Origin of the sequence: Streptantibioticus cattleyicolor NRRL 8057 = DSM 46488 (assembly GCF_000240165.1) — a bacterium.
Lineage (GTDB): Bacteria > Actinomycetota > Actinomycetes > Streptomycetales > Streptomycetaceae > Streptantibioticus > Streptantibioticus cattleyicolor.
In genome coordinates, this window is the sequence record NC_017586.1 from 1 (window position 1) to 55,043 (window position 55,043).

Sequence of the window (55,043 nt, forward strand, 5' to 3'; positions counted from 1 at the left end):
CCAGGCCCGCACCACCCACACCGGCCCACCAGGCCCGCACCCACACGACCCACCCACCACCAGCCCAACCCCAACCACCACCACCGGCCTACCCCGCCCGCACCACCGGCCCGACCCGGGCCCGCACCACACAGACCCCACACCGGCCAACCCGGCCGCACCACCACCGGCCCACCCACCACCCGGCACCACCCCACCGGACAACCCACCCCACCCCAGGACAGGAGACACCACCCACCCACAACCACCACCCACCCGCCAGGCCGGCAGCCCACCCACCCCAGGCCCCGCCACACCCGAAGAAACCCGCACAACCACCACACCCCCACCCCGGCCGGCCACCACACCCCCACCCCGGCCGGCCACCACCCCGCAACCCCCACCCCACACCCGGGAAACCGCCACACCCGACGAACCGTCACAACCACACCCGACGAACCGTCACACCCCAGGCACCGCCCCTCACACCAGCCGGCACCCACCCACCCGACAACCCGTCACCCACCCCAACAGCCCGCACACCCGGCCACCCGGCCACCCACCCCGACAACCCGCACACCCGTCACACCCGGCCACCACCCCGGACCCCGCCACCACCCCGGCCCCGGCCCCGGCCCACCAACCACACCAACCACCCACCCACCACCCACCCATCCGGCACCAACCCAGCACCAGCCCACCCACCACCCACCGCACCAACCACCAAGGGGGACACCACACATGACCACCGCCATCACCCCACCCCGCACCACCCACACCCCACCCACCACACCACCCCACCACCCACCCCCCTCACCACCACCGTCCCCCGCCAACTCGTCCACCGCGCCGCCCACGCCGAAGTCCTCCTCACCAGCTACCGCCAGACCACCCCCGACCACCACACCATCACCGCCCAATGGCCCCGCAACCACCCCTTCTACCACCCCGTCAACCACCACCACGACCCCCTCCTCCTCATCGAAACCATCCGCCAGACCATCCCCCTGCTCACCCACACCACCTACAACGCCCCCCTCGACCACAAACAAATCTGGAAAACCCTCACCCTCACCATCCACCACCCCCACCACCTCAAAACCACCCCCACCCCACCCCACATCGAAATCCACACCACCACCACCCACATCACCCACCACCGCAACACCCCCCACACCATCCACCTCACCTACACCATCACCAAAGACCACCAACCCCTCGCCACCGCCACCACCCAATACACCAACCACTCCCCCACCATCTACCACCGCATCCGCCAACCCCACCACCCCACCACCCACACCCCCACCCCACCCCCCACCACCCTCAACCCCACCCACCTCAACCGCACCAACCCCCACGACATCGTCCTCACCACCACCCCCACCCCCACACCTACCTCCTACGCACCGACACCACCCACCCCACCCTCTACGACCACCCCACCGACCACACCCCCGGCATGCTCCTCCTCGAAGCCGCCCGCCAAGCCACCCACCACCAACACCACCCCACCCCCCACACCATCACCCACCTCACCACAACCTTCCACCACTACACCGAACACCACACCCCCACCCACATCCACACCACCACCCAACCCCACCCCACCCAACCCCACACCCACACCACCACCACCCACACCACCCAAAACCACACCACCACCACAACCACCACCATCACCACCACCACCCACCCCTAACCCCACACACGGCACAACAAACACGTGTGGCTCATCGCAAGCCTGCGATGAGCCACACACCTACATCCGCCCCGGGTGAGTCACCCGAAGTCACCGTTCACCCGCTTCTTCAGCCGTGCCAGCAACGAAAAGCCCGGAGCGCGTCGTCGACGTCGATGCGCGTCGGGCAATGAGGGCACACCACGCCCCCAGTGGCAGTCACGCCACAAAGACATCTCAAGTGACCAGCACTCGAAGCGCTTGAAGACCACATCTGCCAGAAGCTGATGCCTTTACGGCGCGCCGCAACCTCCACGCAGCATCGCCGACCGCGTCACCATCGGTCTCCCTACCAGTACCAGCATTCGGCACCAGCAACGGAACCTACGCATTCCTGCTGCCTTCTACATTGGCAATCATCCTGCGCAGTACCTTGAGCGCGGCCACGTACTCTTCGTCGCTGATGCCCTCGTGGACCAGCGCCCGCAGTTCGGTCACCAGCTCACGCACGTGCACCCTGGCGGTTTCTCCGGCGTCGGTGAGGTGGAGACGCTGGTCGGCGTCGGTCCGCAGCCAGCCGCGGTGAAGCAGTTGGCCGAGGACGCGGGGGATTTCGTGTTGTCCATCGGCAAGAGGCGTCAGTTGGTCGACCACTTCGGTGCGGCTCGGGGCCGCGGGAGCGTACTTGACGCGGTTGAGTACCCAGTATTGCGGCTGCGTGATGTCGATCTTGGCCATGGCGTCGCGCAATTGCCGGGTGACGGCTGTGTGCGCCAGGCCGCTCCAGTAGCCGATGGGCTGAGTAGTCAGCATGTCGTCGGTGGCGGTCGGATCAGCCGGTGCCTGGTCGATGGTGGTCCGAATCAACGAATCCAGGCTCACGAGGCTATAGCTCTGCGCCTCAGCCCAACACCGTCGCCGAACGTCACAACAAGCACTCCAACTGTTGCGCGGCCGGCTACGCCTCCGACGAACACACCACCGCACAAAGGACGACATCTGGCGGTTCAGCGAACCACCAGAAATCAGTCGCAGCCCTTCCGATCCTCCGTCCCCCGTCCTCCCGGGCCCGCGATGCCGTTGAGTACCGTGTGGACGATTTCCCGGGCGAAGTCGTCCTCGCTCTCCGGCTTGAGGACGCCTTCGGGCGCGTCGGAGGCATAGAAGAGAGCGAGGAAGGCGCGGTGGAAGCACGCGCCGATGAGGAGTGATGCGGCGGCGTCCGGGTCGATGTGCGGGGAGACACGGCCGAGACGCTGTTCGACCACAAGGTAGGCGGCCAGGTGTTGCGTCGCTTCATGAGGGCCGGCGCCATCGAGGTCGAGTTTGCGGCGATGGGCGGCGAGCAGTTCGGGGCTGGCGAACAGGGACGCGGCCATGGGGAACGACTGCCGGTAGAACGGTACGGCGACGCGGGCGACGCCTTCCAGATGCTCGGCGACCTCTCCCTCACCCGCACGCGTGGGCAACTGGGCCAGCGCGTCGGACAGTCGCGGCGCCCGCTCGTGCAGCACGCGGACGAAGATCTCCTCCTTGTCACGGAAGTGCTTGTACAGCGCGGCTTCCGAGCACCCGGCCGCCCGGGCGATCTCCTTCGTCGTGGTCCGGGTGATCCCGACGGACGTCATGAGGCGGGCAGCGGCGTCCAGGATGCGCGAGCGCGTCAGGGCACCGCCGGTCAGGGATGGCCGGACGGCTTCTCGGGTCATGCGTGAAGTCTACTTTGACAGGTGGGTGAGTATTCACTCACCCTCTTCAACGGGTAGGTAAGTGGTCACTCACCTCTCGGAGGAATGATGAAGCTCACCGTGCTCGGCGGCACTGGCGGCGTTGGTCGGCACATCGTCACCCATGCCCTGACGGACGGGCACTCGGTCACCGCGGTTGTACGCGACCCCGGCCGACTCGCGGTCCGTCACCCAGAACTCTCAGTCGTGACGGCCAACGCTCTCGACGCCACCTCGGTGCAGGACGCCATCGAAGGCGCAGACGCCGTGCTGTCCGGGATCGGCGCAGCCGGCCGCCGCGATCCCCTCAAGCCCGCCTCGACATCCGCTCGCGCCGCCGTGACCGCGATGAAGGCCACCGGGGTACGCCGGATCATCGTCGTCAGCGCAGGACCGCTCAACCGCTCCGGGACCGGCCAGTCCTGGCTCTCACATCACCTGTTCTCCCCCTTGCTCTGGGCCTTGCTGAAGGACGTCTACACCGACCTCGAACTGATGGAACACACCCTGCGGGACAGCGGACTGGACTGGACCTCCGTGCGCCCTCCGAAACTGACGGACAAGCCCGGTACGGGACGTTACCGACGGGCTGTCGACGCGGGACCGTACGGCAGCGCCATCTCCCGCGCCGATGTGGCGCGGGCCATGCTCGACTGCCTCAACACTCCCGACACCGTCGGCCACGCCCTCGGCGTCAGCCACTGAGTGCACAACCTCGGCACCATGACCCCCGACCTCGAATCGCGGCCATCGGGTCGGCGCAACACCGATCGGGCGACCAGCCGGACACCACCCCACCTCAACCGCCGACGACCACGCTAACCAACGGTTCCCATCCGCTCCGTTACGGCCACCGCAGTCGCCCCGGCACCACATCCGCCTCGTATCGCCCTCGGCCCACTGTCCACCCGCCGCGTCGATCACCCCGCCCGGTCGGAACGGCGCAAACGGCCTGGCGTCGCACCGGCCAGCGCCCACACGGCCATGACGACGATGATCGCCTCAACGACGAGTGATACAACACCCAGCAGTTCGAGCCAGTTGCCGTAGTCGTCCTCGTCGGTGGGTATGGGCGTTGCCCGGGTGACCACGTACCCGACGAACGTCAGCAGGGCGGTGAGCCCTCCGAGAGCCCAGCCGAGCCGTGGGGCGCGAGCCACCAGCAGAAGGGCTGCTGTCCCGGTACCGACAGCGCTGGCGATGAAACCGACGAGGAGGAACGGCACGTCGGCATCGGTGGCCTCGTAGGCGTGGATGGCGGTCGCCGCCAGCAACAGCCCTACCGCCGGCAGCCGCCACTCCCACCGCTCAGCCAGGGCGTCCGAAGCTGTGACAGAGCTGCCCGGCATGACACCTCCCAGGCGATGCGGCCCCCCTCGAACAATGGAGGGCTACCCCTCTGGGCGCTAACCACTCGGCTCCCCCCGTCGCATGGCAAGCCATGGGGGCCGGCGCGGGGTGCGCAGTACCCCCAGGTCCGTGGAACACGCCGTACACGTCGATGGGCGGCTCAACCAGCGAATCGATGGCAGATGTGCTGTCGGCTACCGGACCATCACCGCCCCGACGGACTCCGCTATCCGAGACATCTCCTCCGCCGGAACAAGCTCCGGTAGCTCCTGCGCTCCCTCCGGTTCACGGGCCTCTGCGACCGATCCCCAGAAGGCACGGAGCCGTGCGTCGTCGGCGCCGTGCCGGCGGACCAGGGCGAGGACCGACCCGGGCAGGCCGGAGACGGGGACGAAGCTGATGTCACGGCGGGTGTGGTGGCTGGCGGTGGGGGCGCACAGCAGCATCGCGCCACGGTTGGCGGCGGCCATGGCGATCCCTTCCTGGAGGGTGGTGACCGTAGGACCACGGGGGATCGGCCGACCACCCGGGGTAACGGTGGGGGCCTGCGCGTGGCGCCAGTAGTCCGGGGCCGGCTCACCGGGGGTGATGAGCGCGCACTCGGCGAGTTCCTCAGCCGACAGTGACGTGCGTGAGGCGAACGGGTTGCGCACCGAGACCGCGAGTGTTTGCGGCTGGGTTCCGAAGACGGGACCGACGACCAGATCGGGTTCGGCGGACGGGAGCAGCACTGCCGCTGTGTCCACCTGGCCGCGGCGCAGTGCGCCGAACGGATCCGACAGCGGCAGCTCGGTGATCTCCACGGTGCATCTGGGATACCGGCTGCAGAAGGTGTCGATTGCGTTGAGTACGCGTTCATCGGCGGTGCCCTGGAAGCCGAGTCGGAGCACGCCGTCGACTCCGTGAGCTTCGGCGCGTGCGTCGGCCACCGCCGCGCGGAGGGCGGCGTACGCGGGCCGCAACCCGTTCAGCAGTCGCTGACCGAGCGGAGTGAGCACGACCCGGCGGCTGGTACGTTCCACCAACGGGGCGCCTATGCGCCGTTCCAGGGACCGCAGCAGTTGGCTGACGCGGCTCTGCGAGACGTACAGGCGCTGCCCGGTGCGGCCGAAGTGCAGTTCCTCGGCGAGCACCAGGAAACATTCCAGTTCCCGGATGTCCAGTTCGCTCATCGGTCCGATTCGCCCCCTCCTCGTTGCTCTCACCTTGCTCAACGTCACCGTCCGTACACGACGTTCCCGTTGGCCGAAGATTCGCGATAAGTAACACTCATCGCAAGGATGAGCTCTTCGGCGTTGATCTCTCAGACCCGCAGTCGTCACGCTGAGTACATGTTGAACACGGATTCATGTACCGGGGGATCCACCGCGAAGAACTGGTCGGCGGTGGCAGCGGTCGCGGCCGGGACGTTCTCGGTGGTGACCAGCGAGATGCTGCCGGTCGGCCTGCTCACCTCGATCGGTGGCGAGTTGCACGCTTCGGACGGGACGGCGGGGCTGGCCGTGACGGTCCCCGGCGTGGTCGCCGCCGTATCGGCCCCTTTGACGACCGTGCTGTCCGGTCGGCTGGACCGACGATGGCTGTTGGTTTCGTTGCCCGCCTTGCTCGCGGTAGCCAATCTGCTGTCCGCCGTCGCCCCGAGCATCGCTGTCCTGGTGGCACTTCGCGTCCTGGTCGGGGTGGCCATCGGCGGAGTCTGGGCGATTGCTGCGGGGCTCGCCGTCCGGCTCGTTCCCAAGGTATCGGTGGGCCGGGCAACATCCTTGATCTTCAGTGGCATAGCGCTTGCCTCCGTTCTCGGTGTGCCGGCCGGGACCCTGATAGGCCAGTTGTTCGGCTGGCGTGCGGCGTTCGCCGCCGCGGGGACGGCGACGCTGCTGGTCACCGGTGCCCTGGCCCTACTGCTTCCGCCGCTTCCGGTCGACCGGGCCGTGCGCTTCACGGACGTGCCCGCCTTGCTACGCGGCCGTCGGCTGCGGCTGGGGCTGGTCGTCGTGCTCCTGCTGGTGACGGGGCACTTCGCGGCGTACACGTATGTACAACCGGCGTTGGAAAGGCTTTGGGGGGTCGGACATGGCTTGGTGAGTCCGTTGCTGCTCGGGTACGGGGTGGCGGGCGTGGTCGGCAACTTCGTCGGCGGCGCCGGCTCGGCGCGGAACCCCCGCGGGGTGCTGGTGGTGATCTGCACCGTCTTGGGAGCTGTGGTGCTGACGATGTCGTTCGGCGGTGTACGCACCGGAGTGGCTGTCGTACTGCTCGCCGTGTGGGGGCTGGCGTACGGCGGTGTGTCGGTGAGCACGCAGAGTTGGTTGATGGTGACCGCGCCTCATGCCAAGGAGGCGGTGTCCGCGTTGTTCGTCACGGTGTTCAACACGGCGATGTCGCTGGGGGCGTTGGCTGGTGGACGAGCGGTGGACGTCTTCTCACTCGCCGGCGCGATGCGGCTGGGTGGTCTGCTGGTGCTGGCGGCGTTGGTCGCGGTGGTGCTCACGGGATCGCTGCGGCCGGACAGCACGTCGGTTGCGGGCGAGTCGGCAATGGTCGAGGATCGCGTACCGGACGATCGAATAGGCGGCCTCGCCCGGTGTGCAGAACGTGAGTAGTCCGGCGTGGGAATAGGCCAGGCCGACTGTCCCGGCCGGCGGCACACGCACAATCGGGCGGGCGTGGTCACCCGGGGGCACGCACGCTGAGCAGAAGACAGTGTGTCGGGTCGACGGCAGCGAATGCGGGCCGCAGGTCCCGACCGGCGAGGTTCGTCACACGGTATCTGGTACCGGCGAACCGCTACGTGGTCAGTTCCGACTGCCTGGCTCGGGTGGTGGGCAGGAGTTCCCGGATGTCGTGAGGGAGGGCGTGGTCCAGTTTGGCCATGAGCTCGGGCGAGAGTGCCGCGTCGAGCACCTCCAGGACCGCACCTGCGTGCCGGATGGCGACCTCCTCGGAGGTACCACCACGCCAGGCGATCCGGGCCGCGAAGGTCGCCAGGTCAAATCGGGTCCCTTTGGCTCGCTCCTCGGGCGAGGCTTCATGAGAGGTGGTGACACGAAGGAGGTGCTCAGCGATCTCGCGGGGCAGTTGAGCGGCCAGGTGTTCGGCGAGTCCGTCCGGTATCCGTTCGGCCAGCGTCTCGAGGGTGGCGCGTACGGCGCGTTCGGCCGTTCCGCGGTCGGGGAGCGCGGCCAGTGACTGTACTTGGCCGATGAATTCGTCGTGACGCATGATGTCAGGCTCCGTGTGTCGGCTCCCTGTGACTGTGGCCGCCGTTGGCCAGCGGCCTGGTCGCTCGGAACGGCGGCCTTGATCCCGGGAGCGGTGACGGTGGTGCCAGTGCTGTCGGGGTCCGGCTGCCCCGGTGTCGGTGGGTCGGGGTGCGTGTTGTGAGCGTGCCTTCGGTTTCGGGAACGGGCCCTCTGGCGTGGGGCGTCGGGTGTGGGCTCCGGGAACGTGGGGGTGCGGTCGGCCCCGGTGGCTGGTTCCGAGCCGGCACCCGCGCCTCGGTCGTCGTTCCGTCGCCCCGAGTCCCTCGGCCTGGATCCGTTGCCCCACTCGTGTTCGTGACGCGGTCCTGCCCAACAGTGGTCAGCCGCTCAGGACACCCGAGAAGGCGCCCCAGCGACTCGTCAGTTCACCGCTCTTCGCGGACGGGAGACGGACCAACCACCCGTGGGCCGACTCGCCCGAGAGGCCCGTCCTTCTCGGAAGAGTCGGGGCCCGGTGCCGAGGGTGTCGCCGAACGGGGCCGGTCGGCTTCGTCGGGGCGGTGGCGGAAGGGTTGGCCTTCCCCGTCGACCCAGGGGTCGGGGCCGGTGCCGTTCCCGGCCCGATGCCGCCGGATTGGCCGCCGCCGGTGGTCCCGTAGCCGTTCGCGGTACCCCGGTGGGTGGCCCGGACGCCGGCGTGGCACTCAGGAGGACGGCAGTTGGAGGGGCACGGGTGACTGCACGTTGCCCGTCCGCCTGGCGTGCGGCTCGGGAGGCTCGTTCGGGTTGGGCATCGAGGGGCTTGGGGGTGGGGGCTGGGTCGCGTGAGTGGGGTCGCGCTCACCAGGGGATTCGTGCTGAATGTCGTGTTTGCGGGTCATGGCCGTCTCCTACCCTTCGGGGTTCCGGGCATGCGGTGGCGGCGGAGGGTCGGTGGGCCCCGGATGGGTCGCGTGGCGGGAGCGGGCGTGCGCCGGACGGTGCCGGGCGGAGCGCTTGGGCAGTCGGCCGCTGAAGACATCGATGAGCGCGATCAGCAGGGCGAGGAGGACGAATGCGACGGAGACGGAGACGGCCACGTCGAGGGCACCGGCCCAGTCGCCGTGGTGGGAGGCGATGTGGGCGAAGAACACGGAGCCGACGGCCGCGATGCCCACGGCGGAGCCGATGCGTTGGCCGGTCTGGAGCACGCCGCCCGCGCTGCCGGCCCGGGCCACCGGCACCTCGCTGAGCGTCAGCGTCTGGTTCGGGGAGATCACCAGGCCGCTGCCGATGCCGGCGAAGAGCAGGGGTGCGGCGGTCAGCCAGCCGACGTGGGGGCCGGAGCCGATGTGGACGGCGACGGCGGCACCGCACAGCCCCACGGCGACCATGATCAGCCCGACCACCACCAGCGGCCGGCCGAAGCGGTGCACCACCCGGCCTCCGACGGCCGCCGCACCGCCGGAGCCAAGGGCGAAGGGGGTGATCGAAAGGCCCGCCAGCAGAGCGCTGTAGTGCAGGCCGTTCTGGAGGTAGAGCGTGAAGATGAAGAAGATCGCGGTGAAGCCGGCGAAGTACACCAGGGACAGCAGGGCGCCGTGCGAGTAGGAGCTGGCCCGGAAGAGTCCGAGGTCGACCAGGGGTTCGGCGTTTCGGCCGTAGTGGTGTTCCCAGCCGACGAAGGCCGCGAGCAGTACCGCGGCCACCAGGATGAGCAGCCACTTGCCCGAGCCGTGCCACTGCTGTTCCTGGACCAGGGGCAGCAGCAGTGCCGCGGTGCCGGCGCCCAGCAGGACGACGCCCAGTGGGTCGAACCGGCCGCGTTTCCGTTCGGAGCCCTGGGCGCGTTCGCCCTGGTGGCCTGGGGCGGGGTACGGGTGGCGTGGGAGGAGGCGGTAGGCGAACGGGAGGGCGGCGATACCGATCGGCAGGTTGACGTAGAACACCCAGCGCCAGCCTTCCTGGGCGCCGAACGCCTGGATGAGCAGGCCGCCGAGGAGGGGGCCGACGGCGGTGGAGACGCCGATGGTGGCGCCGAGCAGTCCGAAGGCACGGCCGCGTTCGGGGCCGCGGAAGAGTTGTTGGATGAAGCCGGAGACCTGGGGCATCAGCACGCCGGCGGAGAGTCCCTGGGCGAGCCGGGCGAGCACCAGCCATACGTCGTTCTGGGCGGCGCCGGCGAGTGCGCTGGTGGCGGTGAAAAGGACCAGGCCGACCATGAAGACGCCACGGCGGCTGCGGGCGTCACCGAGGCGGCCGGCCGGCACCAGCATCAGGCCGTAGGTGAGGGCGTATCCGGAGAGCACCCACTGCAGGGCGCTGTTGGGGGTGTGCAGTCCGTTGCGGATGGAGGGCAGGGCGACGTTGACGATGCTGATGTCGAGCAGGGTCATGAAGCCGGCGACGAGGCAGACCGCCAGGGCGGGCCAGCGGTGGGCGTCGGGAGCGGGGGCGCCGGACGCCGCCGAGGTGTCTTCGGTGCGGGGCGAGGGGGTGTCCGGGGTGTGACCGGGCTCGGGCTCAGTGGTCGCGGAACGGAGGTGGGTCCGCGGTGTGCCGCCGGGCGGGTCGTCCGCCGATGCCCTGCCCTGGTTGTCGCCGAGGCCGTCGTGGGGTGGGTGTGGGGCGTGTGGCGGGTCGGTGGGAGCCGTGTGTTCGCGTCGCCATGCGCCGGTGGCGCGTTCGGCGGGGTCGCCCGGGGGTCCGCCGTGTCCTCGGGGTGGTGTGCTCACGTTGCGGCCTTTCACCGTGCGAAATGCTCTCCCGTCGGCGCGCAAGCCCGCGGGCCGCTGACCCGCTGCGCCCGGCCGCCACCCGGTCCGGCCCGGGTCGGGACGGTGACGGGCGGCTTACGCATTCTCTCCGTGAAGACTGTCCGCCGCAGGGTGGATGCATGCACACGGGTTCGACATACCACACATAGCGGCCCGGTGCCCGTCCAGTGGCCGGAAGCCGGTTCGCTCACGGCTGGCCGACCGGGGGCGTCCCCGGGGCGAAACCATGGCCCCAGGCCGCCGACACCCGCGAAACGCGCCTCGCGGGCCCGCTCACCCCACCGTTCAGTCGGACGGCGCGGGCTTGCGGACCCGCGCAGTGTCGAGGTCGGGCCGTGTGTCGCCGGGATCGGTCGGCTGGGGTGCCGTACCCGGTGGGAAGGTGACCAGCAGGTCGGCGGAGTCGCGGCACGTGGACACCAGAGCCGCGTTGGCTTCGTCGGATTCGTGTACGAAGCGTTCGGCTTCCTGGTGCGGCTTGCCGAAACGCTCGTGTCGGTCGATCAGTCGGCGTACGCGTTCCGGGGCGGGGAGGTCGATCCACCAGACTTCGTCGAGGAGTGAGCGGAGGGCGGTCCATGGGCCGTCGTTCAGCAGGAGGTAGTTGCCTTCGGTGATCACGAGAGGGACGTGTGGTGGGACGGGGATGCTGCCCGCGACAGGTTGTTCGAGTTCGCGATCGAAGGCGGGGGCGTAGACCGTGACGCCCGGTTCCGGGGCACGGAGTCTGCGCAGCAGTGCCGCGTAACCGTGCGGGTCGAAGGTGTCGGGTGCGCCCTTGCGGCCGAGGCGTCCCAGTCTGCGCAGTTCGGTGTCGGCCAGGTGGAAGCCGTCCATCGGGACCCGGACGGCGGCCGGCCCGAGATGGGCGACGAGGTACTCCGCCAACGTGGACTTTCCGGCTCCGGGCGGTCCGGCGATGCCCAGTACGCGTCGGCGTCCGTCGGTGGTCAGTCGGCGGGCGCGATCCAGTAGTTGCCGCGGTGTCGTTGTCATGCCGGACAGTGTGGTCCCTGTCGGTACGGGCGTGTGCCGCGTCGTGCGGGCGTCTGAGCACGCCTGTGCGCGCGGAGTCGCAATGCGGCCCGCCGGCAGACCGTCGGATGCGTTCCCAGAACGTTCCGGACGCGCTGCCGACAGGCCCCCGCACCATCGTCGGGCGGCGGGACGGCATCACGCGTCGACACGCACCAGGGCGTCCACCCCCAAATCGTCACCGCCCCTCATCGTGTTCCGGTTGCGGATTCGCACGAGCATTTACGCAGCGTTGACGGCGTACGGGCACGCGCGGCCCTCGCGCGCGGGGTCACCTTTGTGATCGTCTCGGCGGGCATCGACCTGGCGGAGGGGGCGGAGGCAGCGCTGTCCGTGACGGTGCCGGAGTGGCTGGCATCGTCGCAGGAGTGGGCGATCTGGTCGACGCGGCGCTCATGTCGTTCGGCCTGCTGCCGCCGTTCATCACGACGTTGTCGGTGGGCCGGGGGCTGGTGCAGCCGATGGTGGTGATGGGGCTGCTCACCGCCGGGGTCCTGGCCCGTACCTAAGAAGCTGGTGGTCTACGGCCTCTCCGCGAGTTTCGCCGCGGTGGGCGGGGCGGTGCTCGCCGCCCGGCCGGCTTGGCGCAGCCGCAGGCCGCCAGCGGTGACGAGCTGGACGCGATCGCCGCAGTGGTCACGGGGTGCCGATCCTGGCCGTGCTGCGCAACGGGCTCAACTTGGGGGCGGTGTGCGCCTTCTGGCAGCGGGTGGTGATCTCGTTAGAGGTGCTGTGGGGCTCGGTGCGGCGCCGTGCCTGATCTGTCGGTTTCATGTTGTCCGCCAACATCGTCCGGCAGTGAGGAGTTTGCAGTGCAGACACCCGCGGCCTGTGAGCGTTCCGGTTCCGGCACGATGAGGGTGGCGTTGTCGGTGCCGACGTTCAACAACCCGTACCGCCGACCGTGGGGTCAACAGGACCGGCGTGGCCACCACGGTCGCCTCTGACAACGCGGCGGGCGGCCGGTTCGCCGCCGGGCCCCTGGCCGGCCAACTCGGCGCCAAGGACACCGTCATGGTGCGGCAGGGCACCGCGGGCACTCGACCATCCGGGAACGCGGCGTGGGTTCGCCGAGCAGCCTCCAGCTTCGACCCGCGCCAAGGGGCTGGACGTGATGGCCGACCTCCCCCAGGGCCCCCGGGATCGACGGCGTCTTCGCGCAGAACGACGAGATGGCGCTGCGCGCGGTCAAAGCCCTGGGTCGGCGGTGCGCGACGCCGTTGCGCCGGCCGAGGGCCGCGAGGCCAACAGCACGGCGCGGGCGCAGCTGAAGGTGGTCACCCGGGAGAACGCGGCGGGCACGCGACGGCCCGGGCCAGGGTGCCCGAGCGGACGGCCCCGCGTACCCGGCGTTCGGCCCTGGCCGGGGAGCCGTACGGTCAGGTGGCGGCGGCCTCCCGGGGCGACGCGGTGTCGCCGTCCGCCACGGCGGTCAGCGCGGCGGGGTCCGCGCGGTCGGGCACCGGCTCCGGCACCGGCGCAGCGGTCAGCTCCGGCTCAGGGGCCGGGGACGGGGACGCTGCCGAGGGCGTGGCGGCGCGTACTACGGGGGGACGGGCCACGAGTCGGAAGATGATGGCCCCGGCGACGAGGGCGGTGAGGTGGCCGACCGGGGTGACCCCGAGCCCGGTGATGCCCTCGGCCAGCCGCGGCATGGTCAGGGCGAGTACCGCGGCGCAGGCCAGCCGGTGCCAGCGGCGCGCGCCGCCGAGGATGACGGCGACCAGCGCGGCCACGACGACGTACGAGGGGCCCACGTCCAGCGTGGCGCGTTCGCCGTCCGGCACCTGGCCGGCGGCGATGCGGGCGGCCAGCAGCCCTTCGCTGAGCAGCGTGCCGACGATGTGGCCGGTGGCGGCCACCACGGCGGTGCGTCCGCTGCCGAGCCGGACGCACAGCAGCGCCAGGGCGACGGCGGCCAGCGCGAGGTCGGGCCAGGGTGGGCTGACGCACACCAACGCCGAGACGGCGAGGGCCTCGACGGGGTGGTCGCACAGGTTGTCGACGTTGGTGGAGGCCCAGGAGACCAGTGCCGTCCAGCCGTGGGTGCCGAGCAGCGGCGGCAGCAGCACGGACACCAGCACGGAGAGCACGGTGAAGACCACGGCCGTCAGGTGACGGCGGAACAGCGCGGGCAGGTCGGGCAAGGGGGCCTTCCGTGGGCTCGGCGGAGGCGGGTCCGCGACCGGCGACATGGGGTGCCCATCCGGCCGGGCGCCGGGGGCGGTTGGGCGGGCGGGTACGGCAAGTCTGCCAGCGCCCGGCCAGGCGGGCATCCCGGCCCGTTCCCCGGTCGCCCGGCCGGTTCCGGACCGGTCCGCCTCCTAGGCCGGAGGACGAACGGGCGGCGGCGGATGGTTCCCGGTGTTCGAACCGTCGGCCACCCGGCTGCGAACATCCGGACGGGCGTGCGAGACATGGTGGACGAAGGCCGCCCGTCAAGGAGCACCGATTGCCGGAACGCCTGCGTACGGCACGGCCGCCCGGCACACTGCGTTCATGGCACATCACCGTGAGAACACCCCCGACCACCGCGTCATCCGGGTGACGCGGCAGGACTCCCCGGTGGCCGACCTGGCCGATCTGGAGGCGTGGGAGGCCCGCGAACGCTATCCGGAACTGCGGCTGCGCGGGCCGCTGTTCGCGATCGGGCACCGGCGTGACGACGGGTTGTGGCAGATCGTGATCCTGGACGAGGGCAACCCGCAGGACGCCCGCAACTCGTGGAACTGGCGGCTGCGCGACCAGGCCGCCGGGACCGCGGACGCCATGGAGCGCGATGCCTGTCTGGCGGCGGCGGAACGTCTGGAGTGGGAGCCGCTGAACGAGATGACCGTGCTGGGCCGCGACCACCGGGTGATCCGCGGCGACTTGTTCCTGCGGTTCGGCACCGACGGGCCGGAGCCGCCGCGCCCGACCGATCCGGATCCGGTGCCGGCCGAGGGCGAGCGCGAGCCGCGCCCCCGGGCCGAGGGGTTCGTCATCGACCCGGGCGCCGGCACCGGCATGGCCGAGGGGCTGCTCAAGGCGGAGTTGACCACGTTCGCCTACTCGCCGCAGGTCGTTCCGCCGGAGGTGTACGCCGATTCGGTGCGGGCGCGCCGGACGCATCCGGGAGTGGTGCTGCTGCCCGCGGTCTACGGTGTGGCGGAGTGCGGCGCGGAGGGCAAGTGGTCACCGATCACCGGTATCTGTCCGACGCCGCATTCGGCGCGCGAGTTCCTCGTGCACTACCTGCGGAACTTCGCGCCCCGGTTGCGGACGATGGCGGACGGGGACCGGGCGGCGTACGCACGGGCCGCCGAGCGGCTGGCGCGGGAGCGGGTGAACGAGACGGCGGCGGCCGGTCACCGTTTCCGGGTGGTGCGGACCGAGGCGCTGGTGCGGGTCGGTCCGGACGGACCGGAGTTGCCGAGGGCGTCGGACTGGGTGCCCAGCCCGCCGCCGGCCGTCCATGAACAGCAGTTGCGTGAGCAGGGGTTGTGGGACGAGGAGGGGTGACCGGCCGTCGGGGCCCGGTGCCCTCCGGTATGGCGTCGTCGGTTCCGGCGTGCCGTACCGGCCGGGCCCTCGGTCGTCACCGCCACATGCCCCGGGGTGCGCGCGGGCGTACGCCCTGGTGCGCCGGGGCGTAGGTCAGCGGCGCCGGGCCTTGCCGACCGTTCCCATCCGGGCCATGGCGACGGCGCACAGGAAGACCAGGGCGCCGGTGATGACGTTGCTGACGATGGTCCCCGTCGTCGCGACGTGTCCGGACACCACCCAGGGGGCGATGATCGTCCAGATGCCGATCCCGGCGGCGGCCCAGCTCATGCCGTGCGTCCGCTCGTAGGCGGAGCCGAATATGGCCAGGCACGACAGGGCGATACCGGTGATCAGGTTGTTCACCGTCAGTGTGGTGAAGCCGTTGAAGCCCACGATCCACGGGGACGCCGCCAGGTAGAGCCCGGCGAGCAGGCTGACCGCCTCGACGCCCTGGGCGACGGGGGTGACCGCGGCCTGTTCCGAGTGGGCCCGTAGCGCCACGATGTCCGGGTGCTGCTCAATGCTGGGAGATACCCGTGAGGACACCTTCGCCACCTCTTCCTCGTAGCGGTTGACTACTTGTCTCCTTACCGCCATACGCGGGACAAACCCCCTCATAGGCCCCTTATTTGCCCGGAATCCGACAAACGCCGGTGAGGGGGACCGTCACCCGGCCGTGGACCCCTGTTCCTTGCGGCGGCGGCGGCGGTGGGCGGCGACGCGGGCGCGGGAGGCGCAGGCGGGCGAGCAGTAGCGGCGCCGGGTGCCGGGGCCGGTGCCGAGGTAGAGGGTGGCGCAGCCGGGTGCGGCGCACTCGCCCCAGGCGACGCGGCCGTTGTCGCTGAGGAGCTGGGCGAGGGCGTGCGCGCCGGCGGCGGTGAACCAGTCGGCCCAGCCGGCGTCGTCGCCGCGGTCGACGTGCAGGTGCCAGGGGTGGCCGTCGTGCCGGGAGAGCCGGGGCCGGGCTCCGCAGCGGGCGAGCAGTTCGTTGAGGGCGTGGGCGGCGCGGTCGGTGTCGGTTTCGGTGAGGACCGCGGTGAGCCGGGTGACGGCGGCGCGCAGCTCGTCGGCATCGGCCGCCGAGAAGCCGTGTTCGGTGAGGTCGTCCGGGTGCTCGCCGTGGTCCGCGAGGAGCCGGGCCATGGCGTCCCGGGGCAGCCGTGGGTCCGCGCGGACGGCGTTGGCCAGCTCGATCAGCCGTTGTGCCGGACGGAACCCTCGACCAGTCGTGCTGCCGCTCATCCTTCGCCTCCCGTTGTGCCGGTTCACCACCGCCAGTGTAACGTCTTTTTGACATAAGCCGTTACGAGTGAGGGGTGGGTGAGGTGTCGGGCGGGGTGCGGCGTTGTCTGGCCACGGCGTTCCTGGCCAGGCTGGCGGAGGAGGGCATGGCGGTGGCCGTGGTGCTGCTGGCGTTGCGTCGGACCGGATCGGCGGCGGACGGTGCCTTCGTGCTGACGGCGTGGATGGCCCCGCACGCACTGGCCGCGCCGGTGGCGGGGGCGCTGGCGGCCCGGGTGCGGCGTCCGCGTCTGTTCCGGGTGGGCGCGCTGGGCGGGTTCGCGGTGGCGATCGGTGCGCTGGGGCTGCTGGTGGGCCGGGCGCCGACCGGGGTGACGGTCGCGGTGGCGGTGGCCGGGGGTGCGTGCGGTCCGGTGGTCTCCGGGGGGCTGTCGAGTGTGGTGGCGTCGCTGGCGCCGCCCGGTCCGCGGCGGGCGCGGGCCTGCGCGTGGGACGCGGCGGTCTACGACGCGGCCTCGGTCACCGGGCCGGCGCTGGTGGGGGTGGTCGCGGGTGTGGTGTCACCGGCGGCTGCGGTGCTGCTGCTGGCGGGCGCGGCGACGGGTGCGGCGGCGGGTGCGGTCACCGTGCCGCGTCCGGCCGGCGGGGAGGCGGCCGATGGGACGGCGGCACGGCCGGGTGTGTGGGCCGGGCTCGTGGCGGTGTGGCGGGTGCGGGAGCTGCGGGCGGTCACCGTGGGGACGTCGTTGGCGTGTCTTGCCACCGGGGGTCTGACCACGGTGGCGGCGCTGCTCGCGGCGGAGCGCGGGCATCCGGGGGCCGGTGGGGTTCCAGTCACCGCCTTCGCGGTCGGCGGGCTCGCCGGTTCGCTGGTGATGGCCCGGCTGCCGTCGGCGTGGCCGGCGCGGCGGGTGGCGCTGCTCGGTCTGCTGGGCACCGGGGTGTGTCTGGGGGGTGTGGCGCTGGTGCCGTCGTTCACCGGGGACGTACTGCTGTTCGCGGCGGCCGGTGCGTGGGACGGGCCGTTGCTCGGGGCGACGTTGCGGATCCGGGCGGACCACGCGCCGCCGGGGACGCGTACCCAGGTCTTCACGGTGGGCGCCGGGCTGAAGATCTCGGCGGCTGCCTGTGGTGCCGCGCTCACCGGGGCGGCCTCGGCGCTCGCCGTGCCGTTGCTGACCGGTGCGATGGGCGGGGTGCTGCTGATCGCGGCGTCGGGGTACGCGGCGCTGATGCCACGGGGGCGGGGCGCCGGGCCGGTGGCGGCGGTGGACGGCGTGAGCTGATGCTGTGTCGGCCGTCCGGTAACGGGTCCGGGCGGGGCTGACGTTGCGTCGGGTGCGGGCGGGGCCGTCCCCCGGTCGTCTCCGGTGCGTGGTGCGACCGGAGGACGCCGGGGGGAGCGGCCGGCTGCCTCGCGGGTCAGCTCGCGGCGGCGGACAGGTACAGACCGCGGCCGGTGCGCTGCGCGCGGGACGCCTTGACCAGGCGCTCCAGAGCGGTGCGCACGGCGTTGACACTGCCGGTGGTGGTGTCGCGGCCGAGCGCCTCGGCGACCTCGCGGGCCCGCATCGGCGCCTTGGCGTTGGCCAGGCACTCCACCACGCCGTCGGTCAGCCCCTGGACGCGCTTCTTGGGCGCTGCCTTCTTGGCCGGCTTGGCGGCGGGGGCCTTGCGCTCCGCCTTGGCGGTGCCGGCCGCCTTGGTGGCGGACTTCGCCGCCGGCTTGGCCTTCGCGGCCGGCTTCGCCGCGGCGGCCTTGCCGGCCGGCTTGGCCTTGGTGGCGGACTTCGACTTGGCCGCGGTGGACTTGCGGCCCGCCGGACGGGTCGCGGCCGACGCCTCCTCGCCCTCCCGCCGCGGCGCCGGCACCGACGCCTCGTCGGCCGCGGACCGCGCCGGGGCCTCGGCGGCCGACGCCTCGGCGGCGGAATCCGATGCCTTGTCAGCCGCGGCCGGGGTCTCCGCCGCCGGCGCGGTCCGCTCCGCCGCCTTCGGGGCCGGCTCGCCAGTGAGCGAACGCAGACTGCTCAGCGCGGTCCGCACCAGCTCCAGCCGGGCCGTGACACCGGCCAGGTCCTCCTCCAATGTGTTCCGCCGGGCTTCCAGTTGGGGAAGCTCGGCCCGCAACAGGTCGATCGTCGCCTCGACGCTGTCATGTGTGTCGATGGTTGCCATCGTCAGTCACCTCTTCTTGGCTGTACCGCACCGCGGTTGCATGCCCCCCGGGCGACAACTCTATGCGCTTTCCGGCACACCTCAGCACCAGGTCACCAATCCGGTACCGGCGAAACCGGCGTGCGGGGTCGCTCCGGCACAACACAACACCCCTCCCCCGCCGTCCCCGGCACCGCCCGCCCGGACGCCCCGGCGGCGCCGTCACGCCACGGGAACCAGGCAACGCGCCGGGTGCGCGGGGGCGGCGGGCCGGGTGTCAACTCGCCCCGGCCGCCGGGAACATAGCGTCCGGCGGCGGGCTGTCTTCACCGGGGAGGACCCCTCGGGACGTCATCCGTGACGTTTCGTTTTTCACCCGTCAAGGTGGGGTCGGGTTCAGCCGACCCGCCGCAGGGAACCGGGGGTGAGGTCGGCGAGTGCGCGGTAGCCGTCGACCGCCATGACGAGGTCGGCTTCGGCCAGCAGCGAACGGAGCACGTGGACGACGCCGTCGGTGCCGCCGAGGGCGAGCCCGTAGGCGTAGGGGCGGCCGACGGCGACCCCGGTGGCGCCCAGGGCGATCGCCTTGACGACATCGGCGCCGCTGCGTACCCCGGAGTCGAACAACACCGGCAGTCCGTCGGCGGCCTCCACCACGCCGGGCAGCGCGTCGAGCGCCGGCAGCCCGCCGTTGGCCTGCCGGCCGCCGTGGTTGGAGCAGTAGACGGCGTCCACGCCGCCGTCCTTGGCGCGCCGGACGTCGTCGGGGTGGCATAGGCCTTTGAGTACCAGCGGAAGTGTGGTCAGCGAACGCAGCCACGGCAGGTCGTCCCAGGTGAGGGGGTTGCCGAAGATCTGCGTCCAGTGGAGGACGGCGCCTTGCGGGTCGTCCTCGGGGGTGCGCGGCAGGCGGGACCGGAAGACCGGGTCGCTGGTGTAGTTGGCCAGGCAGTGGCCGCGCAGTTGGGGGAAGTTGGCGGTGCTCAGGTCGCGGGGGCGCCAGCCGGTGACCCAGGTGTCGAGGGTGACGACGATGGCCTCGAAGCCGGCGTTCTCGGCCCGGCGCACCAGGCTTTCGGCCAGTTCGCGGTCGGTCGGGGTGTAGAGCTGGAAGTAGCCGGGGGTGTCGCCGAGCGCCGCGGCGACCTCTTCCAGCGGGTCGGTGGCAAGGGTGGAGGCGATCATCGGTACGCCGGTGCGGGCGGCGGCGCGGGCGGCGGCGAGGTCGCCGTGGCCGTCCTGGGCGCAGATGCCGAGGACGCCGATGGGTGCCATCAGCAGCGGTGCGGGCAAGGTGGTGCCGAACAGCTCGACGGTCAGGTCGCGGTGGGCTGCGCCGACGAGCATCCGGGGCACCAGGCCCCACCGTTCGAAGGCGGTCACGTTGGCCCGCTGGGTGTGCTCGTCGCCCGCGCCGCCGGCGACGTAGGACCACACCGCGGGGGCCATCGCGGCTTCTGCCTTCGCCGCCAGTTCCGCGTGGGCCATCGGGAAGCGGGGGAGGACGCCGCGCAGTCCGTCGAGGTAGATCTCGTTCTGGTAGGAGCCGAACGCCTGAGTCATCGACCAGCCTTTCCGGTAACGGGGCGCGCCGGGGAGGCGGCGCGCGGGGTACCGCGGTCACCGGCGGGTGTCATACGCGGCGCAGCGCCTCCTCGGCCGCGGTGACCGCCTGCCGGGCGTAGCCGCGGCCGAAGAGCACGGCGTGCACCAGCAGCGGGAAGAGCTGGTGCACGCCGATCCGGTCCCGCCAGCCGTCGGCGAGCGGGGCGGTGTCCTGGTAGCCGGCGAGGATCCGGTCCAGGTGGGGGCAGCCGAACAGGTGGAGCATGGCGAGGTCGGTCTCGCGGTGGCCGCCGTGGGCCGCCGGGTCGATGAGGGCGGCCTGCCCGTCCGGGCCCCACAGCACGTTGCCGTTCCACAGGTCGCCGTGGAGCCGGGCCGGGGGTTCGGCGGGTCCGGCGAGCCGGGGCAGGTGTTCGCAGAGGCGTTCGACGGTGCCTGCTTCGCGGTGGTCGAGGACGCCGTGGTCGACGGCGGTGCGCAGATACGGCAGCACGCGGTGTTCGGCGTACCAGCCCGGCCAGTCGGTGCCGGGGACGTTGCGCATGGGGGCCAGGCCGATCCAGGCGTCGGTGGGTCCGCCGGGCGGGGCGGCGCCGAAGGCGGGGGCGCCGGCGGCGTGCAGGGCGGCGAGCCGGCGGCCGAGGCGTTCGGCGGCCACCGGGTCCGGCCGGCCCTCGGTGACGCGGTCGATGACCAGCCAGTGGACGTCGTGGCCGCGTACGGCGGGCACGGGGACGGTGCCGGTGGCGGCGAGCCAGCGCAGTCCGGCCGCTTCGGCGGTGGTGGCGCCCGGCCCGTTGCCGCCCTTGACCATCACGGTGGTGCCGTCGTCGAGTACGGCCTCGGTGAGCGAGCCGGACAGCTGGCGCGCCGAGATGACCTGACGTTTCGTCAACTCGCTGACGGCGGCTACCGGATCGTCGCCGGGGCGGCCGGCCGTCACGCCGCGATCCGGGCGCGTACCCAGGCCAGCAGTCCCGGCATGGCCGCCTCGATCATCCGCAGCACCTCGTCGAAGCCGCGCGGGCCGCCGTAGTAGGGGTCGGGCACGTCGAGGTCGCCGGTGGCGTCCGGGTCGAAGGAGCGCAGCATCCGTACCCGCGGCGGATCGTCGACGAGGCGGCGCAGCGCCTTGTCGTGGCCGGAGTCCATCGCCAGCAGCAGATCGGCGTCGAGGTGCTCGGGGCCGACCTGGGCGGCCACGTGCGCGGTGGGGTATCCGTGGCGCAGCAGGGCCGCCGCGGCCCGTTCGTCCATGGCCTCGCCGACGTGCCAGGGCCCGATGCCGGCGCTGGTGACCCGTACCCGTCCGGCGAGGCCGGCCCGGCGCAGGTGCTCGGTGAGGACCAGGGCCGCCGAGGGCGACCGGCAGATGTTTCCGCTGCAGACGAAACAGATGTGCACGGTCGCCAGGGTACGAGCCGGGCGCGTGGGCGTCGATGGTGGGCGGTGCAGCACCGGTCACGGTTTTTTCCGCGCCGGGCGTGAGGTACGGCGCCCCGGCGGTGTCCAAGTAGGTGGAAGGGCCGAGCGGCGGCCGTCCGACACCAGGGGAAGGAAGGGGCACGATGACTGCGACGGAGCGCACGGCGGCACCGGGGCCGGGCACCCGGCCGTCCGGCGGGGCGGACGCGGCGTTCGACGCCTGCGTGTCGATGGACGGCGGCGTGCTGACCCTCACCGTCTCGGGGCGGATCCAGCCCGCCGTGCTGGGGGTGCTGCGCTCCGCGAAGGATGGGGTGCGGGCGGGGGTGCGCCGGGTGCGGCTGGAGCTGTCCGGGGTGCCGCATCTGGACGCCGCGGCGGTGGTGTTCCTCGCCGAGTGGTGCGAACGCTGCCGGGAGTTGGGGATCCCGCTGGATCTGGCCGGGCTGGGCGAGCACCACCGGCACCGGCTGGCGCTGGCCGGGATGTCGTGCGCGGCGGGGTGACCGGTGCCGCGTGCGGTGCGGTGCGTCGCAAGGCGCCGTGCCGGGCGGCGCGGCGGGGTGGCTACCGGACGTCGGCGGTGGCGCGGATCGTGCGGCGTGCCGTGGTGAGCGCGCGGTGCACCGGCCCGGCGGAGGCGACGACGAAGAGCCCGAACAGGGTGATCGGCAGCAGTCCGACGGGGCGCAGCACCAAGGTGGCGTCGTGCTGCACCAGGCCCCAGTTGCCGATCCAGTTGCCGGTGACGTCGAGCGTCGTCACCACGGCGGCCAGCCGTACGCCCCAGGTGCGGGCGAGGCCGACGAGCACCACGACCAGCGGGTCGAGCACCACCAGGGCGAGGAAGAACGCCTGGAGCAGCGGGTCGGCGTAGCCGTCGTAGGCGTGCAGGCCGCCGCGGGCGAGGTCGACGAGGTGGGCGCAACTGCCTTCCAGGAAGCCGATCATGTACACCGCGAGGACCCGCCGGGCCCATGCGGGCAGTCCGCTCCACCGTCGCGCCGTGCCGTCGTCCCCCATGGGGGGTCAGCCTAGAGGAGAGTCCGCCGCCGGATACGGACAGGTGTGCGGTCGGGGCGGCGGAGTGTGTCGCGTGGGTCCACCATGGAGGGGAGGGAGGTGTCATGCGGACGGCACCACGCCGGTGGAACGCCGAGGTCATGGCCATGTTGGCGGTCGTGGCGGTGGGGGTGGCCGAGGTGTTGGTGGTGCGTGCGGTCGCGCCGCCGGACCGGCCGGTGGTGGGTGGCGCGGTGCTCGGCGGGTGTCTGCTGGCTTTCGCGGTGGCCGCGGTGGTGTGGTGTGTGCGGTGCCGTCCCGGGCGCGGGGGCGGGCGCCGGGGGCCGCCGCTCCCGGGCGACGAGGGGTTGTTCAGTGCGGAGGCGCTCAGCGGGTTCCCGGCCGAGCGGATCCGCCCGCTGCTGCGCGGTCCGGACGCGCCGGACCTGAACCGGTTGCGTACCGCGTGGGTGCTGGCCACCCAGGGGTACGACCGGGCGTGGATCGCCCACCATCTGGAGCTGACCCCGGAGACGGCGGGGGTGCTGGTGGAGGCGGCGCGGGAGCGGGCCGGGCAGGCGGGGCCGGCGCGCTGAGGCCGGTGTCCGTGGCGGGGCGGCTCACGTGATGTTGGTGACGGTGACGGTGACGCGGACCGTCGCGTCGGGCTGTCCGGCTTCGGCGAGTGCGGTGCCGGCCGCGTGGGTCACCGTGGCGCGGACGTCGCGGGCCACGTCGAGGGCGCGGTGGCCGTGGGCGACGGCGAGGTGGACGTGGAGCCGCCAGTCGGGCGGGGTGGCGGTCAGCCGTTCGGCGCGTACGGCGGCGCGGTCGCCGGTCGCGGCCGGGCGGCGCAGCAGTCCGGTGAAGGCCGGGCGCAGGAAGGCGACGCCGGGTACCCGCCGCGCGGTGTCGGCGGCGGTGGCTGTCAACGCGGCGCGGACGGCCGGACGGCCGGTCATGGCCGCCGTCCTCGGCCCGGGTCCGGTGGTGTGTCGTCGAGCAGGTCGAGCACGTGCACGTCGACGGCGGCGAGGGTCAGTCCGCCGATGGTGTCGTGGGCGGCGGCGGTGACGCGTTCGCGGATGGCGGCGGAGACGTCGTGGGCGGTCCACCGGGGGCTGACCACCACGTCGAGGGCGACCCGCAGCGGGCCGGGCGGGACGCGGTGCCACCGGGTGGCCGGGGCCGGTGCGGTGCCGGGGTCGGCGGGGGCGATCCGGCAGCTGCCGGCCTGGACGCCGGGGAGGGTTTCGGCGGCGGCGCGGAAGACCTTGGCGGCGGCGGCCTCGGCGATCCAGGCGTCGTCGGCGGCGCCGCCGAGGGCGAGGGCGCGGCCGGGCCGGGTCTCGGCGCGCACCAGGTCCATCACGCGGGCGGTGATGCCTTCGGTGTGCCGGGTGGCCTCGGGGAGGGTGCGTTCGGCGCCGTCGGCCTCGTCGCCTTCGGCACGGCGTACGTAGTCGTCCAGGGCCCGCAGTCCGGCGAGCGCTTCCCGGCAGTGCGGGCAGTCACGCAGGTGGGCGGTGTCCTCGGGGCCGGCGGCCGTCGGGTCGTCGGCGTACTCCCACACGTGGGGCAGCGACCGGCCGCACGGGAGTGTCTCCTCCGGTTCGGTGTCGCCGGGCCGTGGCGGATGCGGACGGCCGTCGTCGTGCGGCGTGCCGCCGGGGGTCGGGTCCTCGCTGCTCAACGCCACGCGCCCATCGCCTCCGTCAGGTACCGGCGGGCCCGGAAGATCCTGCCCCGTACAGCATGCTCGCTGATCCGGACGACCTCCGCGATCTGCTCGTAGGACAGGCCGTGCAGTTCGCGCAGCACCCAGCAGGCGCGTTGTTCGGGGCTGAGCCCGTCGAGGGCCTCGGCGAGCTGGGCGCGGGCCGCCGCCGACTCGGCCGCGCGTACCGGTGACGCCTGGTGTTCCGGGGCGGTGGGTTCGGGGGCGGCGGTCAGGTCGCGTTCGGGGCGGCGGGCCCGGAGCTGGTTGAGGCAGCGGTTGGTGACGATGCGGTACAGCCAGGTGCGGAAGCGGGCGTCGGCGCGGAAGTCCGGGAGTCTGCGCCAGGCGCTGACGAACGCCTCCTGCACGGCGTCCTCGGCGTCCGCGCGGCTGCCGAGCAACCGTACGGCCAGGGAGAACATCGCCGGGCCGTGGCGGCGCACCAGTTCCTCGAAGGCGTCCTCGTCGCCTTCGGCCGCCCGCGCGGCCAGCAGTTCGTCGCGTACCTCGACGGGCTCGTCGGCCACCGCGAGGTGACCGCCGCCCTGGTGTGCCGTGTCGCGTTCTCCGGCCACCCGTTACACCCCTTCCGGTCCGGCCGCCGTGCCGTGGTCCATTGGACGCGTGGCGGGGCGGGTGCGGAAGCCGGGTGGCGCATCGGCGTGACGGTGGCCGGGTCGCGGGGGGTGGTCACCAGCCGGCGGGGAGCAGGAAGGTCTTGCGCCACAGCGCCATGCCGGGGGCGCCGATCAGGCCGGTCTCGTCGAGGAAGGCGACGATGCGTTCGCCGGCGAACCGCATGCTCGCCTGGTAGTGGGGGTTGGCGAGCGCGGTGTGCCAGGCCTGCCGGGGGTCGAGGCCGATGGCGGCGTAGGCGCGGGGGTGGATCAGGCTGCGGCAGATGAAGAAGGAGACGAGGGCGATCAGGAAGCGCTGGTAGCGCAGTTCGGCGCGGCCGAGTCCGGCCATGCCGCGGCGGACCTCCTCGCGGGCGAAGGTGACGTGCCGGGCCTCTTCGAGGATGTGGATGCGGTTGACCATGCGCATCAGCGGCTGCACGGAGTCGTCGTTGACCATTTCGCGCTGGAGCCGGTCGAGGACCTCCTCGGCCACCAGGATGGAGCCGAACATCGCCGGGCCGTACGCGATGGTGGGCAGGATCTTGGCGAGTTGGCGGACGTAGGGCTGGGGGCCGTAGGCGGGGCAGTCGATGCGGTCGACCATGCGGGCGAACATGGTGACGTGCCGGCACTCCTCGGCGACCTCGGTGAGCGCGTAGCGGACGTGGCGGCTGGTGGGTTCGCCGTTGTAGGCGGCCTTGAGGAGCATCTGCATCAGCAGGATCTCGAACCACAGGCCGACGCTGGCGACGGTGGCGGCCTCGTGGCGGCCGAGGTCGAGGCGCTGCCGTTCGGTGAGGCCGTCCCACAGGTCGGTGCCGTAGAGGGAGATCCGGTGCGGCAGCAGGTAGCTCTTGCCGTCGACCAGGGGGGCGTCCCAGTCGATGTCGACGTCGGGGTCGTAGAACTTCCGTGCCGAGGACTTCAGCAGCCGTTCGGCGGTCTTCTCCCGGTCACCGGCCCTGGTCTCCGGCAGCGCACGGGCCATCGTGGCTCACTCCCTCACCAGACTGCTGTGTCTCCGGCCGGGCGGTGGTCGGCGGTCGGCCGGATTTGTTACTTCAGGTAACTGTTACCTTGGGTAGCATCTAGCGCATGACCGCGACAGTCAAGGGGTCCGGGGCCTTCGGACCGGCAGCGGCGGGCGGCGGCCGGGCCGCCGACGGCCGCAGCGCACGGTGGAGTTCACACCGGGCCGCGCGCCGCGAGGAGTTCATCGACGCGGCGGTGCGGGTGGCCGCCGAGCACGGGCCGGATCTGCGGATCGCGCTGGTGGCGGCGGAGGCCGGGGTCACCAAGCCGGTGCTGTACCGGCAGTTCGCCGACAAGGCCGACCTGCTCGACGCCGTGCAGCAGCGCCTCACCCGCATCCTGCTGGACCGGCTGATGCCCGCGCTCACCGCCCCGGTGCCGCCGGTCGCCCGCGTCCGCGGCGCCCTGGACGCCTTCTTCTCGATGCTGGAGGACTACCCCCACCTGCTGTCCCGCCCCGGCGACGCCACGCCGACCGGACGGGCACGGGTGGCCGCCGCGCTGACCGGGGTGTACGGCGAGCGGCTGCGCGCCCTCGGCCTGGGCACCCGGGGCGCCGAGGCATGGGCCCACGCCACCGTGGGCATGGTGCACGGCACCGCCCAGTGGTGGGGGCGGGAACGCCCGATGACCCGTACCGAAGTGGTGGACCAGCTGACCGCCATGGTGTGGGCCGCCGTCGACGGATACCTGCGGCAGCACGGCGTCGTCCTCGACCCCGCCACCACCGGCTGAACCCGCGACCGACCGAGACCGAGGAGCCGCCCGTGTCCCGCGTACCGACCACCGCCACCACCCAACGGCCGCACGACGACGGCTACTTCGGGCCCGCCACCGTGGTGGCCGGCGGCCGGGAGTTCACCGTCACCGTGCGACTGCGCGGCTACTTCCAGCCGATCGACGGCCGCTACCACTGGTACGGCCGCATAACCCGCCATCCGGAACTGGCCGCCGCGCTCGGCGACGAACGGGCCGCCACGCTGATCCGCACCCCGCACGGCGAGGCCCGCGGCGAGCTGTCCGAGCCTGATCTGTGGGAGCGCTACCGGGTCATGGGCACCGGCCGGCCGCCGTACCCGGTGGACACCGCGGTGCCGGAGTGACCTCACTCCTCGGTGGACACCCGCACGCTCTTGACCTCGGTGTCCGCCGCGTCCGGCACCACCATGCCCGCGTCCACGCCGGTGCGCAGGTACCGCAGGATGTCCATGGTGAGCCGCTGGCCGGGCACCACCACCGGGATGCCGGGCGGATAGGGGGTGAGCATCTCGGCGGCGACCCGCCCGGCCGCCTTCTCCCACGGCACCTGCTCCACCCGGCCGAAGAAGGCGTCCCTGGGCAACAGCACCTGTTCCAGCCGCAGTTGCTCCGGGTCCGGCACCTCCACGGTGGCGTCCGTGCGCAGCGCCGGGGCGTGCTCGGCCAGGTCGTGCAGGGCACGCAGCAGCGTCTTGGCGCTGTTCTCGTCGTCGGCGTGGGTCAGCTGGGCGCTGATCCGGCGGTGGTCGGACAGGTGCAGGTTGATGTGGTGCCGCTCGCGCAGCCAGTCGGCGGCCCGGTAGCCGGTGGTGCCCAGCGCCGAGATGTCCACGATGACCTGGAGCGGGTCGAGGTCGGCGGCCCGGCCGGGGGCGCAGAAGTCGGCGCGGCCGTGCACGTGCATGCCGTCGATCCGGTCGACGCCTTCGCGTACCTCGGCGGCGAGCGCCAGCGCCTTGTCGTACAGGTGGCGGCCGTGTTCCACCATCTGCCTGCGCCAGCCGTCGAGCGCGGCGTACAGCAGCACCGACGGGCTGGTGGTGCCGAGCAGGTCGGCGCGTTCCTTGAGCACCTCGGGGGCGATCAGGTCGCCCTGGAGGTGGAAGACCGACCCCTGTTCCAGTCCGGAACCCATCTTGTGCACCGAGGTGACGCACACATCGGCCCCGGCGTCCATCGCCCACTTCGGCAGCTTCGGGTGGAACGGCAGATGGGCGCCCCACGCCTCGTCCACGATCAGCGGTTTGCCGCGCGCGTGGCAGACCTCGGCGACCCCGGTCAGATCGGCGCAGGTGCCGTACGGGGTGGGGCTGGTGATCAACGCGCCGCGGGCGTCGGGGTGTTCCTCGAAGGCGGCCTCGAACGACGCGGCGGACGGCGGGTGGGCCAGATGGAGTTCCGGGTCCCACTGCGGGTCCGCCCAGATCGGCCGCACCCCGGACAGGATGAGTCCGGAGACCACCGACTTGTGCGCGTCCCGGCCCACCACCAGCTTCTCGTGCGGGCCGGCCACCGACAGCATGGCCGCCTTGACCGACAGCGAGCTGCCGCAGGTGGAGAAGAACGTGTGATCGGCCCCGACGGCGTCGGCCATCAGCTCCTGGGCCTGCTCCAGCACCCCCTGCGAGGAGGTGCGGTCGTCCAGCCCGCTGGTGGCCAGCACGTCGGAGTGGAAGACGGCGTCCCCCAGCACCTCCCGCACCCGCGGGTCGGCGCCCCGGGCCTGCTTGTGGCCGGGCGGGGTGAACGGCACCTGCCCGGTCCGGTGGTATGCGGCCAACGCGTCGAGTACCGGCACCTTGGAATGGTCCATGCCTCCCGACTGCCCCGGGCGCCCGGAGGAAAACCGCGCCCCGGGCCGGTCACGGACGCCCCGCATGGCACGCGGACGGCCGGGTAGGCGTGCGCCGAACGGACACGAGCCGACGAAAGAAGGCGACGATGAGCCGCGAGAAGAAGGCCGAAGGCAAGAAGAACGAGCTCAAGGGGAAGCTGAAGGAAGCCACCGGCCGGGCCACGGACGACGAGAGCATGGCCGCGCGCGGCCGTGCCGACCGCACCAAGGGAAACCTGCGGCAGTCCGCGGAGAAGGCCAAGGACGCCATCAAGCCGGACCGCACCTGACACCGTCCGGCATCGACCACACCACCGCCGGGCCCCGCGATCCGAAAGGTCGCGGGGCCCGGCGGCATCGGTCAGCGGGGCCGCTCGCCGTGCTGCCGAACCTGGTCGGCGAGGCGGTCCAGGCTCTGCCCCAACGCCGCCTCGACCTGGCCGCCCGGCGGGGCGTGGCCGGGGTCGCGGAACGTCAGATGGACGGTGACCTCGCTGGACCCGGCGGCACCGGCGGCGACCTGGAGCCATCCCGCGTACTCGCTGCTGTCCCGGGTGCCCCACTCCACGCGGAGCCGGTCGTCCTCGGTACGCATCAGGGCGCGGTCCCGCTCGGCCGGTTCGCCGTGGCTGACGGTCACCTCGGGCAGCCGTGCCGACTCCACGTGCACGCCACGCGGGAGCCAGTGGTCCAGCGTCCTGGGGTCGGACGCCTCGGCGAAGACACGTTCCGGACGCGCGTCGATGGTGCGCGTCGCCTGGTAGTCGACCACGTCGATCATCCTCCTGCCGCGTTCGTGGGGGGCCGGACGGGCGTCCCCGCCCCGGTGCCGACCGACTACCCCTCCGGGGCCGCCCGACACCGGTCGCTACTCGGCGCCGACGGCGGCGAGCACCTCGGTACGGGCGGCCCGGTGCGCGGGCCACAGCGAGGCGGCCACCCCGGCCAGGGCCGCCGCGGCCACCACGGTCAGCAGCCGTGGCACGGGCAGCGCGTACGAGTACCCCACCAGTCCGCCGCCGAGCAGCCGGCCCGCCGCCCACCCCACGAAGACCCCCAGCGCCATGCCGACCGCGCCGCCGAAGAACGTGATGAAGACCGCCTCCCAGCGCACCATCGCGCGCACCCCGGCACGGTCCATGCCGATCGCCCGCAGCATCCCGATCTCCCGGCGCCGCTCGGTGACCGACAGCGCCAGGGTGTTGGCGATGCCCAGGAAGGCGACGGCGACGGAGACCCCCAGCAGTCCGTAGGGCAGGCCGAGCATGCGCCGGGTGGCGTCGGCGGAGGCCCGGGACAGGTCGTCGGAGCTGTCGACGCGCAGCGCCGGACTGTCGCCGAGGGCGCGGGAGAGGGCGGCGCGCACGGCGGGGCCGGCCGGGCGGTCGGTGGTGACGAGGACCCGTTTGGTGACGGCGGTGCCGTGTCCGGCCAGTTCGGCGGAGTCGAGGAGGACGCCGGTCAGCAGGTCGTCGGAGCGGTAGACGCCGACCACGGTGAGGCGGACCCGGGTGCCGTCGGGCAGGCGGGCGGGCAGCCGGGTGCCGACGGTCCAGCCGTTCGCGGTGGCCTGGTCGTCGGAGACGAGGACGCCGGTGCCGCCGAAGCCGCGCGGGCCGCCGGCGGTGAACCGGGGACGCAGCAGGGCGGGCACGGCCCGGGCCGGGAGGGCGGTGACGTACTCGTCGGTGCCGTCGACGGTGGCGCTCGCCTCCCGCACCGAGGCGGTGGCGGTGACCCCGGGGGTGGCGGCGAGGGTGCGTTCGACGCCGTCGGAGAGCGGGCCGAGGTCGTCCATGGTGACCTGGTAGTCGGCGGTGAGCACGTGGGCGCCCTGTTCGTCGGCGGCTGCCTGGCTGCCGGCGGCGACCATGGTGAGCGCGGCCACCAGGGTCACCCCGATCACCAGGGGCGCGGCGGCGGCGCACACCCGGCGTACGTCGCGGGCGCTGGTGCGGGCGGCGAGGGCGCCGGCGGTGCCGGTGGCCCGCAGCGCCGGAGCCGCCACGGCGTGGACCGGACGCAGCAGCAGCGGCAGCAGGGCGACGGCGCCGGTGGTGGCCGCGACGGCGCCCAGGGTGAGCACCGGGGCGCCGTCCTGCACCCGGCGCATGGCGGCGCCGCCGAGCACCGCGGCCACCCCGGACGTGGTCAGCAGCGCGCCGACGACACCCCGCACCAGCGTGGTGCGTCCCGGGGCCGGGGCGTGCGTGGCGCGCAGCGCGGCCAGCGGTGCGATCCGGGCCGCCCGGCGGGCCGGCAGCCAGGAGGCGGCCAAAGTGGTCGCCACCCCGGCCAGCAACGGTACGGCCAGTGTGTACCAGGGCACGCTGAGCGGACCGCCGGAGGGCAGCGCCGCCCCCTTGTCCAGCGCCCCGGCGTACGGGCGCAAGGCCGCGGCCAGTGCGATCCCGGCGGCCACCCCGGCGAGCGAGGCCGCCGCCCCGACCACCAGCGCCTCGGTCAGCACCCGGGCGGTGACCTGGCGGCGGGAGGCGCCGACCGCCCGCAGCAGCCCGGTCTCCCGGGTGCGCTGGGCGACGAGCATGGTGAAGGTGTTGGCAATCAGGAAGCAGCACACGAACAGGGCGACGGCGGCGAACGACAGCAAGGTGGTGCACAGCGCGTCCACCGAGGATCTGGCGCTCAACGCACGGTCGGCGGCGAGCGAGGCCCCGGTGACGGCGACGGCGTGCGGGGGCAGCACGGCCGTGGCGGCGTCCAGCAGCCGCCGCGCGGAGACGCCGTGCGCCGCCTCGACGTCGATCTCGGTCCAGCGCCCCGGGGCGGCGAACCGGCGTTGCGCGGTGGCCGGGTCGAAGACCACCAGGGTGCCGCCGGCCGCGGTGGCGGGATCGGTCGTGGTGAGGACGCCGGTGATGCGGGCGCGCAGGCCGGGGCCGGTCAGGGAGATGCGGGCGGTGTCCCCGACGCGGTAGCCGCAGCGGGCCGCGGTGGCGGCGTCGACGGCGATCTCACCGGGGCGGGACGGCGAACCTCCGGCGGTGAAGGTGTAGCGCGGTGCGGCGGGGGCGGGGCCGAGCCGGGTCCAGCCGGTGCCGACGGAGGCCGCTCCGTCGCCCGCCGGGCGGCCGTCCGGGCAGCCGATGGCGGTGTACCCGGTGGCGACGCCGGTGACGGCCGCCGCCTCGGGGAGCCGGCGCAGCCGTTCCAGGGTGCCGCGCGGCAGCGCGGGCTCGCCCCGGGACGGCGGGCCGGCGGTGTCGTCGGAGCGGACCACCACGTCGGGCCCGCCGGGGCCGGCGCGGTAGGCCCGGGTGACATCGGCCGAGACGGTGGCGGTGAGGACGAGGGTGGCGCAGACGAAGGCGGTGCCGAGCGCGACCGCGAGCACGGTCATCGCCAGTCTGGCCTTGTGCGCGCACACCGAGCGCCAAGCGGTGCGGAACATCGGGTCCTTCACGGATCGGCTGGGGGGGTACGTACCGATGGTGGCCGCGGGCCGGTGGCCGGCGGATCGGCCGAACTGCCGAACGGCGCGGGCGGGTGGCTCGGCCGATCGGCCGAGGTGGGGGGCGGGGGCGGGTTCGTACCGTGGACGCCATGAGTCGCAGCGCTGCCCTTGATGCCGTCGCGGTGAAGGACGTCTTCGCCACCTGGTCGCCGCTCCGCCGGTGGGTGTCCGCCGTGGGGGCCGCCGTCGTGGTGGCGGCGGTCGTGGCCGAGGCGCTGGACGCCGCGTTCTGGCCGGTGACGGTGGCGATGGCGGTCACCGGGGTGTCGTGCGTGGCGGCGCTGGTGGTGCCGGTGCGTCTGTTGTGGCCCGCCGGGGTGGCGGCCGTCGTGGCGTCGGGTGTGCTCTCGGTGGCCGGGACGCTCTCGCGGCACCGGCCCGAACACACCCCGGGGCTGGTGGAGATGGCGGCGCTGCTGCTGCTGACGGCGCGCGCGGTGCGTCATCGGCCGCCGCGCCGGATGGTGCCGCTGGCCGCCGGGGCGTGGCTGGCGGCGCCGCTGGCGCTGCTGCGGTTGCCCTCCGGCGAGTACTCCACGGCCGTTACGTTCGGGGCGCCGCCGCTGCTGCTGGCCGGGGCGCTGATGGTCGTCCTCGGGGCGTACCTGCGGCTGCTGGATTCGGTACGGGACCGGGAGCGCGACGCCCGGCTGCGGGCGCAGCGGCTGGAGTACGCCCGGGATCTGCACGACTTCGTGGGCCATCACATCACCGCGATCAACGCGCAGGTGAAGGCGGTGCGTTTCGTGACGGCGGCGGGCCGACCGCTGACCGCGCGGGAGTTGGACGAGCGGCTGGCGGCCGTGGAGGCGGCGGGACGCCAGGCGATGGAGTCGATGCGCGCCATGGTGGGTGTGCTGCGCGACCCCGGTGATCCGGCGCCGTTGAGTCCGGCGCGGCATCTGGCGGGTCTGCGGGAGCTGGTGGAGACCGGCGGCACGGCCGGCCCCGACGTCTCCCTCACCGTGGATCCGGCGCTCACCGCCCGTCCGTTGGCGCCGGATGTCGCGGCCACCGTGCACCGGGTCGTCCAGGAGGCGCTGACCAACGTGCGCAAGCACGCCTGCGGTGCGCGTCGGGCGTGCGTCGAGGTGGCGCCGCTCGCCGGTGATCCGGGGCGGCTGGTGGTGCGGGTCACCGACGACGCGCCGGGGCCCGCCGCCGGACCGGGCGCCGGGTTCGGCATCGTCGGCCTGACCGAACGCGTCACGGCGCTCGGCGGACACCTCAGCGCGGGTCCCCGGCCGGGGGCGGGGTGGGAGGTCCGCGCGGAGCTGCCGCTGGAGACGCCCCGGTCGCCGGGCGGCGACGGCCTGGCACGATGACCGCCATGACGATCCGCGTGCTGCTCGCCGACGACCAGGAGATGCTCCGCTCCGCCTACCGGATGATCCTCGGCTCCCAGCCCGACATCGAGGTGGTCGGCGAGGCCGCGGACGGTGTGGTCGCGGTCGCCGAGGCCCGCCGGCTGCGCCCGGACGTCTGCCTGTTCGACATCCGCATGCCGGGGATGGACGGGCTGGAGGCCACCGCGCGGCTCGCCGGACCCGACGCCGCCGAGCCGCTGAAGGTGGTCATCGCCACCACCTTCGACCTCGACGAGTACGTCTACCGGGCGCTGCGCAACGGTGCCTGCGGCTTCCTGCTCAAGGACTGCTCCCCCGCCCTGCTGGTGGAGGCGGTCAGGGCCGCGGCCTCGGGTGACTCGCTGATCTCGCCGTCTATCACCGTGCGCCTGCTCAAGCACATGGCCGCCGCTCCCCCGGCCCCGCCCGCCGCGCCGCCCCCGGCCGAGCCGCCGACCCCGCGTGAACTGGAGGTGATCGCCATGGTCGCCCGGGGCCTGACCAACGAGGAGGCGGCCGAGGCGCTCCACGTGTCGCTCTCCACCGTCAAGACGCATCTGGGCAACATCCAGCGCAAGCTCGGGTCCCGCAACCGCGTCGAGATCGCCGCGTGGGCGTGGGAGAACGGCATCCGCGCCCGTTGAGCGCCGGGGTGGCCGGACGCCCGCGGGGTACCCGTTCCGACGGGGGCCCACGACCGCCGTTCCGACGGGGGCCCACGACCGTGCAGGCAGGAGGTGCGTCACCGTGTCCGAGGAAAGGCGTGACACGTCGCGGGAGACACGGCGGCAACGGCCGCACCCCGGTGACATCGGCAGGCGGGTGGCCCTGCGGCGGCAGGAGCTGGGGCTCACCCGGGAGGAGGCCGCGTCCCGCGCCGGGATGGCCCCGGGGTATCTGCGCTACGTGGAGGAGCAGCCGGGGGACGTGGACGTGGGCGGCCTGATCAGGCTGGCCGGGGCGTTGCAGACCTCGGTGGACGAGTTGCGCGGCGGCCAGGTGGACGTTCCGCCGGGGCAGTCGCCGCCGCTGGCCCGGCCGGAGTTGGAGGAGTTGTCGGCGGACGAGTGCCGGACGCGGCTGCGGGATCGCGGGGTGGGCCGGGTCGCGGTCCCCACCGAGGCCGGTCCCGCGGTCTTCCCGGTGAACTACGTGGTGGCCGAGGACGACACCATCGTCTACCGCACGGCGCCCGACGCGGCACCGGCGGCGGCGGTGGGCCGGAAGATCTCCTTCGAGGTCGACCAGGTCGACGACGCGCTCAGCCAGGGGTGGAGCGTCCTGGTCTCCGGCGCGGCGGAGGAGATCACCGAGGCGGAGGCGGCCGACCTGCTGCCGCCCGGCGTCGTACCGCGGCCGTGGCCGGGCGGCGAGCGCAACCTCCTGGTGCGGGTCACCCCGAGCGGGGTCACCGGGCGGCTGATCCGCGCCGGGTGACCCCGGCCGGGCCGCCGGGTCAGCGGCCGGGGTCGTCGTTGTCGGCCGGGTCCGGCCAGGTGCGGGTGTCGCGGGGTTCGACGTAGGGTTCGCGGCCGGGCGGGTGTCCGGCTTCGACGGAGCGGCGGCGGGCGAGTTCGGCGTCGAACTCCAGGCCCAGCAGGATCGCCAGGTTGGTCAGCCACAGCCACACCAGGAAGACGATGACGCCGGCCAGGGTGCCGTAGGTCTTGTTGTAGGAGCCGAAGTTGGCCACGTAGCCGGCGAACCCGGCGGAGACGGCCAGCCACACCAGTACGGCCAGGAGGCTGCCGGGCGACACCCAGCGCCAGCCGCGTCCGCGGACGTTGGGCGCGGCCCAGTAGAGCACGGCGATCATCAGCGCGACGAGGACCACCAGCACCGGCCACTTGGCGATGGACCACACCGTCACCGCGGTGTCGCCGATGCCGAGGACGGTGCCGGCCCGGCGGGCGAGCGGCCCGGTGAAGACCACGATCAGCGCGCCGGCCGCGATCATCAGGAGCATGCCGACGGTGAGCGCCACCCGCAGCGGGGTGACCAGCCAGGCCGGGCGTCCCTCGCGGATGTCGTAGACGGCGTTGGCGGCCCGGATGAAGGCACCGAGGTAGCCGGAGGCCGACCAGATCGCCCCGAGCAGTCCGACGACGGCGAGCACTCCCCCGGTGGCCCGGTTGCCGCCGAGCCGGCCGACCGCCTGGGTGAGCACGTCCCGGGCGGGTCCGGGCGCGAGGTGGCGCAGGTTGTCCAGGACCGCGGTGGTGGCCGAGTGACCGGCCAGTCCGAGCAGGGAGACCAGCACCAGCAGCGCGGGGAAGAGCGCCAGCACGCCGTAGTAGGTCAGGGCGGCGGCGCGGTCGGTGAGTTCGTCGGCGAGGAATTCCCGTCCGGTCCCGCGGACCACCGCCCACCAGGAGCGGGTCGGCAGGTCGGTGGGGTGCTCGGGCGCCCGGCGGCGGCCCGGGCCGTGACGTCGCTTCGGGTTGGCTGCCATGGGTCGACGGGTTTCCCGGCACGCCGTGGTGAATCCCGGCGCCCGGCGCGTTCCGGGCGCGGCGTGCGGCGGCGTACGCGCCGGGTACGGGCGGCGGGCGCCGGGAGCCCGCGGATCCGGATGCGGGCAACCGAGGGAGAAGCCGGACAGAAGAGGGTTCGATGGTTTTTGTCCCGGTTAGGAGTCTGAGCAGTGTGGTGTGGATCGCGTACCGTCCCCGGCGCGCGGACCGCGCCTCGAGAGCGTCCCCCCCAGGGAGACAAGGAGAAAGGCCATGACAGGCGTCACGTCCGGCCCGGTCGCCGGCGACCACGCGGAACGCAACGAGGACGAGCGGGACAGGACCGCCGACAGCGGCCTGTCCGGCGAGGGCGTCCATCCGGTGCCGTCCGACCCGGACAGAGAGTGGAACATCGTGCGAGGCGAGGACTGACACCCCTCGCATGACGCGCGGGCGCCGCCTCTGGACGGCAGCGTCGCGCCGAAGCCAAGGTGTCATCGCCGCCGGCTCCGTACCGGGCGCCCGGCGGCGTGATCGTGGGCCGGCCGCGGAACCCCGTGACCGGTCCCGTCAGCCCCTCGTCAGGTGCGGTGGTCCTCGACGCCGAAGCCGAGGGCGCGCATCAGGTCCTGGACGTTGCGGTAGGTCTCGCCGGCGGGGAGGGACCCGGCGAGCGTGACGAGCCGGTCGGGGGCGTGGTTGCCCGCCAGCGCCGCCAGCACCTCGGCGCGGTCGGCCGGGAAGACCGAGGGGCCCAGGAACCGCGCCAGGTCGGACCGGACCTCGACGTCCTCGGCGGTCATGCCGGGCGGGGTGCCGCCGGTCAGCGTGGTGTCGGGGGCGCGGTCGACGTCCGGCTGGTCCTCGCCGGACGGCTCGGGTTCGCGGGCCTCGTCCGCGCGGGTGGAACGGCCCGCCCGCAGTTCGCCGCCGAGGTCCCGCTTGGCCGCCTCGTCCCGCGAGGGGCCGCTCTTGTCCTGCCCGTGGGTGGTCATCGCTCCTCCTCCAGGGTTGCGAGGGTGCGCCACGCTGCGCGGGTGCCCCGGCGGCGGCCTCCTTACACCGGCTGGCCGCCGTGGGCCGCGGGGCGGGTGTGCACGTACAGCCGCTTGCGGTCGCCGACGTCGAGGCGGTGCGGCAGCGGCAGCTCGTAGCGGACCGGCCGGGCGTGGTCGGCGAGCTGGCGGCGCGGGTTGTAGACGTGGTTGAAGCGCCACAGCATGCGGGCGAAGTTGGTCTGGCCGCGGGCGAGGTTCCCGGCGAGCACCCGGGCGGCGCCCAGCGCGGTGCGCAGGCCGAGGTGTTTGCGGTTGATGACGGACTGGGTGCGCACCAGTTCCCGGTAGAAGACGTCGAGCGGGAGGGTGGTGGGGACCACGGCGTGCTGGATGTCGAAGAGCCGGTAGTCGCGGGTGGTCAGGCGGCGGGCCTCGGTGTGCCATACCTCGGTGCCGGGGTAGGGCGTCATCACCGTCAGGTGGACGATCTCCGGCACGGCGAGCGCGAACTCCCGCACCACCCGGAAGCGTTCGAGGTCCCAGGCGGGGTCGACGATGAGGTTGACGGCCACCGTGATGCCCATCGCCCGGGCCGTCTCCAGGGCCCGGAAGTTGTCGTCGGGGCTGACGCGCTTGCGGTACAGGTCGAGCCCCTCGGAGTCGATCGCCTCCATGCCGAGGAACATGTAGGCCAGCCCCAGCCGCCGCCAGCGCCGGAAGACCTCGGTGTTGCGCAGCAGTACGTCGCTGCGGGTCTCCAGGTAGTAGCGCTTGCGGATGCGGCGGCGTTCCAGTTCGGCGGCGATGGCGTCGCCGTGTTCGGGGCGGATGAAGGCGACGTCGTCCACGATGAAGACGTTGCGTTCGCGTACGGTGGCGAGTTCCTCGGCGGCGGCCCGCGGGGACGCCTTGCGGTAGCTGCGGCCGTAGAACGTCCAGGCGGAGCAGAACGAGCAGTCCCACGGGCAGCCCCGGGTGAACTCGATGGAGGCGCAGGGGTCGAGTTCGCCGATGAAGTAGCGGCGGCGGTGGCGCAGCAGGTCGCGGGCGGGGCGCGGGGAGTCGATGGAGTGCAGCATGCGCGGCGGCGGGCCGTGTCCCTCGGTGGTGACCACCCCGGGGACGGTGTGCGCGGCGCCGTCGGGTACCGCCTCCAGCAGCGGGCCGATCGCGGTCTCGCCCTCGCCGCGCACCACCGCGTCCACCGCGCCCTCGGCCTGCTGGAGCACCTCGTCGGCGACGAAGGAGACGCTGTGGCCGCCGAAGAAGACGTACACCCCGGGCACGGTCTGCTTCAGGCGCCGGGCCAGGTCGATGGCCTCGGGGATGTTGGCGAGGTAGTTGAGGGAGAAGCCGACGGCGTGCGGGGCGAACGAGGCGGCCTCGCGGGCGAGCGCGCCGTGCGACTCCACCTGGAGGTCGACCACCCGTACGTCGTGGCCGTCCTCGCGGGCAGCGGCGGCCACGCGTTCCAGCCCCAGCGGTTCGAGCCGGAGGAAGATCTCGGAATACATCAACGCGCTGGGGTGAACGAGCAACAGCCGCATGCGCCACCTCCCGGGCTCGTCGGACGCCCACCGCACGTGTCCGTCCGCCCGGGCCGGTAAACCGTCCACGGGCCGCTGTCGTCCGCCCGGCGGGTCGCCGTCCGGCGGATGGCGGACCCCGCCGCCGTGGCGTGGCCGCGACCGGGGCGGGCACCCGGGAGGTGTGGCGGCGGCTCCGGCGGGTCCCCGCGAGGATCGGCGCGTCACCGGCCCATGATGGCGGCGGCGGGCGGGTCGGGGCCGCGCCGGGGCGACCGCGGACGGGAGTGTGTCGGGCATGGTGTACGTCTACGGCGTGGTCGCCGCATGCCTGCTGGGTCTGGGTTTCGTGCTCCAGCAGCACGCGGCGCGGGAGGCGCCCCTGACGGATCTGCTGCGCTTCCGGCTCCTGCTCGACCTGGTCCGCAAGCCGCTGTGGTTGGCCGGGATCGCCTGCATGGTGGCGGGCCAGCTGGCCAGCGTGCTGGCGCTGACCCACGGTGACCTGTCCCGGGTGGAGCCGTTGCTCGCCACCAATCTGCTGTTCGCGATGGCGCTGGCCCGGTGGCTGAGCGGGGAACGGCTCGGGGTCTCCGGATGGGCGGGGGTGGCGCTGCTCAGCGGCGGGGTGGCGGCGTTCATCCTGGCGGGCCGGCCGCACAGCGGTACGGCGCACGTGGGGGCGGTGCGTCACTGGCTGGTCTTCGGGGTGGTGCTGGGGGTCGCGGTGCTGATGGTGGTGGTCGCCCGCCATCTGCGGATCGCCGAGGAGCCCCCGCTGCTGGCCGCGGCGGCGGGCGCGCTGTACGGGGTGCAGGACGCGCTGACCCGCACGTCGAGCAACGTGGTGGCCGAGTCGGGCGTCCTGGGGCTGGCGACCAGTTGGGAGCCGTATGTGATCGTGGTGCTGGCGGTGACCGGGCTGCTGCTGGTGCAGAGCGCGTTCGAGGCGGGGCCGCTGCGGATGTCGTTGCCCGCGCTGACCGCGGCCGAGCCGCTGGCCGGGATCGCCTGCGGCATCGGCTTCCTCGGGGACCGGCTGCACACCAGCCCGGGCGCGCTGGCCTGGGAGGTGATCGGGCTCGGCGCGGTGGTGGCCGGGGTCTTCGTGCTCGGCCGCCATCCGGCGCTGCCCACCACCGGCCAGGACGAGCCGTCCGAGGGGTGAGGCCGGTGGATTTCGACGCCGTCGCCGACGAGTTGTACCGGCTGCGCCCGGAGGAGTTCACCGCCGCCCGGGACGCGCGGGCGGCGCAGGCCCGAAAGGCCGGGGAACGGGGGCTGGCCGACCGCGTCAAGGCGTTGCGCAAGCCGGTGCTGGCGGCGTGGGCGGCCAACCTCCTGGTGCGCGAGCACCCCGATCAGGCGGAGGCCCTGCTCGGTCTCGGCGAGGCGCTGCGCCGTGCTCAACAGGGGCTGTCGGGTGAGGAGTTGCGGGAGTTGTCGGCGCAGCGGCGGGTGCTGGTCTCGGCGCTGCTGCGGCAGGTGGAACGGCTCACCGCGCGGGCCGGCCAGCCGGTGGGCCGGGAGGTGCTGGACGCGGTGAACGAGACGCTGCACGCGGTGCTCGCCGACCCGGCGGCGGCCCGTGAGTGGGCCACCGGGCGGCTGGTCCGGCCGCTGTCCGCGCCGGTGGGGTTCGGTGGCGGTGCCCCGGCCGGGGGCGCGACGGTGCACCGGCTGCCCACGGCGGCGTCCTCCGGTGACCGCCGCCCGGGGCGCGCCGGGCCGGTGACCGACCTGGAGGAGGCCCGGCACCGGCGCGAACGGCAACGGCTGCGCCGCGTCGCCGCCGAGGCCGCCGCCGAACTCCGTACGCACCAGGAGGAACTCGCCGCGGCCCGCGACGCCTGCCGCTCCGCCCGCGCCCGCCGGGAACGCGCCGAACGCGACCTCGCCCGCCTGTCCGCCCGGCTCACCGACGCCCGCGCCGAGGAGTCCGCCGCCGAAGCCCGCCTGCGGGAGATCACCCGCACCACCGACGCCGCCCACCACCGCGCCACCCGAGCCGCCACCGAAGCGGGCCTGCCGCCCCCGGAGTTTCCCTGAGCGGGCCTGGGCGTCCCGGCCTGCCGCCGCTCCTCCGCGGGAGCAAACCGCGTCGCACCCCGCGCGAGACCTGCTTCAGGACGTAGCGACCCGCACCGTCGCCGATCGGGGCCGCAGCCGTCCAGCGGGCACACCCCCACACGCCACCACGCGAGCGCGGCGGCCCGCACCGCCGCCCCTGGACGGCGGGGCCGGCCGGAAGCCCGGCGGACACGCGAGCGCCCCGCGTCTCCGCCGGGGCGGAATGGGCGCCGGGCGCTTGGTCGTGGTGGACGGGCGGGGCGTCCGCCGGGCCGTGGCGGGGGCCTGCGGCCCGGCGGGGTATCCGGGGGTGCGGGGGCGGTTACGGGAGGGTGGCGCCTTCGGCGCTGAGCGCGGCGGTGACGGGCTGGAAGAACGTCTCGCCGCCGGAGGAGCAGTCGCCGCTGCCGCCGGAGGTCAGGCCGACGGCGGAGGCGCCGTCGAAGAGGGAGCCGCCGCTGTCGCCGGGTTCGGCGCACACGGTGGTGTCGATCAGGCCGGAGACCGAGCCCTCCTCGTAGTTGACGGTGGCGTCGAGGCCGGTGACCTGGCCGCCGTGGACGCCGGTGGTGCTGCCGCTGCGCTGGACCTGTTCACCGACGTAGGCGTCGGCGGCCTGGGAGATGCTCTGCGAGCCGCCGTCGTAGGTGTCGACCGCGCTGGGGTGGTCGCCGCCGTCGGTGTACTGGACGAGGGCGTAGTCGGTGCCGGGGAAGTGGGAGTCGACGGTCTGGCCGATCTCGCCGCCGCCCTGGCTGTCCGACCAGGAGGAGGCGGCGTTGCCGCAGTGTCCCGCGGTCAGGAAGTAGGGCGAGCCGTTGACGGTGACGTTGAAGCCGAGCGAACAGCGCACGTCGCTGCCCCAGATGGCGTCGCCGCCGGCGAGCAGCGGGCGCAGCCGGGAGGTGACGTGCCGCAGGGTCGCCTTGTCGCCGAGGCGGGCGAGGGCCGCGTCGAGCCGTGCGCGTTTGGCGCCGGTGACGCTGGGGTCGGCGGTGACGACGACCTTGTCCTGGCGGGGGTCGATCGACCAGGCGGTGCCGGGGATACGGGCCTGATGGGCCAACGTGGCGGTGGCGGAGTGCAGTTGGGCGGCGGAGTACTTCACGGTGCGCGGGATCGCGCCGATGGAGCGGACGCTGCCGGCCGCCGATGGGTCGGTGATGGTGACGACGAGTCTGCCGGCCGCGTTGTCGTAGTAGGTGCCGGCCGCCCGGTCGCCGAGCCGGGAGACCAGGGCGGTGGCCCGGGCGGCGTTGGCCGACAGTTGCGCGTGGGACGTCGCCGAGGTGTGCGCGGAGGCGGCGGTGGCCGCTCCCGCGCCGGGCAGCAGGACGGCGGTGGCGGCGAGTGCCGCCGCGCCCGCGCCCGCGAGGGCGATACGTGGGGTGTGGATACGCCGGTGCCTCACTCGGTACCTCCAGTGGGGGATGGCCCGCCGTCGGTGCGGCGGAGCCGGAGGGGGACATGAACCAGCCTTGAGGCGTGTTCATGCCAATGAGCGTGCCGCCGAGTATTCCGACGCGACGAGCCCATCGGCAAGACGGTGTTTCCGGCCTGGCCCACCCGGACCCGGCGAGGGTGTCGCGCACGCCTCCCCAGGTCTCCCGCCACCCGCCGGAGGCCACGGTTCCGCCAGCACCGTCCGTTCCGGCGGACCCCGCGCACCCGGTCCGGAACGGGGCGCGTACGGGGACGAACCACGCCGCGCGCGGCTGTCCGGATGCCGACGGTGGCGTCCGCTATGCGGATCCGTCCCGGGTGGCCCCGGCGTCCGTCCCCGCCGGGTCGGTGGCCTCCGGCAGCCAGTCGCGTTCCGGCCGGTACTCCAGCCACCGGTTGCGCCGGCCCGCCTCGGCGAACCCCCGCAGCAGCGCGGCGAGTCCGGGGCCGCCGTGCTCCCGGGACCACACCAGCGACCAGGCGTACAGCGGCGTGGGGTCGGTCAGCGGCACCACGCGCAGCCCCTCGGCGGCGCCGGACGGCAGCGGGGCGTCGGCCGGGAAGAGCGAGAAGCCGTCCGGGGTGTTCCGCAGCCGGTCCAGGAAGTGCTCGACGCCCAGGTTGGCCGCGGCGGCCTCGTCCTCGATACCGAACCGCGCGGCGAACCGGCGCAGGAAGTCCAGGCGTTCGGGCGCCGCCGGGTACAGCAGCCGGCTGCCGCGCAGGTCGGCCGGGCGCAACGAGTCCGCGCCGGCGAGCGGATGGCCGGCGCCCAGCACCGCGTCCACCGGTTCCAGTCGCACCAGCCGGTGGGCCAGCGCCGCGTCGCGTCCGTCGCCGAGCGGATGGTGGCGGCCGAACCCGGCGTCGATCTCGCCGCGCAGCAACGCCGCCGCCGCGGCCGGCAGATCGCGTCCCCGGCCCACCTCCACCCCGGCCCCGCCGACCATCGCGTCCACCGCCCGGCGCACCGTGCGCAGCGGCGCGAACAGATGGCCCCAGACGTCCAGCCGCACCGGCCGGGCCTCCTGCCGTACCGCGGCCACCGCCACCGCGCCCGCCGCCAGCAGCGCCCGGGCCGGCTCCAGGAAGCGCGAACCGGCCTCGGTGAGCGTGACGTTGCGCCCGCCGCGCTCGAACAGCCGGGCCCGAGCGCCTCCTCCAGCCGTGCCATCCGCTTGGAGAGGGCCTGCTGGGTGAGGAACAACTCCTCGGCGGCGCGCCGGAATCCGCGGTGTTCGGCCACCGCGACGAACGCCCTCACCTGGGCCAGATCGAGATCCACCGCACCGTCCTCGCCACCGACAACCATCGGTTGTCAAGGTACCCGACCGGTTGTTGGACCACCCCTGCCCCCTGGCGGTTGCTGAAGACATCGCGAGGGACGCGAGTGAGGAAGGGGAACCGGGATGAAGGCGTTCGTACCAGGACCGGACGGCGGGGTCGTCCTGGCGGAGGTGGCGGAGCCGGTGCAGCGGCCCGGTGAGGCGCTGGTGAAGGTGGCGGCGTACTCGGTCAACCGGGGCGAGCACCTTCAGCTGGCCGGCCGGCTCGGCCGCCCCGGCGGTGACTGGCGGCCGGGCAAGGACGTGGCCGGGCTGGTGGTGCAGGCGGCGCCGGACGGTTCCGGCCCGCCCATCGGCCGCCGCGTGGTGGGCCATCCGCCGGCGGGCGGCTGGGCCGAGTACGTCACCGTACCCACCGACGCGCTGGCCGAGTTGCCGGAGGAGGTGGGGTGGGCGCAGGCCGCGGCGCTGCCGCTGGCCGGGCTGACCGCGTTGCGGCTGCTGCGGACGGTGGGCCACCCGGCCGGGCTGCGGCTGCTGCTCACCGGCGCCTCCGGCGGGGTGGGCCACTACCTGACCGAACTGGCCGCAGCCGCGGGCGCGTCGGTGACGGCGGTCACCCGCACCGAGGAGCGCGGGGCGGAACTGGTCGCCGCGGGCGCCGCGGCGGTGGTGCGCGACGTGGCGGACGCCGAGGGGCCGTTCGACGTGGTGCTGGAGTCCACCGGTGGCCGGGCGCTGCCCGCCGCGCTGGCCAGGCTGGCGCCGCACGGCCGGCTGATCTGGTTCGGCCAGGCGAGCGGGGAGCCGGTGACCCTGGACTTCTTCGACTTCTTCGCGGGCCCGGTCGGCGCCTCCGTCAGCCACTTCAGCTACGCCGCGGACGACCGGCCGTACGGCCCCGACCTGCGGACCCTGGCGCGGCTGACCGCCGAGGGCCGGCTGCGTCCGCGGATCGGCCGGCTCGCCGACTGGCACGACACCGCGACCGTCCTGACCGACCTCGGCGCCCGGCGGATCCGCGGCAAGGCCGTCCTGACCGTCGGCTGACCCCGCCCCCCGTAACACACCAACGAGACAGAGGGAAAGACACCATGACCCAGCTCGACCCGCGTACCGTCGTCGTCCGTTACGTCAACGCCGTGGCCGAGGGCGACCTCGCCACCATCCGGGACAGCTTCGCCGCCGACGCCACCTGGACCTACCCCGGGGACCTGCCGCTGAGCCGGGTGTGGACCGGCCGTGACACCATCGTCGACGAGTTCCTGGGCGGCGCCGGCGCCCTGTTCGCGCCCGGCGGCGCACCGCGGATCACCCTGACCAACGTGGTCGCCGACGGCGAACAGGTGGTCGCCGAATGGACCTCGCGCGGTGTCGCCGCCGGTGGCCGCGCCTACGACAACGCCTGCCTCGGTGTCTTCACCGTGCGGGACGGGCGGATCACCTCGGTGCGCGAGTACACCGACACCCAGCACGCCGAACGCACCCTCTTCCCGGCCCCGCCCACCCGGTGAACCGGCCGTCCGCACCGGCGGCGCCGTCAGCCCAGCGCGACGGCGCGCCGGCGGACCACCAGGTACTGCGTGCCCAGCGTCACCGCCAGGTAGAGGTAGATGGTGGCGGGGCCGAGGAGGCCGGTGCCGGTGGTGTGGTCGATCCAGGCGTCCAGGCCGATGTGGGCGCCGATGGACAGCAGCCACAGCACGGCGGTGGCTGCGGTGCCCTGGCGCAGCACCGTGCCGTCACCGTCCCGCCACACCCGGGTGGTTGCCCCACGGGCCGCGCCGAACCCGGCCGCCATCACCTGCCCCGCCACCAGCAGCGCGATGGTGAGCGCGGCCGGCGGACGCGCCTTGGTCACCGACAGCACCCCGAAGACCAGGGCCACCACGCCCAGCGCGGCGAGCACACACAACATCGGCACCGCTCCGCCCCCGAGCGCCGGACGCTGCCGGAACTGCCGTACCACCAGCAGCGCGAGGACCACCAGGCCGACCGCGGTCGCCCCACCCGGACCGTGCACGTCCCACTCCCCCGTAAGTTCCCCGGATCACCGGTGCGGCGGTCAGGTTACCGGCAGTGGCACCAGTCGTTCGTCACCGGGCGGGACGATCAACTCCCGGTCGGGTAGGACCACATGGACCGGTGCCTCGTCCGAGGCGGGGACGCTGATGAGCATCTGGCCCGGCTTCATGCGCACCGTGATCCCCCAGTGGCCCCGGTAGCGCAGCGAGAAGCCGTACTCGGACAACTCCGGCAGCGGCGCCGGGTCGAGCCACAGGGCCTCGCCGCGGGTCTCCAGTCCGGTCAGGCCGCGCTGGACGAGGTCGAGGGTGCCGGCCATGGCGCCGAGGTGGATGCCCTCGGCGGTGGTGCCGCCCTGCACGTCGGCCACGTCGCCGGTGAGCGCCTCGTGGCAGTAGGCCCACGCCTCGGCGCGCCGGGCGCGGGCCAGCACCCAGCCGTGGACCAGCCCGCTGAGGGTGGAGCCGTGGCTGGTGCGCCGCAGGTAGTAGTCGACGGTGGCCCGCCAGGTGTCGTCGTCGAGCCGGTGGCCGAGTCGGTGGAGGAGCCCGGAGAGTTCGGCGGGCGAGAAGAGGTATCCCAGCATCAGCACGTCGGCCTGCTTGGACGCCTGGTAGCGGTTGACGGTGTCGCCCTCGGCCTCCAGGATGCGGTCCAGGCGGCGGATGTCGCCGTAGGTCGCGCGGTAGCGTTCCCAGTCGAGTTCGGCCAGGTCGCCGTAGCCGTCGAACTGGCTGACCACGCCCCGGTGGAACGGCACCCGCATGCGACGTGAGACGTCCTGCCAGCGGTCGGTCTCCTCCTCGCCCAGGCCGAGGCGTTCCCGCAGTTCGGCGTGGCGCGGGGCGGGCAGCGCGGCGATCAGGTCGAGGGCGCGGGCCAGCACCCAGGCGGCGGTGACGTTGGTGTAGGCGTTGTCGTCCAGCCCCGGTGCCGGGGCGCCGGGGTAGGCGTCGTGGTATTCGTCGGGGCCGACCACACCGCGGATCCGGTAGCGCTCCAGCACCGGGTCGTACTCGGCCCGGTGCGACCAGAAGCGGGCGATCTGCGCCATCGTCTCGACGCCCTTGGTGTGCATGAACTCGCTGTCGCCGGTGGCCTGTCCGTACTGCCAGATGTTGTAGGCGACGGCCGAGCCGACGTGGCTCTGCAACCGGGAGTGGTCGGCGAGCCAGCGGCCCGAGCGCGGGTTGAGGTGCAGGGTCTGGGTCTCCTCGCGGCCGTCGGAGCCGCTCTGCCACGGATACATCGCGCCGGCGTACCCGGCGGCGCGGGCGGCCCGGCACGCCTGCGGCAGCCTGCGGTGGCGGTAGGTGAGCAGGGCCCGGGAGACCTCGGGGAAGTGCAGGTTGAGGTAGGGCAGCACGAACAGCTCGTCCCAGAAGACGTGGCCGCGGTACGCCTCGCCGTGCAGGCCGCGGGCGGGGACGCCGACATCGAGTTCGGCGGTGTGCGGGGAGAGGGTCTGCAGGACGTGGAACAGGTGCAGGCGCAGGATGCGTCCGGGCTCGCCGGGGACGTCGAGGTCGGCCCGGCGCCACAACTGCCGCCAGGCGGAGTGGTGGGCGGCGAGGAGGGCGGGGAAGCCGGGGGCCTGGGCCACCGCCTCCACCGCGGCGCCCTGCGGGTCGTTGATCGCCGGGTCGCGTGAGGTGTGCAGGGCGACGACCTTGTCGACGGTGACCGGTGCCCCCGGCGCGACGGGCACCGTCAGCCGGTGCGCCGCGGTGCGCTCCCCCAGCCGGGCCCGCATCGGCACCGGCGCGGTCCCTTCGGCGGCGTGGGCCTGGGTGCGGGCGGCGAGCGCGATCCGGATGCCGGAGGTGACGGTGGCGCAGCGCAGCCGCAGGATGTCGGGGGCCTCGGTGCCGACACGTACCTGGCCGAGGTGGTGGCCGGCGAGTTCGCGGTAGCGGGCCACGCCGGAGTTGTCGACCCGGCCGTCGAGCCCGGACTCCACCTCCAGGGTGCCGGAGAAGTCCTCGGCGGTGAACGTGGTGCGTACCGCGGCGAGATGGGGGTCGCCCATGTGCACCAGCCGGGTCTGCTCGACGCCGAGGTGGCGTCCGGCGCGGTCGGTGAAGCGCAGCCAGCGGGTGAGGGTGCCGCCGCGCAGGTCGAGCGTCTGGCGGTAGGCGACCAGCCCCGGGTCCTCGGGGGTGAGCCAGCGGGTGCCGGGGCGGCCCCCGGGTTCGACGGCGATCCGGTAGCGCAGTGGGAGCCAGTTGGGGAGGTTGACCAGGTCCTCGTTCTCCACCCGGTGGCCGTCGACGACGGAGACCAGCCGGTTGTAGCAGCCGGCCGCGTAGGTGCCCGGGTAGTGGGCGGCGCCGCCGGTGACCTCGGTGGCGGCGCCCCGGGTGGCGAAGTAGCCGTTGCCCAGGGTGCACAGCGATTCGCGCAGCCGTTCCTCGGCCGGGTCCCAGCCGATGTAGCTGAAGGAGAAGCCCTCCGGGTCGGCCATGTCAGCCTCCCGCCGGGCGGAGCAGTCGCGTCAGGTCGGTGACGATCAGGTCGGCGCCGTGCGCGGTCAGCTCGGCGGTGGCCCGGCCGCCGGTGCGGTCGACCCCGATCACCGGGTGGAAGCCGCCGCGGCGGGCGGCCTCGGTCCCGGCCGGGGCGTCCTCGGCGACCGCGGTGCGGTCCGGGCGGTGGCCCAGACGGCGGGCGGCGTGCCGGAAGAGCGCCGGGTCGGGCTTGCCGGGCAGCCCCAGCCGGGCCGCCTCCCGGCCGTCCACCACGAGGTCGAGGAGGGCGTCCACCCCGGCCGCGCGCAGCGCCTGCGAGGCGTGCCGGGAGGCGGAGACGGCGGCGCGCGCCACCCCGGCGCGGCGCAGCGCGCGCAGCAGCCGTACGGCGTCCGGCCACGCGGTGACCGGACCCGCGGTCAGCGCGACGGTGAGCAGGCGGTCCTTGGCGGCGGCGACGGCGTGCACGGTGCCGGTGCCGGGCGGGTCGCCGGGGTGGCCGGCGGGCAGGCGCAGGGCGCGCGAGGCGAGGAAGGCGGCGGCGCCGTCGAGGCGGGAGGCGCCGTCGACGTGGGCGCGGTACTCGGCGTCCGGGTCGAAGGGGCGGTCGTCGCCGTGGGCCCGCAGGCAGGCGTCGAACGCCTCCTTCCAAGCGGCGGCGTGCAGCCGCGCGGTGTCGGTGATCACCCCGTCGGTGTCGAGGAGCACCGCCCGCACCCCGTCCAGGGCCGGCCCGGGCACCTCGGTCGCCCATGGTCCGCCGGGGGCGTCACCGCCGTACCCCATGGCCGCCTCGCCTCCTCACCGTGCCGTGCCCCACCCCCAGGTTCCCCGCCCCCCGCCGCCCCGGCATCCGCAGACGGCGGACACGGGGTACCCGGCCCGCGCGAAGACCGCCCGGCGACCGCCGTCCGGGTGAGCCGAGCGGATCGCGGCGGCGCGCGCCGGGGCCGGGCGGGGTGAGGCCGCGCGGACGGGGCGGGGGCGCGGCCGGTAGGGCCGTCCGGGCGGCCATCCGTCTGCCGACGGCTCCGGCGGGGTGAGGGCGGGCTCGGTCCCCCGTTGTTCTGGACCCACCTGAACCCCTACGGCCGGTTCGAGCTGGACAATGAGTTTCCACCTCGGCCTCGCTGTTGTGGCGTAAGCCTAGGTGGCCTGGCCTGAATCGTCGGTCAGAGCAGCCGCGGTCAAGGTGAGGTGCTGGACCAGGACCGCGGCTGCGGTGTCGGCGTCACGGGCCAGCACCGCCTCCTCCAGCATGCGGTGTTCCTTGGTGCCGTCCCGGTCGGGGTTGCGGTGCGCCGACCAACGGCGGGCCAGCTCACTCGCGGTCCACAACCGGTCGAAGGTCTCCAGCAGCGCGCGGTTGCCACACCCCTCCAGCAACGTGCGGTGGAAGGCCCGGTGAGCCTCGGCCCAGGCGCCGGTGTAGTACTCGCCCTCCTCCGGCACGTACGCCGGAGTACGCACCAGACGATGGTGGGCGGCCCGCACGCGGGCCTCCCACTCGACGTCGCCGCGCTCGATGGACATGCGCAGGACGACCGGTTCGACGGTCCGACGGGCTTCCGCGATCTCCTGCCAGCGGCGGTCGGAGAAGGACGGGACCGCGAAACCGCGGTTGGGCAGCCGGTCGGCGAGCCCCTCGCCGACCACCCGGACGAGCGCCTCGCGCACCACGGCCAGGCTCACGCCCTGCTCCTTGGCGAGCTCCTGCGGTTTGAGGGGCGCGCCGGGGGGATGGTCCCCGCGCATGATCGCGTCCCGCAGGTGTGCGTAGACCTGCTCGGAAAGCATCTGCTTCCCCGGCGGGCTCGAGGAGTGCGCCGTCTGAGTCATGAGCTCATCCTAGACGATCCATTGGATAATCGATTATCAGTGTTGCTGTCGATTCAGCAGCCCATGAGGGCGCCCTCGTCCGGAAAGGAACGACCGCTGTGCCTGTCGACGGCCCCTTCGCCCGCCTCCCCCAGGCGGCCTCGTTCACCGTCACCAGCACCACCGTCTCCGACGGCGCCGCGTGGCCGCCCGAGCAGCACTCCTCCGGCCTGCCCGGCGGGAAGGACATATCCCCGCAGCTGTCCTGGAGCGGCGCCCCGGACGGCACCAAGAGCTATGCCGTCACCGTCTACGACCCCGACGCCCCCACCGGGTCCGGGTTCTGGCACTGGGCGGTCGCCGACATCCCCGCCACGGTCACCGAGCTGCCCGAGGGCGCCGGCGACGACACCGGCTCACATCTGCCCGAGGGCGCCTATCAGTTGCCCAACGACGCCCGCGTGGCCCGCTACATCGGCGCCGCCCCGCCGGCCGGACACGGCCCGCACCGTTACTTCGTCGTGGTGCACGCCCTCGACATCCCCTCGACAGGCGTCCCGGCCGACGCCACACCGGCCGTCCTCGGCTTCACCATGGCCGGTCACACCCTCGGACGCGCGGTGTTGACCGCCACTGCCGAAACGCCCGCCTGACAGCGCCGCCCGACTCCCGGAGACACCACCGCCATGCACCTCGACACTCTTCCCGGCGGCGCCGGCGACGGCCCGATGGACCTCAATGCCGTCCGTGACGTCAGCCACGCCGTCAGCGACGCCCACCTGTTCATCTACCTCGTCCCCGAGACCGCCGAGGAGGCGGCCGGGCTCGGCGTGACCGACCGCGGGCCGGCGTATCTGGCCTTCCGGTCGGCCGCGATGGGCGCGGTTCCGTGGCAGGTCACGCTCGCGGCCTTCTACAACTTCAGTCCGCGGGCAGTGCGGGCCATGGCGGGCGTGTGGGACGCCGCGCCGCCGGAGCGGTGGCAGGCCGCCCGCTTCCGGGCCGCCGGCCGTGCGATGCGGCGCGTCGACGTCCATCCCACGGATGACCACCTTGCCGAGGCGCGCTCGCTGATCGACCCGGTCGTCGCCGGTGCCGACTACGCCGGCAAGGTGCTGGCCGCCGCGAACGCCTCGGTCGCGCTTCCCCCCGATCCCCTCGTCGCGCTCTGGCAGCAGATCACGGTGGCGCGCGAGTGGCGCGGCGACGCCCATCTCGTCGTACTCGCCGACAACGGCCTCGGGCCCTGCGACTGCCTCGTTCTGCACACCGCGACCGGCCGCCTCCCCACAGCTCTCGCGCGAGCGACCCGCCAGTGGGACGACGAGGAGTGGAGCGCGGCGACGGCACGCCTCGTCGCGCGCGGCTGGCTCGACTCCGACGCCATGGTCACCGACGCCGGCAGTGCGGCACGCGAGCGCATCGAAGTGGAGACGGACGAGCACTGCGCCGCGCTGTGGGCACCGATCGGCGACGCAGGCGCCCGCCGCTTCGCCTCGCTCATCGCGCCGATCACCAACGCGTTCACCGCAGCAGGGACGTTCCAGGGCGTTCACGGACAGTCTGATCCCGCATGAACGGTCCTGTGCCGGAGCAAGATCAATCGCACCCGGCCGGGCACAGCGGCGTACCTGACCGCGGTGGCGGTGGGCACCGGGGGTGTGGGGCGCCCGGTGCCCACCTGTCGGGGGCGGTCAGCCGTCGTAGACGCCCCAGTTGGTTTCGACGCCGTGGCCGGAGCAGTCGCCGCCGAAGATCCAGTAGCCGGGGCCGACGAGGGGGCCGTAGATGTCGGTGCCGTCCGAGCAGTGCGTCCAGGAGCCGGAACGGCCGCTGTCGACACGGCAGTTGGCGGTCCAGCGGACGCCGTCGCCGCTGCGGCGGAAGCTGTCGCAGCCGGAGACGTGCAGTGGGTGGAGCAGCCGGCCGCCGTGGACGGCGGTGACCGGGCCTTTGGGGGCGGGCTTGGGGTGGTGGTCGGCGGCCGAGGCCGGGGCGGCTGCCACGGTCGGTCCGCCGAGCGCCACGACCCCGGCGGCCACCATCGAGGCGGCGGCCTTGCGGATCCGCGCGCGGGACGTGTTGTGTCCGGACATCTCTCCTCCTTCACCGGGCCGGTCCGCTGCGCTCCGAGGGCAACGGCCGTGGGAAGAAGGGTGGTCGGCCCGGTGTCCCGGGCGCACGGGACGACCGCCCTGTTTGTCCGGGGCATGCCGACCGGTGGCGGCCCGGGACGCGGGTGCGCCGCCGTCAGGACGGCAGTCCCAGCCCGGCCGCGAGCACCGGCCAGGAGGCGAGGAACTCCCGTTGCCAGTACGTCCAGTTGTGCGCGCCGCCCGGGTACAGGTGGGTCCGGGCGGGGATGCCGAGGTCCGTGAGGCGCTGGGTGAACGCCAGCGCGGTGGGCCACAGGGCGCTCTCCATGGCCTGCCCCGACGGGTCGAACAGTCCGCCGCCGACCAGCCCGGCGCCGCAGGAGACGTAGAGCGCGGTGCCGCGCAGCGCGGGCGCCCGCACGTACGGGTCGTGCTCCTGCCACAGCGACCGCAGCAGCACCGGGTCGCCCCACAGCGACAGCGGGTCGAGCAGTTCGCGGGTGACGATGGCGCCGACCACCTCGGGGACGCCGACCAGGGTGGTGTACGTGATGCCGCTGTAGGAGGCGGCGGCGGCGAAGGCGCCGGGGTGGCGGGCGGCGAGAGCGAGCGCGCCGTAGCCGCCGGTGGAGACGCCGGCCACGACGCGTACCCCGTTGGCCCGGTAGCCGCGGCGCAGCAGTTGCATCACCTCGTCGACGGCGAACGCCTCGTAGTCGGGCGGGTCGGCGCTGCCCCAGTCCCACCAGCGGGAGGGGATGCCGGTGGGCCCGGCCGACGGCATCACGGTGATGACGTCCTTGTCGGCGGTGAAGCCGGCGATGCCGGTCTCCCGGGTCCAGGAGGTGTAGTCGTCGTGGGCGCCGTGCAGCAGATGGAGCACCGGCCAGGTGCGTTCGGGCCGCCCCGCCCAGCCGGCCGGGAGCAGCAGGCGCAGCGGTACCCGGGCGCCGACCGCGGGTGAGTCGACCACCAGGTCGGCGGTGCGGGCGTCCAGCCAGGTGGTGGCGACCACGCGGGCGCCGTCGTCGGCGGTGGCGTCGGCCGGGGTGGCCGCGGCGGCGGACGGGGGGCGGGCCACGGCGGCACCGGCCGCCACGGCGAGCAGCCGGGCCAGGGCGGCGCGGCGGGACGGGTGTGCTCGGTGGCTGGGCATGACGGGCCTTTCCCGGGTGCGGGTCATGACGGGTCGTGGGCGGCGAGGTCCCGGCGCAGCGCCTGAGCGAGGGCGTCGACGGCCGGCGGGTCGAGGAGCGACAGGTGGTGCCCGCGGATGTGACGTACCGTCAGTTCCGGGCAGTGGGCGGGCCAGCCGAGGCCGGGGTCGTCGCGTTCGTAGCGGGCGTCGCGCACGGTGTGCGGCGCGGGGTCGGTGGCCTGGTAGAGGAGGGTGGGGCCGGGGTGGCGGCCGGGGGTGTGGCGTTCGCCGCTGCGCAGGTCGAGGTAGGAGGCGCGCTGGTGGCGCAGTACGGCCGCGGGCAGGTCGACGGCTTGCTCCAGCGCCTTGACGACCAGGTCGATCTGGGCGGCGTCGTCGAGTTCGGCCAGTTCCTCGTAGGGCAGCGGCAGCGGGCTGCCGTAGGTGTGCTCGACGTGGGCGGCGAAGCCGGCGAAGCGGCGGCGGGCCTCGGCGCGGGCGGTGAGCGCGGGGGCGGGCAGCGGCAGGACGCTGTCGATCAGCACCAGCGCGGTCACCGTGCCGTGCGGGGCGAGCAGCCGGGCGAGGTGCTGGGCCACCACGCCGCCGTAGGACCAGCCGCCCACCGCCCAGGGGCCGTTCGGGTGGCGGCGGCGCACCAACTGCGCGTACTCGGCGGCCCGTTCGGGGACGTCGGCGAGGTGGTCGAGGCGGTCGAGCCCGTGCACCGGCCGGTCGCCGCCGAGGCGGGTGGCGAGCGCCCGGTAGACCGCCGAGGAGCCGCCCGCCGGGTGCACCAGGAACAGCGGGGCGCCCGCTCCGCCGTCGTGGAAGGTCCGCAGCGCGCCGTCGACCGGGGGTTCGAGGTAGGGGCGCAGCCGGTCGGCGACGGCGGCGACGGTGGCCAGGGCGCGGGTGAGTTCGGCGGGTGGCAGCGGACGGGCGGCGCGTTCGGCGAGGGCGGCGTGGAAGCGGTCGAGGACGGCCGGACCGGGCGCCGGGTCGAGCAGGTCGTCGTCGGCGCCGGGCAGGGCGCCGCCGGCCGCCTGCTGCCAGGCGTGGGCGACGAGCCGTTCGGCCGCGTCCCGTGGGGCGATCCGGCCGGTGGCCGTGGACGCGGCCGGGGCGAGCAGCGCGGCGACGTCCGCGAGGGTGCCGCCGGCCAGCAGGGTACGCGGGGGGACGTCGACGCCGAACTCGGCGGCCACCGCGGCACGCAGCCGGGCCGCCATCAGCGAGTCGACCCCGAGGTCGGTCAACGCCCGCCCGGCGTCGAGCTGTTCGGGACGGTAGCCCAGGACGTCGGCCACGGTGTGCCGTACCCGGTCGAGCAGCGGGTCCGTGCTCTCCCCGCCGGGCGCGGTGGTCCGCGGCGCCGCCTGCGGAGCGGCGCCCACCCAGTGGTGGCGGTGGCGCCAGCGCGGCGAGGGCACGTCGGTGACGCGTGCGCCGGGGTGCAGCAGGCGCGGTGGCCCGGCCGGTACCCCGTGCACCAGCAGGGCGGCCAGCGAGGTGCGGAAGACCGCGGTCTCGTCGGCGCCGCGGCGCAGCGTCGGCAGGATCACCGGGTCGTGGACGCCGGCCGCGCGCAGGGTGGCGGCGAGCGGATGGTGCTGGGTGGGGTGGGGGGAGACCTCCACGAAGACGCGGTGGCCGTCCTCGGCGGCGGCGGTGACGGCCTGGCTGAAGCGGACCGGGCGGCGCAGGTTGGCCGCCCAGTAGCCGGCGTCGAAGGCGGGCAGGGCGCGCGGGTCGTCGAGCACGGTGGTGTAGAAGCGGTGGTCCGGCCCGGTCGCCGGCACCTCGCCGAGCGCCCGTACCAGCGGGGCGAGCAACGGGTCGACCTGCGGGGAGTGTCCGGCGGCGGCCACCTTCAGGGAGCGGGCGAGTCCGCCGTCGGCGGTCACCTCGGCGATCAGGTGGTCGATGTCGGCGGTGGAGCCGGTGACCACGCACTGGCCGGGTGAGGCGTGCACGGCCACCCGCAGCGTGGGCAGCCGGCCGGCCAGGCGCGCGAGACCGGCGGCGTCGCGGTCGACCACGGCCATGGCGCCGCCGCTGAGCCCGGCGAGGAGCCGGGAGCGGTGGACGGCGACCCGCACCCCGGTCTCGGCGTCCAGCGCCCCGGCGGCGACCGCGGCGGCGATCTCGCCCATCGAGTGGCCGATCACGGCGGCCGGCCGCACCCCGTAGGAGCGCCACAGTCCGGCCAGCGCCACCTGGAGGGCGAAGAGCGCCGGTTGCACCACGGCCGGCGAGGACAGGTCGGCGCCGGGGTCGGTCACCTC

The 55,043-nt window shown here is 73.9% G+C and carries 55 protein-coding genes and 2 pseudogenes (1 of these 57 running past the window's edge); 22 read left to right on the top strand and 35 right to left on the bottom strand.

The genetic code is table 11. The annotated features are described in order from the left end of the window. Both SCATT_RS40210 and SCATT_RS39185 read left to right on the top strand, forming a co-directional pair. A pseudogene (locus SCATT_RS40210) lies at positions 1-1,160 on the top strand (AfsA-related hotdog domain-containing protein); the annotation flags it as partial. A 56-nt stretch (positions 1,161-1,216) separates the two neighbouring features. Further along, positions 1,217-1,681, top strand: coding sequence for an AfsA-related hotdog domain-containing protein (locus SCATT_RS39185; protein ID WP_239013324.1), 465 nt, complete (start codon positions 1,217-1,219; stop codon positions 1,679-1,681). A 363-nt stretch (positions 1,682-2,044) separates the two neighbouring features. On the opposite strand, the gene SCATT_RS00010 is transcribed toward SCATT_RS39185, so the two are convergent. Together SCATT_RS00010 and SCATT_RS00015 are read right to left on the bottom strand one after the other, a co-directional pair. Continuing rightward, complete coding sequence (locus SCATT_RS00010; RefSeq protein WP_407696641.1) at positions 2,045-2,473, bottom strand: MarR family winged helix-turn-helix transcriptional regulator; 429 nt, start codon at positions 2,471-2,473, stop codon at positions 2,045-2,047. A gap of 212 nt (positions 2,474-2,685) precedes the next feature. After that, a complete protein-coding gene (locus SCATT_RS00015; protein WP_014140780.1) occupies positions 2,686-3,369 on the bottom strand; it encodes a TetR/AcrR family transcriptional regulator in 684 nt (227 codons plus the stop codon). 87 nt (positions 3,370-3,456) lie between these two features. On the opposite strand from SCATT_RS00015, the gene SCATT_RS00020 reads away from it, so the two are divergent. After that, the gene (locus SCATT_RS00020) at positions 3,457-4,092 is read left to right on the top strand and encodes an NAD(P)-dependent oxidoreductase (protein WP_014627187.1); all 636 of its coding nucleotides are present in this window, start codon (positions 3,457-3,459) and stop codon (positions 4,090-4,092) included. A 215-nt stretch (positions 4,093-4,307) separates the two neighbouring features. Here the strand turns inward: SCATT_RS00020 and SCATT_RS00025 are convergent, their stop codons facing one another. Beyond that, positions 4,308-4,736, bottom strand: a complete 429-nt coding sequence (locus SCATT_RS00025; RefSeq protein ID WP_014140782.1) for a hypothetical protein — start codon at positions 4,734-4,736, stop codon at positions 4,308-4,310. 195 nt (positions 4,737-4,931) lie between these two features. Continuing rightward, on the bottom strand, positions 4,932-5,909 hold the full coding sequence (locus tag SCATT_RS00030; protein ID WP_014140783.1) for a LysR family transcriptional regulator: 978 nt from the start codon (positions 5,907-5,909) through the stop codon (positions 4,932-4,934). 159 nt (positions 5,910-6,068) lie between these two features. Between SCATT_RS00030 and SCATT_RS00035 the strand changes: the two genes are divergently transcribed. Further along, positions 6,069-7,340: an MFS transporter gene (locus tag SCATT_RS00035; RefSeq protein WP_042507598.1), complete on the top strand. Its 1,272-nt coding sequence runs from the start codon at positions 6,069-6,071 to the stop codon at positions 7,338-7,340. Positions 7,341-7,524: 184 nt separating this feature from the next. Here SCATT_RS00035 and SCATT_RS00040 read toward each other — a convergent pair whose 3' ends face one another. The 3 genes from SCATT_RS00040 to SCATT_RS00050 all read right to left on the bottom strand — a co-directional run bounded on the left by SCATT_RS00040 (position 7,525) and on the right by SCATT_RS00050 (position 11,692). Further along, positions 7,525-7,959, bottom strand: coding sequence for a DUF2267 domain-containing protein (locus SCATT_RS00040; RefSeq protein WP_014140785.1), 435 nt, complete (start codon positions 7,957-7,959; stop codon positions 7,525-7,527). Positions 7,960-8,830: 871 nt separating this feature from the next. Further along, positions 8,831-10,342, bottom strand: coding sequence for an MFS transporter (locus SCATT_RS00045; RefSeq protein WP_407696642.1), 1,512 nt, complete (start codon positions 10,340-10,342; stop codon positions 8,831-8,833). Between the two features lie 639 nt (positions 10,343-10,981). After that, positions 10,982-11,692, bottom strand: coding sequence for a nucleoside/nucleotide kinase family protein (locus SCATT_RS00050; RefSeq protein ID WP_014627193.1), 711 nt, complete (start codon positions 11,690-11,692; stop codon positions 10,982-10,984). Positions 11,693-12,078: 386 nt separating this feature from the next. Between SCATT_RS00050 and SCATT_RS40680 the strand changes: the two genes are divergently transcribed. Further along, complete coding sequence (locus SCATT_RS40680; protein WP_014627194.1) at positions 12,079-12,240, top strand: hypothetical protein; 162 nt, start codon at positions 12,079-12,081, stop codon at positions 12,238-12,240. An 870-nt stretch (positions 12,241-13,110) separates the two neighbouring features. Here the strand turns inward: SCATT_RS40680 and SCATT_RS00055 are convergent. Then, positions 13,111-13,878 (bottom strand): rhomboid-like protein, encoded by a 768-nt coding sequence (locus SCATT_RS00055; protein ID WP_014140792.1) that lies wholly within the window; start codon positions 13,876-13,878, stop codon positions 13,111-13,113. Between the two features lie 352 nt (positions 13,879-14,230). Here SCATT_RS00055 and SCATT_RS00060 point away from each other — a divergent pair, with 352 nt between their 5' ends. Beyond that, a complete protein-coding gene (locus SCATT_RS00060) occupies positions 14,231-15,232 on the top strand; it encodes a DUF5954 family protein (protein WP_014140793.1) in 1,002 nt (333 codons plus the stop codon). A gap of 135 nt (positions 15,233-15,367) precedes the next feature. Here SCATT_RS00060 and SCATT_RS00065 read toward each other — a convergent pair whose 3' ends face one another. Together SCATT_RS00065 and SCATT_RS00070 are read right to left on the bottom strand one after the other, a co-directional pair. Further along, positions 15,368-15,802 carry an SPW repeat protein gene (locus SCATT_RS00065; protein ID WP_014627198.1) on the bottom strand — a complete coding sequence of 145 codons (435 nt, stop codon included), beginning with the start codon at positions 15,800-15,802 and terminating at the stop codon, positions 15,368-15,370. 120 nt (positions 15,803-15,922) lie between these two features. Then, positions 15,923-16,498, bottom strand: a complete 576-nt coding sequence (locus tag SCATT_RS00070) for a CGNR zinc finger domain-containing protein (RefSeq protein WP_014140795.1) — start codon at positions 16,496-16,498, stop codon at positions 15,923-15,925. 74 nt (positions 16,499-16,572) lie between these two features. Between SCATT_RS00070 and SCATT_RS00075 the strand changes: the two genes are divergently transcribed. Then, positions 16,573-17,784 (top strand): MFS transporter, encoded by a 1,212-nt coding sequence (locus SCATT_RS00075; RefSeq protein WP_014140796.1) that lies wholly within the window; start codon positions 16,573-16,575, stop codon positions 17,782-17,784. Between the two features lie 136 nt (positions 17,785-17,920). Here SCATT_RS00075 and SCATT_RS00080 read toward each other — a convergent pair whose 3' ends face one another. The 4 genes from SCATT_RS00080 to SCATT_RS00095 all read right to left on the bottom strand — a co-directional run bounded on the left by SCATT_RS00080 (position 17,921) and on the right by SCATT_RS00095 (position 21,625). Beyond that, positions 17,921-18,676, bottom strand: a complete 756-nt coding sequence (locus tag SCATT_RS00080) for a hypothetical protein (RefSeq protein ID WP_014140797.1) — start codon at positions 18,674-18,676, stop codon at positions 17,921-17,923. A gap of 375 nt (positions 18,677-19,051) precedes the next feature. Further along, positions 19,052-20,218, bottom strand: coding sequence for an alpha-hydroxy-acid oxidizing protein (locus SCATT_RS00085; RefSeq protein WP_014140798.1), 1,167 nt, complete (start codon positions 20,216-20,218; stop codon positions 19,052-19,054). Positions 20,219-20,288: 70 nt separating this feature from the next. Next, entirely contained in the window at positions 20,289-21,164 is an 876-nt protein-coding gene (locus SCATT_RS00090; protein WP_014140799.1) for a fructosamine kinase family protein, read from the bottom strand. After that, entirely contained in the window at positions 21,161-21,625 is a 465-nt protein-coding gene (locus SCATT_RS00095; RefSeq protein WP_014140800.1) for a low molecular weight protein-tyrosine-phosphatase, read from the bottom strand. The genes SCATT_RS00090 and SCATT_RS00095 overlap by 4 nt, the downstream gene beginning before the upstream one ends. Before the next feature lie 164 nt (positions 21,626-21,789). Between SCATT_RS00095 and SCATT_RS00100 the strand changes: the two genes are divergently transcribed. Next, positions 21,790-22,152, top strand: coding sequence for an STAS domain-containing protein (locus SCATT_RS00100; RefSeq protein ID WP_014140801.1), 363 nt, complete (start codon positions 21,790-21,792; stop codon positions 22,150-22,152). Positions 22,153-22,213: 61 nt separating this feature from the next. Here the strand turns inward: SCATT_RS00100 and SCATT_RS00105 are convergent, their stop codons facing one another. After that, the gene (locus SCATT_RS00105) at positions 22,214-22,669 is read right to left on the bottom strand and encodes a hypothetical protein (RefSeq protein WP_014140802.1); all 456 of its coding nucleotides are present in this window, start codon (positions 22,667-22,669) and stop codon (positions 22,214-22,216) included. 104 nt (positions 22,670-22,773) lie between these two features. Between SCATT_RS00105 and SCATT_RS00110 the strand changes: the two genes are divergently transcribed. Beyond that, a complete protein-coding gene (locus tag SCATT_RS00110; RefSeq protein ID WP_014140803.1) occupies positions 22,774-23,244 on the top strand; it encodes a hypothetical protein in 471 nt (156 codons plus the stop codon). 24 nt (positions 23,245-23,268) lie between these two features. Here SCATT_RS00110 and SCATT_RS00115 read toward each other — a convergent pair whose 3' ends face one another. From SCATT_RS00115 to SCATT_RS00130, 4 genes are all read right to left on the bottom strand, one after another. Then, positions 23,269-23,610, bottom strand: coding sequence for a hypothetical protein (locus SCATT_RS00115; RefSeq protein WP_014140804.1), 342 nt, complete (start codon positions 23,608-23,610; stop codon positions 23,269-23,271). Next, entirely contained in the window at positions 23,607-24,347 is a 741-nt protein-coding gene (locus tag SCATT_RS00120; RefSeq protein ID WP_014627201.1) for a hypothetical protein, read from the bottom strand. Before SCATT_RS00120 ends, SCATT_RS00115 begins: the two co-directional genes overlap by 4 nt. Continuing rightward, positions 24,338-24,943 (bottom strand): RNA polymerase sigma factor, encoded by a 606-nt coding sequence (locus SCATT_RS00125; protein WP_014140806.1) that lies wholly within the window; start codon positions 24,941-24,943, stop codon positions 24,338-24,340. The genes SCATT_RS00120 and SCATT_RS00125 overlap by 10 nt, the downstream gene beginning before the upstream one ends. A 115-nt stretch (positions 24,944-25,058) precedes the next feature. Continuing rightward, entirely contained in the window at positions 25,059-25,976 is a 918-nt protein-coding gene (locus SCATT_RS00130) for an AurF N-oxygenase family protein (RefSeq protein WP_014140807.1), read from the bottom strand. A gap of 107 nt (positions 25,977-26,083) precedes the next feature. Between SCATT_RS00130 and SCATT_RS00135 the strand changes: the two genes are divergently transcribed. Continuing rightward, positions 26,084-26,755 carry a TetR/AcrR family transcriptional regulator gene (locus SCATT_RS00135; protein WP_014140808.1) on the top strand — a complete coding sequence of 224 codons (672 nt, stop codon included), beginning with the start codon at positions 26,084-26,086 and terminating at the stop codon, positions 26,753-26,755. A 32-nt stretch (positions 26,756-26,787) separates the two neighbouring features. After that, entirely contained in the window at positions 26,788-27,123 is a 336-nt protein-coding gene (locus SCATT_RS00140) for a DUF4873 domain-containing protein (RefSeq protein WP_014140809.1), read from the top strand. A gap of 2 nt (positions 27,124-27,125) precedes the next feature. Here SCATT_RS00140 and SCATT_RS00145 read toward each other — a convergent pair whose 3' ends face one another. Further along, positions 27,126-28,592, bottom strand: coding sequence for an aminotransferase class I/II-fold pyridoxal phosphate-dependent enzyme (locus tag SCATT_RS00145; RefSeq protein WP_014140810.1), 1,467 nt, complete (start codon positions 28,590-28,592; stop codon positions 27,126-27,128). Between the two features lie 128 nt (positions 28,593-28,720). Between SCATT_RS00145 and SCATT_RS00150 the strand changes: the two genes are divergently transcribed. Next, on the top strand, positions 28,721-28,903 hold the full coding sequence (locus SCATT_RS00150) for a CsbD family protein (protein ID WP_014140811.1): 183 nt from the start codon (positions 28,721-28,723) through the stop codon (positions 28,901-28,903). A gap of 71 nt (positions 28,904-28,974) precedes the next feature. Here SCATT_RS00150 and SCATT_RS00155 read toward each other — a convergent pair whose 3' ends face one another. Both SCATT_RS00155 and SCATT_RS00160 read right to left on the bottom strand, forming a co-directional pair. After that, a complete protein-coding gene (locus SCATT_RS00155) occupies positions 28,975-29,394 on the bottom strand; it encodes an SRPBCC family protein (protein ID WP_014627203.1) in 420 nt (139 codons plus the stop codon). An 87-nt stretch (positions 29,395-29,481) separates the two neighbouring features. Beyond that, complete coding sequence (locus SCATT_RS00160; RefSeq protein WP_014627204.1) at positions 29,482-32,025, bottom strand: FtsX-like permease family protein; 2,544 nt, start codon at positions 32,023-32,025, stop codon at positions 29,482-29,484. 152 nt (positions 32,026-32,177) lie between these two features. On the opposite strand from SCATT_RS00160, the gene SCATT_RS00165 reads away from it, so the two are divergent. The 3 genes from SCATT_RS00165 (at position 32,178) to SCATT_RS00175 (ending at position 34,871) form a co-directional block, all read left to right on the top strand. After that, the gene (locus SCATT_RS00165; protein WP_014140814.1) at positions 32,178-33,413 is read left to right on the top strand and encodes a sensor histidine kinase; all 1,236 of its coding nucleotides are present in this window, start codon (positions 32,178-32,180) and stop codon (positions 33,411-33,413) included. After that, on the top strand, positions 33,410-34,078 hold the full coding sequence (locus tag SCATT_RS00170; RefSeq protein WP_014140815.1) for a response regulator transcription factor: 669 nt from the start codon (positions 33,410-33,412) through the stop codon (positions 34,076-34,078). Before SCATT_RS00165 ends, SCATT_RS00170 begins: the two co-directional genes overlap by 4 nt. Positions 34,079-34,181: 103 nt before the next feature. After that, positions 34,182-34,871, top strand: coding sequence for a helix-turn-helix domain-containing protein (locus tag SCATT_RS00175; protein ID WP_014140816.1), 690 nt, complete (start codon positions 34,182-34,184; stop codon positions 34,869-34,871). 19 nt (positions 34,872-34,890) lie between these two features. Here the strand turns inward: SCATT_RS00175 and SCATT_RS00180 are convergent, their stop codons facing one another. Further along, positions 34,891-35,886, bottom strand: a complete 996-nt coding sequence (locus SCATT_RS00180) for a YihY/virulence factor BrkB family protein (RefSeq protein WP_014140817.1) — start codon at positions 35,884-35,886, stop codon at positions 34,891-34,893. A gap of 274 nt (positions 35,887-36,160) precedes the next feature. Here SCATT_RS00180 and SCATT_RS38845 point away from each other — a divergent pair, with 274 nt between their 5' ends. Continuing rightward, entirely contained in the window at positions 36,161-36,319 is a 159-nt protein-coding gene (locus SCATT_RS38845; protein WP_014140818.1) for a hypothetical protein, read from the top strand. Between the two features lie 149 nt (positions 36,320-36,468). Here SCATT_RS38845 and SCATT_RS00185 read toward each other — a convergent pair whose 3' ends face one another. Both SCATT_RS00185 and hpnR read right to left on the bottom strand, forming a co-directional pair. After that, complete coding sequence (locus SCATT_RS00185; protein WP_014140819.1) at positions 36,469-36,882, bottom strand: DUF2795 domain-containing protein; 414 nt, start codon at positions 36,880-36,882, stop codon at positions 36,469-36,471. Between the two features lie 62 nt (positions 36,883-36,944). Then, the gene (hpnR, locus tag SCATT_RS00190; RefSeq protein WP_014140820.1) at positions 36,945-38,432 is read right to left on the bottom strand and encodes a hopanoid C-3 methylase HpnR; all 1,488 of its coding nucleotides are present in this window, start codon (positions 38,430-38,432) and stop codon (positions 36,945-36,947) included. A gap of 277 nt (positions 38,433-38,709) precedes the next feature. Between hpnR and SCATT_RS00195 the strand changes: the two genes are divergently transcribed. Continuing rightward, entirely contained in the window at positions 38,710-39,579 is an 870-nt protein-coding gene (locus SCATT_RS00195; RefSeq protein ID WP_014140821.1) for a DMT family transporter, read from the top strand. A gap of 5 nt (positions 39,580-39,584) precedes the next feature. Further along, positions 39,585-40,460, top strand: a complete 876-nt coding sequence (locus SCATT_RS00200; protein ID WP_014627206.1) for a hypothetical protein — start codon at positions 39,585-39,587, stop codon at positions 40,458-40,460. Positions 40,461-40,803: 343 nt separating this feature from the next. On the opposite strand, the gene SCATT_RS00205 is transcribed toward SCATT_RS00200, so the two are convergent. From SCATT_RS00205 to SCATT_RS40530, 3 genes and pseudogenes are all read right to left on the bottom strand, one after another. Further along, the gene (locus SCATT_RS00205; RefSeq protein WP_014140823.1) at positions 40,804-41,892 is read right to left on the bottom strand and encodes a S1 family peptidase; all 1,089 of its coding nucleotides are present in this window, start codon (positions 41,890-41,892) and stop codon (positions 40,804-40,806) included. A gap of 331 nt (positions 41,893-42,223) precedes the next feature. Continuing rightward, positions 42,224-42,976, bottom strand: coding sequence for a LysR substrate-binding domain-containing protein (locus SCATT_RS00210; protein ID WP_014140824.1), 753 nt, complete (start codon positions 42,974-42,976; stop codon positions 42,224-42,226). A gap of 155 nt (positions 42,977-43,131) precedes the next feature. Continuing rightward, positions 43,132-43,236 (bottom strand): annotated as a pseudogene (locus tag SCATT_RS40530) (hypothetical protein); the annotation flags it as partial. A 97-nt stretch (positions 43,237-43,333) separates the two neighbouring features. On the opposite strand from SCATT_RS40530, the gene SCATT_RS00215 reads away from it, so the two are divergent. Beyond that, a complete protein-coding gene (locus SCATT_RS00215) occupies positions 43,334-44,260 on the top strand; it encodes a zinc-binding dehydrogenase (RefSeq protein ID WP_014140826.1) in 927 nt (308 codons plus the stop codon). Positions 44,261-44,304: 44 nt separating this feature from the next. Next, a complete protein-coding gene (locus tag SCATT_RS00220; protein ID WP_014140827.1) occupies positions 44,305-44,724 on the top strand; it encodes a nuclear transport factor 2 family protein in 420 nt (139 codons plus the stop codon). A gap of 26 nt (positions 44,725-44,750) precedes the next feature. On the opposite strand, the gene SCATT_RS00225 is transcribed toward SCATT_RS00220, so the two are convergent. The 4 genes from SCATT_RS00225 to SCATT_RS00240 all read right to left on the bottom strand — a co-directional run bounded on the left by SCATT_RS00225 (position 44,751) and on the right by SCATT_RS00240 (position 49,542). Beyond that, positions 44,751-45,233 (bottom strand): hypothetical protein, encoded by a 483-nt coding sequence (locus SCATT_RS00225; RefSeq protein WP_014140828.1) that lies wholly within the window; start codon positions 45,231-45,233, stop codon positions 44,751-44,753. 42 nt (positions 45,234-45,275) lie between these two features. Further along, a complete protein-coding gene (locus SCATT_RS00230) occupies positions 45,276-47,699 on the bottom strand; it encodes a glycoside hydrolase family 65 protein (RefSeq protein ID WP_014140829.1) in 2,424 nt (807 codons plus the stop codon). Between the two features lies 1 nt (position 47,700). Next, the gene (locus tag SCATT_RS00235) at positions 47,701-48,489 is read right to left on the bottom strand and encodes an HAD family hydrolase (RefSeq protein WP_014140830.1); all 789 of its coding nucleotides are present in this window, start codon (positions 48,487-48,489) and stop codon (positions 47,701-47,703) included. Between the two features lie 360 nt (positions 48,490-48,849). Continuing rightward, on the bottom strand, positions 48,850-49,542 hold the full coding sequence (locus tag SCATT_RS00240) for a GntR family transcriptional regulator (protein ID WP_014140831.1): 693 nt from the start codon (positions 49,540-49,542) through the stop codon (positions 48,850-48,852). 98 nt (positions 49,543-49,640) lie between these two features. On the opposite strand from SCATT_RS00240, the gene SCATT_RS00245 reads away from it, so the two are divergent. Both SCATT_RS00245 and SCATT_RS00250 read left to right on the top strand, forming a co-directional pair. Further along, a complete protein-coding gene (locus SCATT_RS00245) occupies positions 49,641-50,174 on the top strand; it encodes a YbhB/YbcL family Raf kinase inhibitor-like protein (RefSeq protein WP_014140832.1) in 534 nt (177 codons plus the stop codon). A gap of 33 nt (positions 50,175-50,207) precedes the next feature. Further along, positions 50,208-51,098: an SCO6745 family protein gene (locus SCATT_RS00250; protein WP_014140833.1), complete on the top strand. Its 891-nt coding sequence runs from the start codon at positions 50,208-50,210 to the stop codon at positions 51,096-51,098. Between the two features lie 117 nt (positions 51,099-51,215). On the opposite strand, the gene SCATT_RS00255 is transcribed toward SCATT_RS00250, so the two are convergent. The 3 genes from SCATT_RS00255 to SCATT_RS00265 form a co-directional block, all read right to left on the bottom strand. Further along, positions 51,216-51,617 carry a hypothetical protein gene (locus tag SCATT_RS00255; protein WP_014140834.1) on the bottom strand — a complete coding sequence of 134 codons (402 nt, stop codon included), beginning with the start codon at positions 51,615-51,617 and terminating at the stop codon, positions 51,216-51,218. Between the two features lie 154 nt (positions 51,618-51,771). Beyond that, on the bottom strand, positions 51,772-52,773 hold the full coding sequence (locus SCATT_RS00260) for an alpha/beta hydrolase (protein ID WP_014627209.1): 1,002 nt from the start codon (positions 52,771-52,773) through the stop codon (positions 51,772-51,774). A gap of 23 nt (positions 52,774-52,796) precedes the next feature. Next, positions 52,797-55,043 carry the 3' portion of a type I polyketide synthase gene (locus SCATT_RS00265; protein ID WP_014140836.1) on the bottom strand. It continues 2,019 nt past the right edge of the window, so the window shows 2,247 of its 4,266 coding nt (coding positions 2,020-4,266); its start codon lies beyond the right edge, outside the window — the gene reads right to left on this strand; its stop codon occupies positions 52,797-52,799.

What these genes read in the sequence shown, in the direction of transcription:
- SCATT_RS00230 (WP_014140829.1), bottom strand. Translation starts at nt 47,699, where the DNA reads ATGGCCGACCCGGAGGGCTTCTCCTTCAGCTACATCGGCTGGGACCCG.
- hpnR (WP_014140820.1), bottom strand. Translation starts at nt 38,432, where the DNA reads ATGCGGCTGTTGCTCGTTCACCCCAGCGCGTTGATGTATTCCGAGATC.
- SCATT_RS00130 (WP_014140807.1), bottom strand. Translation starts at nt 25,976, where the DNA reads ATGGCCCGTGCGCTGCCGGAGACCAGGGCCGGTGACCGGGAGAAGACC.
- SCATT_RS00255 (WP_014140834.1), bottom strand. Translation starts at nt 51,617, where the DNA reads ATGTCCGGACACAACACGTCCCGCGCGCGGATCCGCAAGGCCGCCGCC.
- SCATT_RS00185 (WP_014140819.1), bottom strand. Translation starts at nt 36,882, where the DNA reads ATGACCACCCACGGGCAGGACAAGAGCGGCCCCTCGCGGGACGAGGCG.
- SCATT_RS00035 (WP_042507598.1), top strand. Translation starts at nt 6,069, where the DNA reads ATGTTGAACACGGATTCATGTACCGGGGGATCCACCGCGAAGAACTGG.
- SCATT_RS00170 (WP_014140815.1), top strand. Translation starts at nt 33,410, where the DNA reads ATGACCGCCATGACGATCCGCGTGCTGCTCGCCGACGACCAGGAGATG.
- SCATT_RS00240 (WP_014140831.1), bottom strand. Translation starts at nt 49,542, where the DNA reads ATGACTCAGACGGCGCACTCCTCGAGCCCGCCGGGGAAGCAGATGCTT.
- SCATT_RS38845 (WP_014140818.1), top strand. Translation starts at nt 36,161, where the DNA reads ATGACAGGCGTCACGTCCGGCCCGGTCGCCGGCGACCACGCGGAACGC.
- SCATT_RS00040 (WP_014140785.1), bottom strand. Translation starts at nt 7,959, where the DNA reads ATGCGTCACGACGAATTCATCGGCCAAGTACAGTCACTGGCCGCGCTC.
- SCATT_RS00020 (WP_014627187.1), top strand. Translation starts at nt 3,457, where the DNA reads ATGAAGCTCACCGTGCTCGGCGGCACTGGCGGCGTTGGTCGGCACATC.
- SCATT_RS00050 (WP_014627193.1), bottom strand. Translation starts at nt 11,692, where the DNA reads ATGACAACGACACCGCGGCAACTACTGGATCGCGCCCGCCGACTGACC.
- SCATT_RS00105 (WP_014140802.1), bottom strand. Translation starts at nt 22,669, where the DNA reads ATGGGGGACGACGGCACGGCGCGACGGTGGAGCGGACTGCCCGCATGG.
- SCATT_RS00100 (WP_014140801.1), top strand. Translation starts at nt 21,790, where the DNA reads ATGACTGCGACGGAGCGCACGGCGGCACCGGGGCCGGGCACCCGGCCG.
- SCATT_RS00110 (WP_014140803.1), top strand. Translation starts at nt 22,774, where the DNA reads ATGCGGACGGCACCACGCCGGTGGAACGCCGAGGTCATGGCCATGTTG.
- SCATT_RS00030 (WP_014140783.1), bottom strand. Translation starts at nt 5,909, where the DNA reads ATGAGCGAACTGGACATCCGGGAACTGGAATGTTTCCTGGTGCTCGCC.
- SCATT_RS00160 (WP_014627204.1), bottom strand. Translation starts at nt 32,025, where the DNA reads ATGTTCCGCACCGCTTGGCGCTCGGTGTGCGCGCACAAGGCCAGACTG.
- SCATT_RS00150 (WP_014140811.1), top strand. Translation starts at nt 28,721, where the DNA reads ATGAGCCGCGAGAAGAAGGCCGAAGGCAAGAAGAACGAGCTCAAGGGG.
- SCATT_RS00135 (WP_014140808.1), top strand. Translation starts at nt 26,084, where the DNA reads ATGACCGCGACAGTCAAGGGGTCCGGGGCCTTCGGACCGGCAGCGGCG.
- SCATT_RS00220 (WP_014140827.1), top strand. Translation starts at nt 44,305, where the DNA reads ATGACCCAGCTCGACCCGCGTACCGTCGTCGTCCGTTACGTCAACGCC.
- SCATT_RS00070 (WP_014140795.1), bottom strand. Translation starts at nt 16,498, where the DNA reads ATGAGCGGCAGCACGACTGGTCGAGGGTTCCGTCCGGCACAACGGCTG.
- SCATT_RS00180 (WP_014140817.1), bottom strand. Translation starts at nt 35,886, where the DNA reads ATGGCAGCCAACCCGAAGCGACGTCACGGCCCGGGCCGCCGCCGGGCG.
- SCATT_RS00145 (WP_014140810.1), bottom strand. Translation starts at nt 28,592, where the DNA reads ATGGACCATTCCAAGGTGCCGGTACTCGACGCGTTGGCCGCATACCAC.
- SCATT_RS00260 (WP_014627209.1), bottom strand. Translation starts at nt 52,773, where the DNA reads ATGCCCAGCCACCGAGCACACCCGTCCCGCCGCGCCGCCCTGGCCCGG.
- SCATT_RS00080 (WP_014140797.1), bottom strand. Translation starts at nt 18,676, where the DNA reads ATGGCAACCATCGACACACATGACAGCGTCGAGGCGACGATCGACCTG.
- SCATT_RS00060 (WP_014140793.1), top strand. Translation starts at nt 14,231, where the DNA reads ATGGCACATCACCGTGAGAACACCCCCGACCACCGCGTCATCCGGGTG.
- SCATT_RS00010 (WP_407696641.1), bottom strand. Translation starts at nt 2,473, where the DNA reads ATGCTGACTACTCAGCCCATCGGCTACTGGAGCGGCCTGGCGCACACA.
- SCATT_RS00250 (WP_014140833.1), top strand. Translation starts at nt 50,208, where the DNA reads ATGCACCTCGACACTCTTCCCGGCGGCGCCGGCGACGGCCCGATGGAC.
- SCATT_RS00085 (WP_014140798.1), bottom strand. Translation starts at nt 20,218, where the DNA reads ATGACTCAGGCGTTCGGCTCCTACCAGAACGAGATCTACCTCGACGGA.
- SCATT_RS00195 (WP_014140821.1), top strand. Translation starts at nt 38,710, where the DNA reads ATGGTGTACGTCTACGGCGTGGTCGCCGCATGCCTGCTGGGTCTGGGT.
- SCATT_RS00235 (WP_014140830.1), bottom strand. Translation starts at nt 48,489, where the DNA reads ATGGGGTACGGCGGTGACGCCCCCGGCGGACCATGGGCGACCGAGGTG.
- SCATT_RS00015 (WP_014140780.1), bottom strand. Translation starts at nt 3,369, where the DNA reads ATGACCCGAGAAGCCGTCCGGCCATCCCTGACCGGCGGTGCCCTGACG.
- SCATT_RS00025 (WP_014140782.1), bottom strand. Translation starts at nt 4,736, where the DNA reads ATGCCGGGCAGCTCTGTCACAGCTTCGGACGCCCTGGCTGAGCGGTGG.
- SCATT_RS00165 (WP_014140814.1), top strand. Translation starts at nt 32,178, where the DNA reads ATGAGTCGCAGCGCTGCCCTTGATGCCGTCGCGGTGAAGGACGTCTTC.
- SCATT_RS00115 (WP_014140804.1), bottom strand. Translation starts at nt 23,610, where the DNA reads ATGACCGGCCGTCCGGCCGTCCGCGCCGCGTTGACAGCCACCGCCGCC.
- SCATT_RS00155 (WP_014627203.1), bottom strand. Translation starts at nt 29,394, where the DNA reads ATGATCGACGTGGTCGACTACCAGGCGACGCGCACCATCGACGCGCGT.
- SCATT_RS00215 (WP_014140826.1), top strand. Translation starts at nt 43,334, where the DNA reads ATGAAGGCGTTCGTACCAGGACCGGACGGCGGGGTCGTCCTGGCGGAG.